Origin of the sequence: Bosea sp. 124 (assembly GCF_003046175.1) — a bacterium.
Lineage (GTDB): Bacteria > Pseudomonadota > Alphaproteobacteria > Rhizobiales > Beijerinckiaceae > Allobosea.
In genome coordinates, this window is record NZ_PZZM01000001.1 from 3,193,745 (window position 1) to 3,247,752 (window position 54,008).

Here is a 54,008-nt window from a genome sequence, read left to right on the forward strand (position 1 = left end):
TGCCATCTCTCCCCACAAATTTCAGGAACTTGACGTCAACCTGGATCTGGTGGCCCGGGACCTTCTGTTCGTAGCGTTTCGTGTGGATATTGCGGACCCGTGTGCCGCCAGGTGAGCGGCTCACGCCGTGCCGCTTGAGAATACGATAGACGCCGGCATCCGAGATCGCGATGGCGTGGTAACGCGCCAGGTACCAGACGATCCGCATGGGTCCGAGATGATAGGTCTTCCGAAGATGGAGCACCTTCTCGACAATCTCGGGGGCCGTCCGGTTGGCCGGATTCTTCGGAACGGTTTTGCGGTTGTCAACGGCGGTCGGATTCCAGGCCATCGTGGCGGAGTAAAAGCAGGCCACTGGCGTTGGGGAGCGGCGGATATGGCGAGGGCCCCGATCGGGGCCCTCGCCATATCCGCTGTCGGGATTGATCAGGGGATGATCTCGCCGGTTTCTGGATCGGCGTTGTCTGGGGTGGCCTGGTTTTGCTCCGCCGCGGCGGTGGCGCGCCGGCGGCCAGCGGATTGCCTGAGGCGGTAGCTGTCGCCGTTCATGGCCAGGATGCTGACGTGGTGGGTGAGCCGGTCAAGCAGCGCGCCAGTCAGCCGCTCCGATCCCAGGACCGAGGTCCAGTCCTCGAAGGGCAGGTTCGAGGTGACGATGGTCGAGCCGCGCTCGTAGCGCTGCGAGAAGACCTCGAACAGGAGCTCGGCGCCGGTCGGTGACAGCGGCACATAACCAAGCTCGTCGACGATCAGCAGCTTGACCGCCTGCAACTCGCGCTGGAGCCGGAGCAGGCGCTTCTCGTCGCGGGCCTCGAGGAGCTGATTTACCAGGGAAGCCGCCGTCGCGAAGGCGACAGAGAAGCCCTTCTGGCAAGCGGCCAGCCCGAGCGCGAGAGCGACATGGGTCTTGCCCGTGCCGCTGTTGCCGAGCGCGATGATGTTCTCCCGGCGCAGGATGTAGCCGCAGCGCGCCAGCTCCAGCACGAGCATCTTGTTGAGGCTCGGGATCGCGGTGAAGTCGAAGGTGTCGAAGCTCTTCACCGCCGGGAAGCGCGCCGCCCGGATCCGCCGCTCGACCATGCGCCGTTCCCGGTCGATCAGTTCGAGTTCGACCAGCCGCAGCAGATAGCGGGGATGATCGACGCCGTCCCGGGCGCATTCCCGCGCCACCTTGTCGTATTCGCGCAGCACGGTCGGCAGCTTCAGATGCTTGAGGTGGTGCGCCAGCAGGATCTGCGGCGTTCCCGCGGTGGTCCCCGCCGGCATCGACTCCTTCGCCGCGCCCGTCATGCTGCCGCTCCTGGCAGGAGCACGGCATAATCGGCGGCCGAGGTCGTCTTCACCGACGTCTTCGGCAAGTGCGGATAGGCCGCCAGGTCGAGGCGGGCCGGGCGCCGTTCCAGACGCGCCAGCGCGATCAGCTTCACCGCGTCGAAGCCGATCGCACCGAGCCGGATTGCCTCGCCGACGGCCAAGCTCACGACCTCGCGCGGAAGGGCTTCCATCAGCCGCAGCACCTGGATGAACTCGCGCTTGCCGCGATTGCCCATTCGCGCCTCCAGCAGATGGCGAAGGTGCTGGAAGGTCTCGGGCAGGTCCCAGCCCTGCAACGCCGCCGCCTGGTCGAGCGCGTTCGGCTTGACCTCGATCAGCGCCAGATAGTGCAGCGGATCGGCGACGAACACGCCGGTCCCGTAGCTGCGCGGATGCCGGGCGATCTCCTCGCCCCTGCACAGGACCACGACCTCCTCGACGAAGCCCTTCACCATCACGTCCTGGAAGCCATAGGCCGTCGGCACCGAGTAGTCGTTGGAGCGATAACGGACCAGCGCCGTCGATGAGACCCGCCCGCCACGCTTCTCGCACGGCTCCAGCGGCACCGCCGGCAAGGGGCGCAGGGCCTCACAATCGGCAGCGAGACGGTCGCCGATCATCTGCGCGTGACGACCGGCGCGCTCGTCCTGCCGCCGGCGGCAACGCTCGGCCAACATCGCGTTCAGCTCGGCCAAGCTCGCCGCCACCGGGATCGGCGTCATGAAGTTCGAGCGGGCATACTTCACCAGCCCCTCGACCTTGCCCTTGTCGTTGCCCTTGCCCGGGCGGCCGAACCGATCCCGGAACAGATAGTGGCTTACCAGCTCGGTGAACGCCCGTGTCCGCTCGCGCCGGCCATCGCCGCAGATCTTCGCCACCGCGATGCGCGTGTTGTCATAGAGCACCGACAGCGGGACGCCGCCAAAGAAGCCGAAGGCCGAGACGTGCCCGTCCAGGAACGCCTCCGTCGTCTCGCGCGGATAGGCCTTCACGAAGCAGGCGTCCGACTGCGGCAGGTCCAGGCAGAAGAAGTGAATCTTCTGCCGCACCCCGCCGATCACCGCGATCGCCTCGCCGAAGTCCACCTGAGCGTGACCAGGCGGATGCGCCAGCGGCACGAAGGTCTCCCGGCCCCGCGCCCGGCAGAGCCGCACATGGTCCTTCACCACCGTGTAGCCGCCGGCAAAGCCGTGCTCGTCACGAAGGCGCTCGAAGATCCGCTTCGCCGTATGACGCTGCTTCACCGGTGACGTCCGATCCGCCTCCAGGATCGCATCGATCACCGGCAGAAGCGGACCCAGCTTCGGCTTCTCGACCGGCTTCGTGCGCGTGTAGCCCGGCGGCAGCGAGAACCGGCACATCTTCGCAACCGTCTCGCGGCTCAGCCCGAACACGCGAGCCGCTTCCCGCCGGCTCTTCTCCTGGTTGAAAACGAAATCGCGAACCGCCGCGTAAATCTCCACAGCGAACATCCCCGCCAACCCCGAAAGGGGTCAGCCTATCCAATGGCCGACTTTTACGCCGCCCGCGCCGGCACAAACGCAGGCGCTCCACTGGATGGTTTTCTCACCGCCGTGCACATGCGGTTGACGAGGCCTGCTTCGCCGTCCCGCTGATAGGCCGCCTTCCAGCGGTAGAAGCTGGTGCGCCCGACGCCGAAATATCGGCAGGCCTTGCCAACGTCACCGATCTGCTCAGCGTGCCTGAGAACACGCAGCTTGTGCTGCACCTCGCGCCTGAACCTGCTCATCGAGATACCCCTTTCCGCCCCTCAGGGCATGCAAAAAGGATGTCTCGCGAGTCCGTACATTCCTACAGTCGAGAGTTCGGCGTTGGAGGCAGGTAAAATTGCGGATGGAGTGTGTTCAACTACTTCTACGGACGCTGCCGTCCAACTCGGTCGCGTCGGCAACGGTGTTCGAGACGGTTCCATACTTTCGGACATTGGTATGAAGCAGCGCCAGGCGCTGGTCAGTTTCGTCGGTATCGACGATGAGTTCATAGCGGACCGATACGATTTTTGGCGGAGAGTCCTGGCGGACCGCATGGAGCCGCACCTCGATTCCGCGAAGGTTGAAATGGAGCATCGGGGTTACGCGTTCGATACCCTTGATCATACAAGCTGCTATCGCCGCGAGGAAAAGCTCGGCGGGATTGAACGCGTCACGTCTCCCGGCGGTATCTGTGTCGAGAAAAATCTCTGCGTCCTTTGTTCTGGCTAGACTCCCTGGGCGTCAATCCGGTGGGCGGTGACGCTGTATTCCATTACAGGAGCCTCTCGATTTCTTGCGGCGTCAGAACCTTGCCCGAGGACACGAGCCTCTCGTCAATCACGAGCCCGGGCGTGGACATCACGCCATAACCGGCGATCTGTGCAAAATCCGTCACCTTGACGATCTCAGCTTCTTTTCCTGCTGCCTTGGCCGCGGCCATGGCATTCTCGCTCAACGCGACACATTTCTTGCAGCCGGAGCCTAGTATCTTAATGATCATCGTCTTTGTCTCCCTTTCAAAGGAACAGATAGGTGATGCTGGTGAAGAGGTATCCGATAATCAGGATGCCTGCTGTGACGATCCCCAGAAACAGGATCAGAAGCGGCATCTTGATCACGCGTTTGAGCATGATGATCGAAGGCAGCGAAAGCGCTGTAACAGCCATCATGAAGGCCAAAACCGTTCCCAGCCCGACACCCTTACCGACCAAGGCCTCGGCAATGGGCAACGTTCCAAAAATGTCGGCGTACATGGGGATGCCCACGACGGTCGCTACCAGAACGGACCACCACTTGTCCTGCCCCAGAAGGGCGGTGATCGTAGCCTCGGGAATCCAGTTATGGATCAACGCGCCAACGCCCACCCCGAAAAGGATATAAGGCCAAACACGATGGATGATCTCCGTCACCTGATCCCAAGCGTAGCGGAACCGTTCCGCCCGCGACATGGTTGCTTCGCCGTCTTTGACCGGCACGGTGTACACAAAGCTCTCCACCTGATTTTCCATTCTGACCTTGCCGATGAGGGTGCCTCCTGCCACCGCGAGCACCAGCCCAACGCCGATATAGGTCAGGGCGATCGGCCAACTGAAAATTGAGGCGATGAGGATCATCGAGGCCAGATCGACCAGGGGCGACGAGATCAGGAATGAGAACGTCACTCCGAGCGGCAGCCCAGCCGCCGTGAAACCTATAAAGAGCGGAATGGACGAACACGAACAGAACGGCGTGATCGTTCCCAGAAGCGCTCCAATGACGTTTGCACCGATGCCGGAATATCCGCCAAGGATGCGGCGCGTTCGCTCCGGCGGGAAGTAGCTCTGCACCCAGGAGATCGCGAAGATTAGCACCGACAGCAGGATGAATATCTTGATGACGTCGTAGATGAAGAAATGAAGGCTGGCGCCGACGGGTGTGGCGACGTCGAGTCCTGTGGCTGCCAGAAGGTACGCCACCAAGTCCGACAGCCATTCCATTCGCAACAATTGGTCATTCAGCCAGCCAAAGAATCCGCTCATACGGCATTTTCCTAATTTTAAGCCGCGAAAACGAAATTCTGGGCGCCCACCCTCGGGCAGGGGTGAAGCCGTGTACAGTATAGGCCGCTGCCCACCTCAGAAGCGAGGGTGATAAAGCTGGTGCTGCACTGCGTAGCTCAAGGGGGCATCTCGCTAGAAAACGCGAGCTAATACCAACGGCCACTGGATCTGACACACGGGGTCTCTTCGGCGGCTCGTTTCGCTGATTCCATGGGGGCGAGGAGGATTCGCGCCATGGCTGCTGCGGTGAAGCTTCGAACGGATTATTCGGCCTTCGATTTGCGCCGGCTTGCCCCCGCGTCGCGGCACGCCAAGCAAAGCCGCCGGCTTCTATCGCTGGCGACGGTTCTCGACGGCATGGATCGGGAGCAGCCGCGCGGATCCGCGGCATGGATCGCCAGACGCTGCGCGACTGGGTTCATCGGTTCAACGAAGCTGGCCCCGACGGGCTGAAGGACATCCGCTCGAAGGGGTAGGAGATAATAGCCGAGGCCAAGATCGACCTCGCCATTCAGCACCGCCCCGGCGATCAGGTCGACGCGCATGCTGCAGAGCGTGATCTGAACGCCCGGGCGCTCCTCGGCGACCCTCAAGCCGCAACTCTCACCTGCATCGGCCTCGCTGACCTCCGATCGACCGTCTTGAAGCCTGCCACGATCTGGTTCAGCCGGTCGATCTGCTCGGACAAGGACATCGCCGACGCGGCGCTCTCCTCCGACAGGGCCGCGTTCTGCTGGGTCATCTCGTCCATCTGCGCCACGACCTGCGCCATGGCGTCGATGCCGTTCGACTGCTCGCCGGTGGCGGCGGCGATCTGCGTGATCTGCCCCGAGAGATCGTTCGCCGACGCGACGATGTTGCTCAGGACCTCGCCGGTGGAGCGCACCAGCGCCACCCCTTGCGAGACCTCCGCGCCCGAGCTGGCGATCAGCAGCTTGATGTCGCGCGCCGCCTCGCCCGAGCGCTGCGCCAGCGTGCGGACCTCCGAGGCCACGACGGCGAAGCCCTTGCCGGCATCGCCGGCCCGCGCCGCCTCGACGGCCGCGTTCAGCGCCAGCAGATTGGTCTGAAAGGCAATGCCGTCGATGACCGTGGTGATCTCGGCGATCTTGCCACTCGACTGCTCGATGCGCGCCATGGCGTCGACCGCATCGGCGACGGTCGCGCCGCCTTGGCCGGCGATGGACGTCGTCTGCTGCGCTAACGCTACGCTGCGACGCGAGGCCGTCGCGCTGTGCTTGACCGACGCCGCAAGCTGCTCCGTCGTCGCGGCCGTCTCCTCCAGCGAGGCGGCCTGCTGTTCGGTGCGCTGCGACAGGTCGTTGGCGCCAGTGGTGATCTCGCGCGCCGACAGGCCAATCTGGGCCGCGGTCGCCTGAATCGTGGCGACGGTCGCGCCCAGCTTGTAAACGGTGCCGTTGATCGCGCGCCGCAGCTCGCCCAACCGGCCTTCATAAGCCGTCTCGATCTCATGCGTGAGATCGCCCTCGGCCACCGCGTCCAGCACCGTCGCAAATTCGCCCGTCGCCCGGTCGACCACCTGGTTGATCAGGTTCACGCTCTCGACGAGCGTCTGTAGATCGGGCCCGACCGTGCCGGCCGCGACGCGGCCGCTGAAATCACCTCTCGCGGCGCGCTCGACGACGGCGCCGACCTGGGCGACGACCTGGACCATCGCCTCCGCCCGCGCGCTGCGTTCGGCCGCGGTCAGCCTTTCGTCGGCCTCCAGGGCGCGAACGCGATCGGCGTTCTCCCTGAACACGCCGATCGCCACCGCCATCGCCCCGATCTCGTCCTTCCGGCCCTGATGCGGCACGGCGACATCGAGACGGCCCGCGGTCAGGGCTTTCATCACGCCGGTCAGCTGCTCGATTGAGCGGACGCTGCGGAGGGAGATCAGCGCCACCAGCGGCACCAGAATCAGCAGCAGCAGCAGCGCCTTGCCGGCGAGACTGAGCTCGAAGGCGACCAGGGCCGCAAATCTTGGCCCGCGATCGGACAAGGTCACGACGGTGAGGGCGGCGGCGCCTTCGATGGGAAGCGACAGGCCCGACACCTCGAATGCGCGCCCGCTCAGGTTCACCGTGGCGGTGGCGTCCGCCGCCAGGGCCCCGTCGGGGATGGCTAAGGATGTCAGGTCGGGCAGCGTCGCGGCATTGACCTTGCCCTTGTAGATCAGCACTGCCTCGGCACCGGTCAACCGCTTGATCTCGGCCGCCGTATCGGCGCGGAAGCGCGAACCGAGTTTCAGCGTGCCGATGCGCTGCCCGCCGAGATTGATCGGCTGGACCGATTCGGTCGCCACTTCCCCCGACGAGGGCGAGACCGAAAGGCCGCTGGCCGGCTGCCCTCCGATCGCTCGACGGACCAACGGCTCCTTGCTCTTGTCGTCGCCGGCGCTGTTGGGGTTGTGACCCCGCATGATGACGACGCCCTTCGCATCGGTCACTTCAAGCGTGCCAATGACAGGGTCGAGTTGCTTGATCTGGGCGAAGAGCCGCACGAAGGTCTCGCGCAACCTGGCCTTGTCGGCGCTCTGCACGGCCGACACGACCTCGGGGTGCGTCGCGTAGATCGAAGCGTAGGTATCGACCCGGTGGCCGATCTTGGCCAGCACGTCCTGAGCGCGACCGCGCGTCGCCAGAGCGTCCTTCGACATGTCGAGATCGGCATCGGCCCTGAGCGCGAAATGCGACAGCACCAGGAGCACGGCGCAGCAAGCCACGCACAACGCCACGACCAGGCCCGCCGCCTTGGCGCCCAACGACTGAAGTCTCGGCATTTTTTTCTCCCTAGATCGTAGCGCGATCAATTACGATAAGAGGGTTAAAAATGCTTACGCAGCGTGATGATATGCTCGTTTTCTAGGCACGCGCGGGGCGCGCATGGGCGGCTTTTGCGCGGGTACGGGCACACCTTTTTAGTGGCGGCTATCCAAGGCATTTTGGCCATCGCTGACGACCACATTCACGCGCCCAAGCGTTTAGCGCGGGCCGCTACCCGGATGTCGTTGATGCGACACGGCCGGAACCCTGCCGTGACGCGTACGGGCAATTGAGGGTCGAGCACATCATCGTCTGCGGCCACTTCGGCTGCGGCGGCGTCCAGCGAGCGCTGGTGACGGAACGCGGTGCGATGCTGGACCACTGGCTCCAGCCGATCTCGATCCTGCACCGCAAGCACCGCGAGACGTTCGCTCGCAGGCCGGACGAGGCATGCCGTCTTGATCGGATGTGCAAGATCAACGTCGAGATGCAGGTCCGCCGGGTCGCACAGACACCGATCGTCGAGAATGCATGGGCGCGCGGCCAGGAGCTGAACCTCCATGGCTGGTTCTATGCGATCGAGGAGGCCTGCTGCGCGACCTCGGCCCGCATTTGTCGTCGATCGAGCAACGCGACGCGCTGCCCTCGATCGACAATCGCGTCCTTCATCCCGTCGAGGCCGTGAGCGCGCTGAGGCCCCAGGCTCTGGACGGCTTCGCAAACCTCGCCGAGGTCGAGCACTCGCATTCGCCCTGCTGCAGGGCGACCGGTCTCCACCCTCCCGGTCATGGCTGAACCCGAGACAAGAGCACCCCCGATGTCGGACATCATCACCATCACGGCCCAAATCTATACCGACAGCGATGCAGCGGACCGCGCCTTCCGCGACGTCGCGATGACCTTGATCGAGTGGGGCTTCAGGCTTGCCGGGTTGGTCGAGCACAACACGGTCCGGCCGGGACGGTCGCGCTGCGACACGGTCCTCGAGGAACTCGCGAGCGGCGAGCTGATCGGTATTTCACAAGATCGCGGTCGGCTGGCGCGCGGCTGTGCTCTGGACGTCGGTCAACTGCAGGGCGCGATGCAGATCGTGCGCGCGGCGCTCGACACGGGCCGGACCTCGTCATTCTGAACAAGTTTGGCAAGACCGAAGTGGAGGGCGCGGGCTTCCGCCCCTGATCGCCGAAGCAATGGAGGCCGGCATGCCGCTGCTGATCGCCGTACCCTGGCGCAACGTCGAGAACTGGCGCCTCTTCGCCGGCGCAATGGCGCGAGAGGTCGACCCTGATCAACTGACCGCCGATGGACCCAGCTTGTATGACGCCCTCGGCTTCGGACTCGGCTCGGACGAGGCGCGGGAGCCTGCGATCCAGCCGCTTCTGGCGATCTCGACGCGTCACTGACAATCGAAACCAAAGTGCAGCTGTCCGACCGGTCATTGACGCTGCGCAATGCAGGTGAGGCCGCGGTGATGAAAGCTGGCAAGACTAGAGCTTGCGGATCGTCGCGCCCTTCCAAGATCGGATCTGTCCATGTCCAAGCGCATCGCGCTGTCGGCCGTTCTGATCCTCGTCGCGATGGCGGTGGCCGGCATCGTCTATGTCCGCAAGCTGAGCCCCGTCACCGTCGACATCGCTCGGGTCGAGCGTGATGTCGAAATCCGGGTCTTCGGGCTGGGCAGCGTCGAGGCGCAGGTTCTGTCCCGGATCGGCTTCCAGGTCGCGGGCAGGATCGTGCAGCTTGCCGCCGACCAGGGCGAGATCGTCCCGGCGGGCACCGTGCTGGCCACCCTTGAGGACAGTTCGCAGCGCGCCCGTGTCGCCAAGGCTGAGGTGGCGAAGCTGCAGGCGCAGGCGGCTCTCGCCAAGGCGCAGGCGCTGTTGCAGCGGTCGGAGGCGAACCTCCAGCAGCGGGTGCTGGTGAACCAGCGTCGCCAGTCGCTCGTCGATCGCGGTAGCGTCTCGCGCGAGCAGGCCGACGAAGCCCAGACCAACGCGACGCTCGCGCAGGCCGATCTCGCCGTCGCCAAGGCAGAGGTCCGGGTGGCCGAGGCGGCCCGTGACGACGTCGCCGCGGCGCTGACGATCGAACAGGTTCTGCTCGACCAGCACCGTCTGGTGGCGCCTTATCGCGCACGCATCCTCTCGCGCCTGAAGGAGGCCGGCGCCATTGCGGGCGTAGGCGAAGTCATCTTCACGATCATCGAACCGAACTCGGTCTGGGTGCGTGCCTTCATCGACGAGGCCATGTCCGGCGGTCTCGCAGTCGGGCAGAAGGCGCTGGTCCGGCTGCGCTCGGAGATGAACACCGTCGTCGAGGCGCAGATCGTCCGGATCGATCAGGAGAACGACCGGGTCACCGAGGAGCGCAGGGTCTATGTGCGCTGCGTGACCTGTGAGCCGGAGCGTCAGAGCCGCTATCTCGGCGAGCAGGCCGAGATCGAGATCATCAAGCGGATCGTCCCGGAGGGCCTGTTCGTGCCGCTGCGTGCGGTGAGCGGCTTCGATGGTCGTGCGGGCACGATCTGGACGCTCGAGGACGGCAAGCTCAACCGGCGTCTCGTTTCGCTCGGAGATCGGCTGCTCGACGGCCGCGCGCTGATCGTCGAGGGCCTGCCCGCCGATGCGCGCGCGGTAGTCTCTGTGCCGACGGACGGCTTGACCGTCGGGCGCAGGGCGGTGGCCTCCGAGAGCCCCCGATGAACCTCGCCTGGCGCGATGTCCAACACGGGCTCGGACGGTTCATCCTGACCTGCGTCGGCCTCAGCCTGCTGCTGGGCGTCGTCATGGGGATGGTCGGGATCTATCGCGGGCTCGTCGCCGAGGCGCTCGGCCTGGCCCGCAGCGCCGGGGCCGATGCCTGGGTGGTCGAAGCGGGGAAGAGAGGGCCCTTCGCCGAGAGCTCGCGCCTGCCGCGGGACACGCGCGACGCCGTCGCCGTCCATGCCGGCGTGGCGGCTGCTGGCGCGGTCGTCTACCAGACCGTCGAAATCCCCTATCGCGGCACGAACCTGCGCGTCTTCATCGTCGGAGCCCAAATTGGGCGGCCCGGCAGCGAGGTAGCGATCGATGAAGGCCGTGCCATCCTGAGGTCGCGTTCGGAAGTGGTGGCCGATCGCAAGGCGGGGCTGGCGCTCGGCGAACGCATCCGCATCGGGCGCGACGATTTCACCGTCGTCGGCCTGACCGCGAACGCCACCAGCTCGGGAGGAGATCCCGTCCTGATGATGACATTGCGCGACGCCCAGATCGTCCAGTGGCTATTCGATCCATCGGCGGTCAGGCGGGAGACGGCCCGTGACGCGCCGGCCGGTGGTTCGAGCGACCTGGTCAGCGCCATCATCGTGCGCATGCGGCCCAACGCCTTGCCCGAGGGCGTCATCGGTTCGATCGCGCGCTGGAAGCATCTTACGGCCATGACGGCCGCCCAGCAGGAGGAGATCCTGACGCGCTCGGTGATCGAGCGCGCACGGCGGCAGCTAGGCCTGTTCGCGGTGATCCTACTGGTCGTCTCGACGGTGGTGATCGGGCTAATCGTCTACACGATGACCATGGACAAGAAGAAGGCGATCGCGACGCTCAAGCTCATCGGCGCGCCCGACCGCGTCATCGTCGCGCTGATCCTCCAGCAGGCGCTGGCGATGGGCCTGATGGGCTTTGCGATCGGCGCGGCCTTGATCCGCCTGGCCAAGGACTATTTCCCGCGGCGCGTGGTGCTGGAGACCTCCGACACGGCGATCCTGCTCGGCATCATTATCATAGTCTGCCTGGTCGCCAGCATCTTCGGGGTGCGCTCGGCGCTGAAGATCGATCCTGCCTCGGCGCTCGGAGGTTGACATGATGCCTGCATCCAGACCCGTCGTCGCGCCGAGACCGGTCGTTGAAATCGCCCGCCTGTCGAAGACCTTCGGCTCCGGCGCGACGAAGGTACCCGCTCTGATCGACATCGAGCTGACAATCGGGACCGGAGAGGTCGTCGGCCTGATCGGCCCCTCCGGTTCGGGCAAAAGCACGCTGCTCAACTGCATCGGCTGCATCACGGAGCCCGTTTCCGGCTCAATCCGTCTCGATGGCCGCGCCATCTTCGATGGCAAATGGCTGATCGGCGATCTCAGGCGGATGAGGCTCGAGACGATCGGGTTCATCTTCCAGTTCCACAACCTGCTGCCGTTCCTCTCGGCCTGGGAGAACGTGGCGATCGTCCGCACCCTGATTGGCGAAAGCACCGATCGGGCCAAGGCGCGCGCTATGGAATTGCTCGGCTATCTGCAGGTCGACCACCGTGCCGACGCGCTTCCCTCCAAGCTGTCGGGCGGCGAAGCCCAGCGCGTGGCCATCGCACGCGCGCTCGCGAACGAGCCCCGGATCATCCTCGCAGACGAGCCGACCGCAGCGCTCGACTCAGAGCGAGCCGCCATCGTCATCGATCTGATGAAGCAGGTCGCGATCGAGCGAGACGCTGCGGTCATCGTCGTGACCCATGACGAGAAAATCTTCTCGCGCCTCGACCGCATGGTCCATCTACGCGATGGGCGGATCGTCGAGGTTGTGGCGCAAACGGCGTCATGACCGGAGCGTGCTTGAGCCGCCAAAGCCCACCCGCTGCGGCCGACGTCCGGCTTGGAGGCTGTTGCAGCACTGACAGGTCTATTTCCGCCCCCTGACATGGTACCTTCACCGGCCGCATCTCATTCGAATGCCCTAAGCGCGCAGTCGCGGCCCCATGAACACTTGCCAATAGGCTGCAGCAAATAGTCCGAAGGCTCCCGTCCAGGCCAGCCAGGCCAAGAGAACCAGGACGCCGCCAGTTGCGAGGGCGATGGCGGCAAAGATGTGCAGGATCGCAGCGCCGCTCGTTCTGCTGGCCTGGGTCGTGGTGGCGGCTTGCGAAGCGGACGACATCGTGCTGTGGGAGACCGGACGCTGGCACTACTGGCGCGCCTCGTCGTGATGCCCCTCGCGCTCTTCCTCATCGTCGCGGGACTGGTTCAGGGCAAGATCGTCGTCGGCAGGTTCTTGAAGATCACATAGGCCGCAACCGACAGGATGAGCGTGGCGAAGATGCGGTGCAGCGTGTCCTTGCCGGCGGAGAGACGCGTCGCCAGCAGCATGCCGAGAACACCGCCCAGGACGCCGCCCGAGAGGAACTGCGCTGCGACGACCCAGTCGACCTGGCCGCTTCGGGCGTAGTTCAGGGCCGTCGCCAACCCGAAGGTGCCGACCGCGAGCAGCGAGGAGCCGATGGCGTTGATCAGCCCTCACGGGACCACACAGGGAACCAATGGCATTCTGCCCCGCCTGTTTCACCATGATCTCTTGGAAGTCGATTTGGAGCGGCGCGAAGGACAGGCCTGCCTGTTCGACCGCCGGGGCGAATTTTTGGCTGGTTACGAGCCTGACATCGTGCCCAGCCCGCCTGAGCCTTTTGCCAAGAGCCAAAAACGGCTGCACATCGCCGCGCGACCCCAACGCGTGAATCACCACCCGCATCGTACTCAACCCATGCCGTTGATCTGTGCCGGGATGCTCACGGCCATCGAAGGCGACCCGACAGCCAACGCTACGAGAGCGCGTCGGGGCAACGGTGTCCATGCGCTCTCGGTCCAAGATCTGCCGGTGAGGATAGAAAGCCGGTCGCTCAACCAAGCAACCGCGACAGAAGGATCGCAACGCCGAAGGCGATCAGGGCCAGCACCAACGTTGGGTACAAGGCCGAGATCGTGGGGCCCGTTACGACCGGGTGTGACGTCCCCTCCGCATTGGGGCGAAAGGTGGCGAGCAATGCCAAGGCCGCTAGCAGCATGCCGATTCCAAGATAGACCATGATCACCTCCGGGATGGGGCGGGGTTACGTTGCGGGGAATTGTCGAACCGGCGTTGCAGGCGCAGCACCGCATAGCCGGTCAGCCCGGCGAGAAGTGAGCCGGCCAGAATCCCGTATTTCACACGGGCCTGCATCGCCGGATCCTCGAAGGCGAGCAGGCCTATGAAGAGGCTCATCGTGAAGCCTATGCCGCAGAGAAGCGCGACGCCGAGCATCTGGGTCCACGTCGCGTTTGCCGGCAGGTCGGCCCATCCGGCGCGAACCATCAACGCGACGGCGCCGAAGACACCGATCAGCTTGCCGAACAGCAGGCCTGCCGCGACTCCGACTGCGATCGTGTCGGTCAGAACCGCTGGGGTGATGCTGATGAATGAGACGCCGGCATTGGCGAACCCGAAGATCGGGACGATCAGAAAGGCGACCGGCTTATGCAAGGCGTGCTCGAGCCGATGCAGCGGGGAGGTGTCGTGTGATGCTTCCGGCTTGCCGGGCGTGAGCCTGATCGGGATCGTCAACGCGAGCAGGACACCCGCGGTCGTCGCATGTACCCCTGACTTCAGGACCAGCAACCACAAGGCTGCGCCCAGAACGAGATAGAGAGGCAGCCTGTCATAGCCTCGCTTGTTCATCGCACAGAGGACCGCCAGAACGGCAGCGGCGCCGGCCAGGGCATAGACGTTCAGTTGAGCGGTGTAGAAGATCGCGATGATGATGACGGCGCCGAGATCGTCGATGATCGCGAGAACTGCGAGGAAGATCTTCAGCGAGGCCGGAACACGCGACCTCAGCAGGGACAGCACGCCGAGGGCAAGGGCGATATCGGTCGCGGCCGGGATCGCCCAGCCACGCAGGGAAGATGGATCATGGTAATTGAACGCGACGTAGATCAGCCCGGGAACGACCATGCCACCCAACGCGCCCGCGCCGGGAAGCACCCTGCGGCTCCATGTCGATAGTTGCCCGTCGAGGACCTCGCGCTTGATCTCTAGCCCGACGAGAAGGAAGAACACCGCCATCAGGGCGTCGTTGATTCAATGCAGGACGCTTAGCGGCCCGATGTAGACCTCTAGAGTCGAGAATAGGCGGCCGCCAGCGGCGAATTGGCAATGACGATGGCGAGCAGCGCGGCCGCCATGAGTACCAGGCCGCCGGCAGCTTCGTTGTCGAGGAATTCTCGGAGCGTCGAGGCAGGCCGACGCATGCGCGACAGCCCGCTCATCGGCAGGCCTCGCGTGATCCGGATTGGTCGAACGGACGAAATGGCGCGCAGGGTTGCGCGAACTCGGGCAGAGGCATGGGCAATAGTCCTCAGCGCTGGCGGCCCGACCAACGCTGATACCTGCCCGCCAATCTCCAAGGCGGAACACCCGCAACCTCTCTTTCATCCTTTGGAGCCGTTCACAAGCTCCAGGTTGGCATCTTGGCGGCACCATCCCCCCAGGACGCTTGTTGCACAGCAACACCGCGCCGGTATAAGGCATTTGCATAAGCTCGGACCCGGTGAAACTCCGGGTGGCTCTTCCGGCCGCCAATCCGCCGGACAACGCAATGACGGACTGTCTCGAGTCTCGGCCAAAGCCGGACCATCCGATCTTGCGCGCCCCGCCTACCGGTGTCCGCCGGCGGGGCCTTGAAGGCCTTATCCTCCAACATGGCAATCTCTCATCTTCGCAACGAGTGGGCTCCCAACGTCACGCGGGAACTCCTCGCCGGCACGGTCGTCGCGCTCGCCCTCATCCCCGAAGCGATCGCATTCTCGATCATCGCCGGCGTCGACCCCAAGGTCGGCCTCTATGCGTCCTTCTGCATCGCGGTCGTCTCCGCATTTGCTGGCGGGCGTCCCGCGATGATCTCGGCCGCGACCGGCGCCATGGCGCTGGTCATGGTCACCCTGGTGAAGCAGCATGGTGTCCAGTACCTCTTCGCCGCCACGATCCTCACCGGTATTTTCCAGATCGTCGCCAGCCTCCTGAAGCTCGGAAACCTGATGCGTTTCGTCTCGCGCTCGGTCGTCACGGGCTTCGTCAATGCGCTCGCGATTCTGATCTTTCTCGCGCAGATGCCTGAACTAATAGGCCGTGGGCCGACCGTCTACGTCATGACGGCCGTCGGCCTCGCACTCATCTACCTGTTGCCGCTCGTCACCAAGGCCGTGCCGTCGCCACTCGTGACCATCATCCTGCTCACGGGCGTGGCGATGTATTTCGGCTTCGATATCCGTACCGTCGGCGATATGGGCGCTCTGCCCAACGAACTGCCCTTCTTCGCGATCCCGCAGGTGCCGCTCACCTTCGAGACGTTACAGATCATCGCACCATACGCATTGACCCTCGCCATGGTCGGCTTGCTCGAAAGCCTGATGACAGCAGCCATCATCGACGAGATGACGGACACGACCTCCGACAAGAACCGGGAGTGCGCCGGTCAGGGCACCGCGAACGTCGTCGCTGGCCTGTTCGGCGGCATGGCGGGTTGCGCCATGATCGGCCAGTCGGTCATCAATGTCTCGTCTGGCGGGCGCGGTCGACTTTCCACCCTGTGGGCCGGCGCCTTCCTGCTCTTCCTCATCGTCGTTCTTGGGCCCTACGTCTCGCAAATCCCGATGGCGGCATTGGTAGCAGTGATGATCATGGTCTCGATCAACACCTTCCAGTGGCGCTCGCTGCGGTCTCTCCTGATCCATCCGAAGAGCTCGAGCTTCGTCATGCTCGGGACGGTCGCCGTCGTCGTCTGGACGCACGATCTCGCCAAGGGCGTCCTGTTCGGGGTGATCCTCAGCGGGTTGTTCTTCGCCCACAAGGTGACACGCTTCTTTGCCGTCGAGTCCGACCGAGACGGAGAAACCCGGATCTATCGTGTGACGGGGCAGATCTTCTTCGCGACAGCCGAGGCATTCCACTCGGCCTTCGATTTCCGGGAGGAAGACGTTCAGCGCGTCGTCATTGATCTCAGTGCCGCTCAATTCTGGGACATCACCGCGATCAATGCGCTCGATCGCGTCGTGCTCAAGTTCCGCCATCACGATATTGCGGTCGAGACGGTCGGGATGAACAAGGCGACGGCCACGATGGTCGAGCGCCTGGCTGTCCACGATAAGGACGGATCCAAGCTAGCTTCGGGCCATTGAGCGGTACTTCAACCATCGACCAATCCTGGTCGTCGGGCGTAGTACCCGGCGACCGAGAGACTGACTCTTCGATTCGATGAGCCGGCCGTTGGCGATGAGAAGCTCCCATCGTATGGGAGACCATGAGCCAGAAACCATCTCCCCGGCTGCAACTGCGCATCTTCCTGGGAAGCTCGGTTGCTATCGGGCCGGGCAAGGCTGAACTGCTGGCAGCGGTAGCAGAAACGGGCTCGATCTCGGCCGCGGGCCGCTCCATGGGGATGAGCTACAAGAAGGCCTGGTACCTGCTCGATACGATGAACCGCTGCTTCCAGACACCGCTCGTCGAGGCCTCCCGGGGCGGCAAGGGTTTCGGCGGCGCCCGCGTCACGCCGATGGGCGCGGAGGTTCTCGCGCGATACCGCTCGATCCAGACCCGCGCAGCCATCGCCTTTGCCGACGATCTTGAGGCGTTGAACGCTCTCGTGGCGGACGAACCTCCCGAAGCCGATTGACCCCCATTCCACTGCTGCCCGTTTTGCATTGCATGATGTTCGCCCAACGATATAGTCAAATCGCTATATCGATCTGGAGGTACGACGATGAACCTGGGACGACGCCTCTTCGCTATTGCGCTTGCGGTGTTCGCGACGCCTGTGCTCGCTCAGGCGCCGTCGGCCTCTGTCCCCAACGTCGCGGCAGCGGCCGACCTGAAGTTCGCTCTCGACGAAATTGGGAAGGCCTACGAAGGCGAGACGGGACGCAAGGTCCAGTTGACCTACGGCTCGTCGGGCAACTTCTTCCATCAGCTCCAGCAGGGCGCACCGTTTCAGATGTTCATGTCGGCGGACGAAGGCTTCGTCCGCCAGTTGAACGAGGCGGGACGGACGGTTGACCAGGGGGCCCTTTACGCGATCGGACGGATTGTGCTGTTCGCGCCGAAGGGCTCGGCTCTCAAGCCCGACGCGGGGATGACCGATCTCCGTGCTGCCATCGCCGACGGCAGGATCACGCGCTTTGCCATCGCCAATCCCGAACATGCGCCCTACGGCCGCGCCGCTGAAGAGGCGTTGCGCTCCCAGGGCCTTTGGGACGGCCTGAAGTCCAAACTGGTGCTCGGCGAGAATGTCTCGCAGGCTGCCCAGTTCGCGACGTCCGGCTCCTCCCAGGGCGGCATCTTCGCTTATTCGCTCGCGCTCGCGCCGGCGGTTTCCAGTCTCGGCACCTATGCGCTGATCCCGGCCGACTGGCATGCCCCGCTGCGTCAGCGCATGGCACTGATGAAGGGCGCGGGGCCGGAGGCTGCCGCATTCTACGCCTACGTTCAGCAACCGGCGGCCCGCGCCATCTTACGCCGCTACGGGTTCCTGCTGCCGGGCGAAAGTTCCTGAACCCAGATGGACTGGACCGCCTTCGGGCTTTCTTTCCGGCTCGGCTTCTACACGATCCTGATCCTGCTCCCGGTGGGCATTCTTCTGGGACGGCTCCTCGCCTTCAGCCGCTTTCGCGGCAAGGGATTCGCGGAGGCCTCGCTGGCGCTCCCGCTCGTGCTGCCACCGACCGTGATCGGCTATTACATACTGGTTGGCCTGGGCGGCGCGTCTCCGATCGGCCAGGCGCTCCAATCGGCATTCGGGCGCGGCCTCGTCTTCACGTTCGAGGGCTTGCTGGTCGCTTCTGTGATCATCAACCTGCCCTTTGCGGTGCAGCCGATGCAGCGCGCCTTCGAAGCTATCGCGCCCGATGTGCGTGAAGCTGCGAGTGTGTCGGGCCTTTCGCCATTGGCAGTGCTGACGCGCATCGACCTGCCGCTCGCCTGGCCAGATATCGTCACCGGGCTGGTGCTCGCCTTCGCCCATACGCTTGGCGAGTTCGGCGTAGTGCTGATGGTCGGCGGGTCGATTCCCGGCGAAACCAAAACGGTGGCGATCTCGATCTACGATCGTGTGCAGGCTTTCGACCATGCATCGGCCGGCATGATGTCGCTGACCCTGCTGGCGCTGTCGATGGCTGCCCTCGGCCTGACCTACGCCCTTTCCGCCAGGGTCGGTCGCCACCATGCATGACACGGTCGCGAGCGGCATGGGTTTGCGGATCGCCTTGCATCAAACGGGCCCTATACCGCTCGATGCCGAGATCGCGTGCCGACCCGGCGAACTGTTGGCGCTTGTCGGTCCATCCGGCGCCGGGAAGTCGACAATCCTGCGCGCGATAGCCGGTCTATACCGACCCGCACATGGGTTGATCACTTGCGGCGGCGAAACGTGGGTGGATACGCAAGCGGGCGTGTTCGTGCCGCCGCATCGCCGGGCTATCGGCATGGTGTTTCAGTCCTACGCGCTCTTCCCGCACATGACCGCAAGCGCCAATATCATGGCCGCTATGGGACATCTGCCTCGCGTCGAGCGCCCGGCACGGGCCCGCGAGCTCTTGTCCCTTGTCAATTTGTCTGGGCTGGAAGGGCGCCGTCCGGCCGAACTCTCCGGCGGGCAGCAACAGCGTGTCGCCGTGGCCCGCGCGCTCGCGCGGGAACCGAAAGTCTTGTTGCTCGACGAGCCCTTTTCCGCTGTCGACAAGGTCACACGAGGCAAGCTCTATCGCGAACTGGCGGAACTGTGGCGTTCGCTGGCGATTCCGATCGTGCTCGTGACACACGACTTCGACGAGGCTGCACGTCTGGCTGACCGGATGTGTCTCCTGCATCACGGCCGCGTCGTTCAGGCGGGGACGCCGCAGGACGTGCTCGCGCGGCCCGCGACCGTCGAGGCGGCCAGGCTGGTCGATCTCAAGAACCTCTTCGAGGCGACCATACGCAGTCATGACGGCGAGGAGACGATTCTCGACTGGTGTGGCGACCGGATCGTCGTCAGGCCCTCCCGAACCGATCTGCCGATCGGATCCCGGGTGGCTTGGGCCGTTCCGTCGACGCAGGTGATCCTCGATCGCGCGGACGGACGTGACCATGAAGGCGTCAATCGCCTTTCGGCCACCGTCGTCGAGGTGGCGGCCCTTTCGGAAGCTACCAGTATTCTCGTGGAGGTCGCGGGAGCTGCAGGTCGCGTTCTGTCGATGACGGTTCCCGCCCAGTTCGTTCGCAGAACGCGAATGGTGGCCGGGGCGCCCGTGGAGGTGTCGATCAGGCCCGATGGCATCCACCTCATGGCGTCCGGCGCGTCTGCGTGAACCCGTCTGAAGCCCTGCCGAGTTCATGAGAACCCTGCGCGACCGAATTGCCGCCTTTGGCGGTGGCGCCCTCATCGGCACCTTGGGGGGCCTGCTCGGGTTGGGAGGAGCCGAGTTCCGGCTTCCCCTGCTGATCGGGGCTTTTGGATTCGGGGCGCTCGATGCCATCATTCTGAACAAGGCGATGAGCCTGGTCGTGGTAGCCACCGCGCTGCCGTTCCGGGCGGCAATCGTTCCGTTCACTGACGTCGTCAGCCACTGGCCGGTGATCGTCAATCTGCTCGCCGGGAGTCTGCTCGGTGCATGGTTGGGAGCTGGATGGGCCACCCGCCTGAAATCGCAGACCCTCTACAGGGTCATCGCCACCCTTCTTGTATTGATCGCGGCCATTCTCGTTTTCGGCCATGACGCCCGCTCATCCAGCGCATTGCTTGCCGGACCCGCGCAACTTATGGCCGGTGTCGTCGCGGGGTTCGCGATCGGTGTGGCCGCATCGCTGATGGGCGTCGCGGGAGGCGAATTGCTGATCCCGACGCTGGTTCTGCTCTACGGCGCGGACATGAAGCTCGCGGGAAGCCTTTCACTTGCAGTCAGCTTGCCGACGATGATCGTCGGCTTCGCGCGCTACAGTCAGGATCGGGCTTTTTTGGTGCTTTGGCGAAATCGGCTCTTTGTAGTCACGATGGCCATCGGCTCCATTGTAGGCACATTCATCGGCGGGCTTCTGCTGGGCTACGTCTCTTCGGCCATCCTGCTTCCCGCCCTCGCTCTGATCCTGGCCATCTCAGCAGTGAAGGTCTGGCGACATGCGCGGCACTGAGATTGAACGAGGCCAGCTTATGTCTTCGCGGCATCCGGGGGCTTGTTCTCCTCCTGCGCCGCGAAGACGTTGTGGGCGTAGGCGTCGAGGACAGCCTCCGATCGAGCCAAGTGCTCGGCCGCCTCTTCTGCGCGCGGAGCCTTGTAGAAATCGAGCTTGCGGATCTTCTCGATCCAGTTCTTGAACTTCATCAACTCCTGCTCATTCTCCTCCAGTTCGGCGAAGGTGAAGTGCTGGACCCGCGTCTCTTCGGCGATCTCCGCCTCGAAGGCGATGCATTTCTCGATGAACTCCTTGTACTCGTCATCTCGGTCGCCATTGAAGCGAGCGATGATCTTCTCCTGCTGCTTCTGATCAAGTCCGACGGTTGCGAGCAATAGTGCCTCGCCGTCGGCCTCGGCGATCTCGTTCTCCAGCACCTTCAGGCGCCGCAGGTGATCGTCCGTCTTCGGGAGCAGGCAAACACCGCCCTGGAGATAGACGGCACCCAAACCCTTGAGCTTGCGCCAGATCGAGACGCGCTTGCGGGCCGGTTCGGCCGGTACCTTGTAGGTGAGCAATAGCCATTCGAGCGAAGCCATCGAACCTCTTGAATGTTACGACCGTTACATTTATAACGTCACGCATAGCATAACTGTCATTGATCCAATGTGACACTGTGCAGTTGATCTGACCAGAGCTCGAGGCTTGGCGAAAGCCGCCATCAAACTTGCGCGAGGAACACGGCCATGACGACATGGGCCACCGCCGCTCCAGCAATATCCGCCGCCTTCCTGGGCTCATTGGTCGAGGTTGTCGAAGCCTTCACCATCGTGCTTGCCGTCGCAACCGTCCGCGGCTGGCGACCCGCCCTGACAGGGACCGCTGCAGGCTTCGGCCTGCTTGCCGTCCTAGTTTTGGTCCTCGGTCCAGTGCTCGACCGGGTGCCTTTGCAGGCACTCCAACTGGTCATCGGCGTGCTCCTGCTTCTGTTCGGCCTGCGCTGGCTGCGCAAGGCGATCCTGCGATCTGCCGGGGTGATCGCGTTGCATGATGAGACCCTGGCCTTCGCCAAGGAGACCGCCGAACTGAGCGAATCTGCGCGCCACGGAGATCGACATCTCGATTGGATCGCGGGCCTCGCCGCCTTCAAAGCCGTTGTCCTGGAGGGCGTCGAGGTCGTGTTCATCGTGATCGCCGTCGGCGCGGGGCGCGGATTGCTATGGCCAGCAAGCCTGGGTGCGCTCGCAGCCTGTCTGCTCGTCCTGGCCATCGGCGTCATCGTCCACAGGCCGCTCGCCCGGGTGCCCGAGAATACCCTGAAATTCGGGGTTGGCGTCATGCTCTCAGCCTTCGGTATTTACTGGACTGGCGAGGGCCTCGGCGTCGAGTGGCTAGGACACGACGCGGCTATCCTGGTCCTCGCACTAGGCTTCCTCGCGGTCGGCCTCGGCCTCGCTTCCCTCGTTCGCCGCCCCCGGCAGGAGTTGGCCTGATGCATGTCCTTCGTCTGATCGTGAACGAACTCTTCGGCATGTTCGTCGATGACGAGTTCCTGGCCCTATCGGTCATCGGCGTCGTCATAGCCGCTGCGATCGTCGCGACCGTATTCCACGCCTCGTCGGTCGGGACGGGGCTGGTCCTCGTGGTGGGTTGCATTGGTGTGTTGATGTCGAGCGTAGTCCAAGGCGCGGGAAGGTGATGAGGTTGATGACAGCCGGCACCAGCCCGGCGCTCAAGCTGCTACTCAAACAGCCGCGCCTTGAAATCCTGCGTGCAGACTCGTCGGCCTGGCTAAGTTGAGTGGTGCCACTCCCGACCCCTCCGATCAGGAAGAGGCCTCCTTGCAAATGCACGCAGGCTCGAGAAGGAAGCTATCCCGCATCCCGCGAGGCGTCTGGGCACTCGGCTTCGTGAGCATGTTCATGGACATCTCTTCCGAGATGATCCACGCGCTCCTGCCGGTTTATCTGGTGACAGTACTCGGCGCTTCAACTCTGACGGTCGGACTTATCGAGGGCATTGCCGAGGCGACCGCCAACATCACGAAGATATTTTCGGGAGTCCTTTCGGACTGGCTCGGAAGGCGCAAGCTCCTGGCGGCGATCGGTTATGGCTTGGCGGCCTTTACCAAGCCGGTGTTTCCGTTGGCGAGCTCGGTCGGCTGGCTAATCACTGCCCGCTTTGTCGACCGGATCGGCAAAGGTATCAGGGGCGCGCCTCGCGATGCACTCGTCGCCGATCTGGCTCCACCGGACCTCCGGGGAGCTAGCATCGGCTTGCGCCAGTCGCTGGACACGACCGGGGCGTTCGTCGGCCCGCTACTGGCCATAGCCCTGATGGCGCTCACCTCGGACAACTTTCGGTTTGTATTCTGGATCGCGGTGATCCCCGCCTTCATCGCCCTTGCGCTGATTATCTTCGGCGTCGAGGAGCCGAGCAGTCATTCAGGATTGGAGAAGCCACCTCTCGGATTCAGTGACGCCAAGCGGCTGAGCGGCACGTTCTGGGCCGCGGTCGCTGTTGCGACGGCTATGAAGCTCGCACGATTTTCCGAGGCCTTTCTGGTACTTCGCGCCCAGAATGTCGGCCTGCCGATTGCATTGGTTCCGGCCGCTCTGGTGGTGATGAACGTGGTCTACGCACTTGCCGCCTATCCTGCTGGTGCACTGTCCGACAGAGTCGGACGTAGCGGCGTCCTGCTGGCTGGGGTAGCGCTTCTCATTGTCGCCGACCTTGTTCTTGCACTGGGCACCGGGGTCCCGATGATGCTCTTGGGGGTCGTGTTCTGGGGCTTGCACATGGGATTCACGCAGGGCCTGCTCGCCGCGCTTGTCGCTGACACCGCTCCAGCCGATCTCCGGGGTACGGCTTACGGCGTGTTCAATCTGGCAGGCGGTGTGTCGATGCTCATGGCCAGTGTCGTCGCCGGCGGACTCTGGGATAGCTATGGCCCCGCCGCGACGTTCCTTGCCGGTGCGGGCTTCAGCACCATCGCGCTCGTTGGGATGTTCCGCATGCGTTACCGCCTGAACGAGACGGTCTGAGGTTTTTCTACGCCACCGTTTTGCAGCGGCGGCACCCGCCAAGACAACCATCCGCTGGCCTGCTGCCGGTTTCGTGGACACCAGGATGGGGTGTTTGGATTGCGCCCGGTCCGTTAGACAAAGCCGACCTATCCTTGGCTCTGCGCTGGTCAACTTGAACTTTTGGCCGCGCAACGGGTTAGCTGTTTTGCCCACTGATTCCGTTGACTGGCCCGGTCCCCCTTCGGCGAGGCTGGCCTCTTTCGGCCAGCGTTTAGAGATTCGCCCATGGACACAATTGCAATCCACCGGCTCGTGTATGTGTCGAAATTCAATTTGGGGCGTGTTGATAGCGCGCCAGCGGCCCTCCGCGACATCCTTTCAGCCTCCCGGCGGAACAATGCCAAAGATGGCGTCACGGGCTATCTAATCTTTGACGGCGAGTTCCTTCAGATCCTGGAGGGAGCTGAAGCGACTGTCTCTGGCACCTTTGCAAGAATCGAGGGTGATAGCAGGCATCGGCAGACGAGTGTGCTGGAGTGGAAGCCATCCTCCACACGGCTGTTCCCCACTTGGTCAATGGCTGCCTATCTGCGCTCTCCCGCGCATGAGGCTGTGTTTGCGCGTCATGGACTCGGAGGGAAGATTGATCGCGGCACCCTTTCGGCGGATCGAGTGGTAAGTCTCGCCATGGAGCTATCGCTGTTGGGCGCATAATTCACCGATCCGGCTATGGAGCGTCGGGTCGTTCAGGGAGAATCCACGCGTGCCCATAGCTTCATCTAGAGCATTGCCTTCACACGGGAGTAGTCACAGGTTCGATCCCTGTGTCCTACGAGGAATGGCAGGCGCGGCTCGGCGCCGACATCATGCCTGTGACCGACGAGCCGGACGGCGCCCCCGTTTTGACGGAAGCGGAATGGAAGGCCGCCCATGTGGTCCTCGCAGAGATCCATCATTAGCGCGGGATGCGCCGGGCTGCCGGCTTCCTCCGAGAGCAGGCTGCGCCGGCAGCCAGCCGTGCCGCTTCGTCGACGGCCTTAGCTCAAATTTCCCCATGCCGTAGCGACATCGTTGAAACTTGTTGTAGCTTTCCGTTCAACAGCCAAAAGGCGGAAGGCTGGGTGGGAGGACATCCAATGCTCAAGCACATGACCATAATCATAGCCATCTCAGTTGCGGGGGCTCTAGCCGGCTGCGCGACCGGGCCGACGGTGACCAGCGAAACCGTGATTGTAGCGGGTGTCGGTCCCGTCACGGTCGAGCAAATGAACGTTGAGATTGTGGACGTCGATCCGGACTCTCGCATTGTTCGCGTGCGTCAAGGCCGCAACACATGGCCGGTCGACGTGCCTGAGGTCTTTGGCGACCTGATGAATATCAACGCTGGTGATCGGGTCCAAATCCGGCGCGTTGAAGGCGCGGTAGTCGGTGTCAGGCCCGCCCGCAGGGGTGCTCAGGCCGGCATCGTCTATTCCGAGACTACGACCGGCCCATCATTCCAGAACCTGCCCGAAAAGTTCGTGGTGCGCACACTCACGCTGACGGCCAAATTCGAGAATTTCGACCCGGCAACCCGGATTGTGAACTACGAAGGCCCACTCGGCCCGCGCACTCACACTGTCGTTGATCCCGCGATACAGACCGCGCTTAAGCGGATGAAGCGCGGCGACATGGTGCAGTTGACGTTCGCCGAAGGCTTCCATTTCCAGAAGTACTAGGGCCAAGGGGTGGGGCTCAGTTTGCGCCCCACCGTTCGCCTCTGCGCCGTAAGCGCCACGCCGGTCCCCTCGTGTGGGGCGGGAGGTGAATGTGCCAAGAGTCCTCTGATCGCGAGAGACGGAGGGCTTGGGTGGGAGCGGACGGCAAAATGGACGTCCATTTGGACGTCTCGACACCTGGCTACGTAGGCCGACTTGAGGTTGTTGAGGGTCCGACGGGTCGGCGGGTTCGCTCGGCGTCGGAGAAGGCGCGGATCGCGGCGGAGAGCCTGATGCCGGGGTCGCAGGTGACGGCGGTTGCCCGCAAGCATGGCGCGACGCGCTGGCAGGTTTATGATTGGCGGCGTCGCCTTCGTCAGGGACAGTTGGCCCTTCCGGAGAGCCGGGAGCCGCTGTTCGCGCCGCTGCTGGTGGAAGAAGCGCCGTCGCCCCGACCGCCGACGAAGCCGCCGAAATCGACGCTGGCGAAGGTTGAGATCGTGATCGACGGCATGGTGATCCGCACGACGGTCGAGGTCGAGCGGTTGGCGCAGGTGATCCGTGCGGTGCGGGCCTCGCGATGATTGCGCCGGGCGCCGATCTGAAGATCTACATGGCGACGCGACCTGTCGACTTCCGGCGCGGCCTCGACGGGCTGGCCGCGGCGGCGCAGGAGGTCCTCGGCCTTGATCCCTATAGTGGCGCGGCCTTCGTCTTCCGCGCCAAAAGGGCCGACCGGATCAAGATTTTAGTCTGGGATCGCACCGGGCTGGTGCTGGTGCACAAGCGCCTGGAGGGCTCGAAGTTCGTGTGGCCGCAGGTTCGCGACGGCGTGATGAGACTGTCACCGGCGATGTTTGCGGCGTTGTTCGAGGGGCTGGATTGGCGCTTGGTTCGGCCTGAGAGAGTTCGGCGTCCGCAGCTCGCCGGGTGAGTGCGGCAGACTGACTCAGGTCCGTGCCAGGCATGGCGCAGACGGCGGATCCGTGCTCGAAATAGTGGATGAACGTCGCAGTTCTCCATGGTGAGGTCGAGCGTCTGAAGGCCGAGCTGGCGCAGACGCAAGAGGCCCTGGCTCAGTCCGAGGAAGCGCGGCGGCGGCTGGAGAGCATCGTCAGCGACCTCCAGCGCGAGAAGTTCGGCTCCCGATCCGAGAAGCTCTCCGGCGAGCAATACCATCTACCGCTGGAGGACGTCGAAATCGCCCAGGGCGTGCTCGATGCCGCCCATGAGAAGGCGCAGCGGATCATCGAGGGCCGCCCGGACGGCGCCTGTGCTTCTCACCGGCGCAACCGCGGTCACCTGCCGGCCCATCTGCCGCGGGTGGAGCGGATCATCGAGCCGCAGAGCAGGCTGTGTCCGTGCGGCTGCGGCGAGATGTCCAGGATCGGCGAGGACGTCAGCGAGCGGCTGGACGTGGTGCCGGCGCAGTTGCGCGTGCTGGTCACCCGCCGCCCGAAATATGCTTGCCGCCGCTGCTCGGGCGCGGTCGTGCAGGCCCATGCTCCCGAGCATGTGGTGCCGGGCGGCCTGCCGACCGAGGCGCTGATCGCCCAGGTCATCGTCGCCAAGTTCGGCGATCACCTGCCGTTCTATCGGCAGGCCGAGATCTATGCGCGCCAGGGCATCCGGCTCGATCGCGCGACACTGGGCAACTGGGCCGGCCGGGCCTGCTTCCATCTCAAGCCCATCGCCGAGCGCATGCGCTGGCATCTGGCCGCGGCGGGTCGTCTGTTCATGGACGAGACCACCGCACCGGTGCTCGATCCCGGACGCGGCAAGGTCAGGAAGGGCTTCTTCTGGGCGATCGCTTCCGATGACCGCGGCCATGGCGGCCAGGGCCCGCCCATCGTGCTGTTCCACTATGCGCCGGGACGCAGTGGCGAGCATGCCGAACGCTTCCTTCAGGGCTTCCGCGGGCAGTTCCTGCAGGTCGACGCCTATGAGGGCTACGATCGGCTGACGCGCCTGGAGAGGCCGCAGGGGCCATGGAGGCTCGTCCATTGCTGGGCTCATCTGCGCCGACGCTTCGTCAAGCTGGCGCGCAACACCAAATCGCCGATCGCCGAGGCGGCGATACGCCAGATCGCGGCGCTCTATGCCATCGAGGCAACGGTTCGCGGTGTCTCGCCGCAACTGCGGCTTGCCGCCCGGCGGGAGCATTCCACGCCGATCATCACCGCCCTGAAACCGTGGTTCGAGAAGCAACTGTCGCTGATCTCCTCCGGCTCCAGGCTGGCCGAAGACATCCGCTACGGGCTCGCCCACTGGGAGGGGCTCACCCGCTTCCTTGACGATGGCCGCCTCGAGCTCGACACCAACCCGGTTGAAAACGCGATCAGGCCCGTCTGCCTGACCCGAAAAAATGCTCTGTTCGCCGGCCACGAGGTCGGCGCCGAAAACTGGGCACTGCTCTCGTCCCTCGTCGCCACATGCAAGCTCAACGACGTCAATCCCGTCGCCTATCTCGCTGAAACCCTCGACGCCGTCATCAACGGCCACCCACAAAGCGCCGTCGAAGATCTCATGCCATGGCGCTTCCGGAAAACCTCAACCCCAAATCCGTAGGGCCCCGGCAGGGCGCTTACTCTGCGCCAGCGTTCGTGCTCGATAAAGGTGCCGGCCTGCCTGCCGGCATCTGCCGCAAGCGCTTCGTCGTAAGCCTTCGCGTATCGGGCGGCGTCATACCAGCAGTAAGGGATGGCCTGGCCCTGGCGGATCAGCTCGCGCCCGATATCGGCTACCGCCCAAGGCCTATGATGTACCAGACCTCGTGTATGCGTGGGATAGGGTCGGTTTCGGCGCCACCGACGAGCCGATCATCGAGATGCCGCAACCGTCGTAAGTCCTGACGACCAGATCGACGCGCCCTGTCTACAGGTACTGAAATATCGTTCCCGGCCCGATCTGGTGGAGATCGATCTCTGTATCGCTAAGCCGCCGTTGGAGCTTGAACACTGGCCCCGGTGACAGGCCCAAATGCCCCCTCAAAGCCGCAACGGCCGCGTCGCCCGTTTCGGCCGCGATGAAAAATATCTGATGGGAATCGTCCGTCTCGGACGTCACTTCCACTTGAAAGGCCTTCAGGTCGGTCATCGCAAAGCTCGTATCTCAATTGCGGCAGATCATCATCGCTACCGGGGTCCATTGAATTGAGGTAGCTGGGGCTTGCTGCCAAAAATCAAGCTTTGGGGGTCTCGTTCGACACCCCGCACAGTGCGACCGAAGCCCGTGAGCAATCGCCGCCCGTCGCTTGTGAACGTTTCGACGCCGCGCAGACCGGCGCTCGTGAAGCGTATGATTTCAGCGGTTATCTCTGCCGTGCGTTTATCAAGATTGTTGGCGAGCATGCGGAGGGACTTGGCAACCTCGCGAACATCGTCGAACGCGCTTCGACCATCCTGCCCAGAAGCGCTGTTCAGGAAAGACTGTGCTCCGATGAGCACTCCCTCCACCTGATCGGCAGCCCTGCTGAGCTTCTCGGCCGTCGAGGCAACATCCTTCACCGCCTTTCCGACTTCGCCACTGCCAAGCGCCACGGTGAACCTCTCGACGTCGTCGATAACCAAAGCGATGTTTTTTTGATCGATCGCGCGGATAGTTTCGGTCAATTCCTGGCTGAAGGAGCCAAGCTTTTCCGAAGCCGGCGCGATGAAGTCGGCTACGGCACCGATGTTTTTCATGAAGCTCGCGACAGAATCAGAATTGCCGCTGAGCAAAGCCGAAAACTCTTCCGTATTTCTGATTGCATCGCCGATTGATCCCGCATTTGCCTTGACCGCGGCTTCAATGCCGTCGAGTGCCTCGTCGGCGCGTTTGGCAACGCTACGCACGGTTTCAAAGATGCTTTCAGACGGCTCGGCAATAATGGTCGGAAGGGGTTGCCCTCCAGCTTGGTCAAGACCGGAGAATTCGGATCGCCACCGAGCAGTTGGACGGCGGCGACGCCCGCGAGTCCCTGCGCCTCAACTCGCGCACGGGTATCGACACGCAAGGGCGCTGACCGATCAACCCTGATGACAGCATAGATCTGGCGCGGGTCGTCGGGCTGCAGGCCAATATGCGTCACCTCACCAACCTGCAGTCCGTTGAACAGCACGCTCGTACCGCGCGCCAGGCCCGACACCTTATCGTTAAAGATGAGGCGGACGTCAGTCATCTTGTCGGCGCTGCCGGTGTTGAACCAGTAAACGAACCCGAACAACCCAGCCACAACCGCAAGCGCGAACAGCCCCACCAGCGCATGACTCGCTTGCGATTTCATACCGATACAGCTTCCTTCAACTCGATCGGCAGGCGGGATGGTCAGCCGCCGCCTGAACAGGCCATCGCTCGATAATGGCTGGTCGCCATGCCTATTAAGGCATACGCCGGTCTAGCAGGAAGCCTTCAGAAATACTGCGAGAAGTAGGCGGGCAGGAAATATCCGGCGCCTGCGAATGCGGCCAGCAGGGCAAGCAGGGTCGCGCCTGCGCGAACCCGGCTGAGAAGCGAGCTTGATGAGTCCGCCGCCACGATCAGCTTCAAAAAGCCGCCAAAAGGCCGAAAGCGTCCGGGAGACGGCTTCGTATCGAAACCCTCCTGATCCAGGGCCTCATCGCTGGCAACAGTTTGCGGCATGACGTCACCTCCTCGGCAGAGCCTCAACATCGTCCGGGTCGAACAGTTCCGAACCCTCGGGTTGATCCGGCTTGGTGCCGCTCGGCCAGCCAGCGACACGAATGCGCGGAACATCTCGCCGAGCTCTGAGGTTGAGCCGGCATCTGCGCATTGGCGCGCCTGCAAATGGGGGCTGTCATGGACAGTATCATCTATCTCGTCGGTCTCGTGGTGGTCGTCCTGGCCATCCTGTCTTTCCTCGGTCTGCGCTGAAGGTATCGCCATGTCACTTGGTTCAACCGACGTTGTTGTCGTCACCCCTCCCGGCCCCGAAGCGCCGTCTGGATCGTATCTCGAATCGAGCCCTATCCTCGGGGGAGCGGTTCTTTCGGCCGCTATATCGACCCTGATGGCGGCCTTCGGCTCTGCCATTGGCTTGTCGCTGGTGTCCGCTGACGCCGCGCGATCCACGAGCGTCGTAGCCCTCGCCATCGCGGGTGCGTTGTGGGCGCTCTGGATAACCGTCTCGGCCTGCGGCGCGGGCGGCTATCTCGCCGGCAGGATGCGCAAGCCACTGGCAGATTCCAGCTCACATGAGCGCGGCGTCCGGGACGGCGCCCACGGGCTGGTGGTCTGGGCGGTCGGTGCGCTGCTTGTTGCTTTCCTGACTTCATCGTCGCTTGTGGGCGCGGCAAAGACAGCGGCGACTGGTGCTGCCGCAGCGGCTGGCGGAGCTGGCGCTCTTATCAGCCAGCAGGCTGATCCGCTCGCGTCAGCCGTCGATAGCATTATGCGTGCGAATGGCACTGAGCCTGTGACACAGGGCGAGCGTGATGAAGCTTCCCGTATTCTTGTCCGCAGCCTGGCGAGTGGCAGTCTCGATGGGGCGGATCGCGGATACATCGCATCACGCATGGCGGTGCGTATGAACATCCCGCAGGCCGAAGCAGAGAAGCGGATCGACGATGCCTATGCTCGGCTGAATCAGGCGAAGGAGACAGCCAAGCAGGCGGCCGAGAAAGCACGGAAGACGGGCGTCATCGTTGCATTCATGACGGCGGCCGTACTGCTTGTCGGCGCGGCCGCGGCCTATCTCGCGGCCATCTTGGGCGGCCGTCATCGCGACGAAGAGATCGACGTGTTTGCGCGTTGAGCGACCGAGCTAAACACGCCAACACCTCGTTCTCACGGCGGCGCCCAAATTCCTCCCAAGGCCGGGCGCCTGCCTGCTCTCCATTGGATCGCGTCGCCACGGATGTACTGCCGCAGCCAATCGGAGGGCTAGTGAAGTCGCGGTAGCTATTTGAAGTGCTGGCCAAGGTGTTAGAGGCATGTCGCCACATCGGCGTGGACGTCACGGGGATCGACTCGGCTGACGAAACAGGGCTACCGTGCAGGCATTAGGCGGTCCAAACTGCGACAAGTGATTTTAGAACCCCAGCACATGCAATCGATGCAGCCCCGGTCGAGGGTGCTCATCGTCGAAGACGAGCCGATCATCGCATTGGACTTCGAAGGCATCCTGACCGTTGATGGCGTACTTCCACTGTTCCGACGGGATGCTGACTTCCCGGCCGGCGAGGTTAGAATAGGCTACGGTCTGGCTGGCGCTATGGGCGGGCGCGGTCGAATCTCCGGATGGACAGGAGATCTGATTAGCTCAGTTGCCGATCGGCGGGATCGCCTTGGGCATCGCGTGGTCCATTTCCCATTTTCCACAGCGGCGATCAGTCCCTGCCGTTTATCGCCCGTAGTCTCGAGGCGTTTGCGGGCGTCTTCCCATTCCTCGATCGTTTCGATAGGTTTGATGGTATCGAGCATGGCATGACCCTCCTAGCCGAACAATCCGTAGCCGGTGGCACAGTTCCTTCGTCTGCACACTGCCGCCTGATCCATGCCGCATACAGCGCGCGGACCCTCTGACAGCAGGCTCCTAAGCAGGTCAGTGCTTGGCGGCGTCGAAGGTTGTGTCCCGCGAGCGACTGGCTACTTCGAGGGAATGCAGCACATCTTGCTCGAGGTCGAATACAAGATCCCGGTATTCCGCCGTGCAAGCGGACGCGACGCTCGCGGTCGATCTGCTCCAGAACGCAGCCGCCTCGAATGCGAGTTCATAGGCCTCGCCCAATTCCTTTAACTGCGGGTGGTCGGCGTGTTGTCGAAGTTCAGTCCGATACTCCGGCAAGCGCAGCATCAGCCGGGCGAATCCACGCTTCGAGGTGATGTCCATGTCCACGATCTCAAGCGCATCCCCGATGCGTAAATGCTCGTCGAGCGTGGGCGGATGTCAAGCGACGCGACGTGGCCGCTAGCGCTCGCTGGAAAAGGTTTACAGTAAGCCGATCCATCCGATTTTGTGCGATGCGTAACACCCGGTCCGCGGCGGCGTTCCATCTTATACCGACCATATGCCCCGATGCGGCGTGGGATAGTCAGCGGGCCCGGTTCGCTTCGGCGTGGCCGGGCCTTACCATTGCAATCAGGGAGAGCCAACCAATGTCTGACGCGATCGACAACCTGGAAGACCGGATCGCGATAGCCCGTCGCAATATCGAGGATCTGACGGTTCAGGCCACCGCGGTTTCGGGTGCTAGCGCAGAGGAATGCATCTCGGCGCGACTTGCAGAGCAGCAGGAGCGTTTGACCGACTTGCTCCGGCAGCAACAGGGCCTCGAGCGCAGACGCCAAGCCTAAGTTGTGGAGGGGCAGGTTCGAGCATGGATATCATCGTTACGCCAACCGCTCTGGGCGCTTGGAATTTGGTCGACTTGCTGGGCCGGCATGTCGCAGTCGTCGAGCAGGTCGAGCCCGGCCAATATCGCATTTTCCCGGGCGAGCGCGTTGCCGCCTCGATGCGGGCGATGAAGCATGGGCCATTTAAGACACTGGACGCCGCACTCGAGCACATCGAAACGTTCACGCGATCAACGTGCAGGCTCGCGCCCACTGATTGACGAATGGGCGATGAACCCGCGATCGGGAAACCAGCGGAGGCGGGGACGCCGGTCCGTACAGCTGGGGGGCAACGGAGCGGTCCGGCGTCCTGCGCCGCGGTAACAAGCGCAGTTCAGGTTAGCCCCGGTTGGTTAAACGAGTGCTAAGGCTGGCTGCTGATTGTCCGGCGGCGTCGGCCCCGCCGGCTCGGCCAGATCCGGGCGCACTCGGCGCGCCGCCCAAGCCAAGGCTGGGATTGATTGATGGCCGGGTCTCTGGGTATTTAGGGGCTATTCTGCTAGGCTGGCGTGCAGTCTCAAGGATTTCCGCTAGCTCTCAAGCAAGTTCCAGCCTCGTTCCCCAAAGCTTCGCCGCCTGTTGCAACTGGAACAGTTCCTCCTCGCCGGCGGCGTCCAGAAGCGACGCGGCCAGCACCGCGATACGCGCCTTCGCCGCTAGGTTGCCACGCGATTCTTGCTCTGGTGCGTCAAGTATATAATCGCCAAAGATAAGGGCGGGGATCATGTCAGCGAAGCCAGCTGAGATGGATGATGATCACGACGCGATCGATTGGGAACTGATTGATCTGGTCGAGGAACACCGCAGCGAGCGGCAGGCGCTGCGGGACACGAAGGCCCGCCGATCTGCACCGGCTGGCCTCTTGTCGTTATCACACTGGGCTTAGGCGGTCGCTAAGCTTCGATCGTGATGCGCGGCTTGGACCAAACATTTGATCCGCGTCGTTCGATAAAGTCCGCGAGATGCATGGTCCGCGCTCGGAGGAAACGTTGAGTCCCCGGATCCCGCGCAGTATAGCCGATCGGGACGGCGGCAGGGTGAAGCGGGGGTGGGCTGGTGCTGCGATAGAGGATTGAACTGGCTTACGGTGCAATAAAAACAATGGGTTAAGTCGTTATTGTAACACTGTGACGAGCCAGAAAATGTTACGCTCTGGATTACCGGGGGCTGTGGAAAAGGCAGCCTCTGGGGAAGCGGGAGTAGGAACGGCTGAGTCGGCGGATCCCCGTAGCGCCAGGCTCCTGGCTCGAGGCGTCTTGCTGGGCGATCGGGTCTCGAATCATACGTGAGCCGTCGGACGACCCGCGTCGCGTGCTCGTTTGTAGCGGATCTCATCGATCGGCAGAGCAGACTGAGAGCAGTCAATAGGTCGCCCGGCCGCCTGAAAGGTCGAAAATCCCGCCAGTCGAGAACGAGCACTCGTCCGAGGAGAGCCAGAGCACCATTCGCGCCACCTCCTCGACCTCGACAAATCGCCCCATCGGGATGCGTCCGAGGATATCGGCGCGGCGTTCCGCCGAGATCTCCCGCGCCATCGCCGTCTCGGCGGCTGCCGGGGTGACCGCAGTGACGATGATGCCGTCCTGCGCCGTCTCCTTGGCGACGCTCTTGGTCAGCGCCATCAGCCCGGCCTTCGAGGCGCTGTAGGCCGCGGCGCTGGCCATGCCCTCCTTGCCCTGGATCGAGGCGATGCTGACGACATGGCCGCGCAGCGGATGCGGCGTCACCCGCGAGGGGCGCGGCGCCTGCTGCCGCATGCGCCCGACGATGGCGCGCGTCACCAGATAGGCGCCGAAGAGGTTGATCTGCAGGACGCGCTGGAAATTCTCCGGCGAGGTCTCCCAGACCGGCTTCACCTCGCCGAGAACGCCGGCATTGTTGACGAGGATATCGACGCCGCCGCCAGCGGAGAAAGCCGCATCCGCGGCGCGGTCGACCGCCGCCGCATCGGTCACGTCGACGGTGCGGATGCCGACGCCTTCTCCCAGTTCGGCCGCGGCTTCGGCGAGAGCCGCAGCACTGACGTCCCAGAGCTCCACCCGCGCCCCGGCATCGAGAAGTGCCCGGGCAATGCCGCGCCCCAGCCCGCCGGCGCCGCCGGTGACGATCGCGAAGCGGCCGGACAGGTCATAGGTCGCGCCCATCAGCCGGCACTCCAGGCCGTCTTGGTGCGGGTGACCTGGTGGCGGTAGAGCCCGAGCGAATACGGACCCCGGCCGCCGATCGCATCGAGCTGTCCGCCGGCGAGTTCGGCTTTCGACGTTGCGACGAAAGCGGCTTCGTCGCCCCACCCCTCGACCAGCAGGATCCAGCGCGGCACAGCGTTGGCGACGCCACGCGCCGTCTGCTCCGCGGTCGCGACGCCGCTCGCCTCCGCATCGGCCGTCATCAGATGCACGGCCGCGATCCCGGGGCGTTCCAGCAGCTCGGGAATCATCCGGCGCTGCAGGCTGGCCTTGTGGGCTGTCGCATCGGCCTCGGCCACATCGTAGCGCAGGGTCGCGATCAGGCCGCCCTGGGCCGGGCCTGCGCTATGCGCGACGCGGCAGATCGAGCGCGCCACCGAGCGGAAATGCTTCACCGTGGCGAGGGTCCAGGGCGTAGGTGCATTGACCCGTGCCGTATAGTCCTGGCCCTTCAACACCTCGACGCTGAGGGCCTCGTAGAGGTTGAAGAATTCGAGATCGGCCTCGATCGCGACATAGCGCCGGCCGCGCTGGAAGCCCGGTATGCCGAGCCGCTCCGGCATGTGCTCCTGGCCATGCCAGGCATAGAACGCGTCGCGCCCCTCGGGCGCGATGTCGTGCCAGATCGCGACGGCGCCCTCTCCACACAAGCTCACGGCAGCCCTCCCAGCATCGTCGCCTCCCGGCTCTGCGGCGAGGCGCGTTTGACTCCGCCGCTGAAGCTTCCTATACGGAAATCAATTCTGAATTGGAAATCATTTCCAAAAATAAAACCACGGGGTGGAAGCAGGGGATGGCTGGGTGACGATCGCAGCGGTGGAGCGGGCGCTGAAGGTGCTGGAGGCGCTGTCGGGCGAGCCCGGCGGGGTCGACCTCAGCCTGCTCTCGGCGCGCCTCGACCTGCCTTTCAGCGCGACCCATCGCCTGCTCGCGACCTTGGTCGAGCGCGGCTTCGTCAGCCAGGATGCCGCGACCGGCGCCTACGGGCTGACCTTGAAGCTGGCCCAGATCGCCTTCCGCGATCTCGACCTGCGCGGCTTGCCCGATGCCGGCCAGATCGTGCTTGACGCGCTCGCCCGGAAGACCCGCGAATATTGCCGGCTCGCGGTGGTCGAGGATGAGAACCTCGTTTGGATCGCCCGAGCCCAGGGCGCGACCGCGGGGCTGCGCTACGATCCGCCGATGGGCGCCGAGATCGTCCTGCATGCGACCGCGACCGGGAAGGCCTGGCTCGCCTCCCTGCCCGAAGCGGATGCCTTGCGCATCGTCTGCGCCCGCGGCTTCCGGGCCGGCGGCCCCAACGCCCTCTCGGATGTCGATGCTTTGCGCAGCCATTTGGCCGAGACCCGCCAGCGCGGGGTCGCGCTGGCCGTCGAGGAGGGCGAGATCGGCACCGTCGCCATGGCCGTCGTCTTCCGCGCAGGCCCGGCCCCCGACGCGGCCATCGCCGGCACGCTTAGTGTCGCTGGCCCGATGCCGCGCATGAGCGAGGAACGGCGCGGCCCGATCGCTCAGGCCTTGCGGGAGGCGGCGCAGGAGATGGCCGCGATCTGGCCGCTTCGCCGGCGACAGATGCAATCGCCCGTGCGACCCGCCCCCAGGAGCCAACCGCAGCCCGAATTCCAGGCGGGAACCAGCGCATGACCGACGACGCAGCCCCCGCCCCGACAATGCGGCCCGCCGCCCCGCGCGAGACGGGCTCTGGCAGAGCGGCCGCGTGGACTTCGGCCATCGCCTGGCCACTGGCCAGTTTCGCCGTGCTGCTGCTCGCTTGGGAGTGGCTCGTGCCGCTGGCCGGCGTGCCGGAATACATCCTGCCCGTGCCAAGTGCCTTCTTCGAGCGGCTCTGGACCGACCGCGCTCTCATTTTCCAGCATACGCTGGTCACCGCCAACGAGATCGTGCTCGGCTTCCTGATGGCGGCGGTGATTTCGATCCCGCTCGGCTACATCATCGTCTCTGTCAGGCTGCTGGAAAAAGCGGTCTATCCGGTGATCGTCTTCTTCCAGCTCGTGCCCAAGATTGCGATCGCACCGCTCTTCGTCGTCTGGTTTGGCTTCGGCCTGTTTCCGAAAGTGCTGCTGACCTTCCTGCTCTGCTTCTTCCCGACACTCGTCGCCAGCATGACCGGTTTCCGCGCGCTCGACGAGCGTGTGCTCTATCTGACCCGCTCAATGGGCGCGACGCCCTGGCAGACCTTCCGCAAGGTGCGGGTGCCGGCTGCGCTCAACTACATCTTCTCCGGCCTCAAGGTCTCGGCCGTCTTCGCTGCCACGGGTGCGATCGTCGGCGAGTTCGTCGGCGCCAATTCGGGTCTGGGCTACCTGCTGCTGCGCGGCACGAGTTTCCTCGACATGCCGCTGATCTTCGCCTGCCTCGTCGCGCTCAGCCTTGTCGGCATCCTGTTCAGCTACCTCGTCGACGGGCTCGAGGTGCTGCTGATGCCCTGGCAGCGCAAGACCTGAGAACCACCCCACAAATCATCAATCCGGGATCAACCGGGACATCTGGGAGGATGGAACCATGAACAGACGCACCCTGATTACCACTGTCGCCGTGCTGGCGCTGAGCGCGACCACCGCCTTCGCGCAAGGCGCTGGCAAGCCGATGAAGATCACGCTGAACTTCCTCGCTGCCGCGCCGAATGCCGGCTTCATGATGGCCAAGCAGATGGGCCTCTACGAGAAGGCCGGCATCAACCTGACGATCGAGGAAGGCAAGGGCTCCGGCACCACGGCGCAGATGGTCGCCACCGGCCAGGCCGATGTCGGCTTCGCCGACGCGCCCGCGGCCATGCAGCTTCGCAGCAAGGGGGCTCCGGTGAAGATCATCGCTCCCGTTTTGCAGACCAACGGCTTCGCCATCATCTCGCTGAGTGAGAGCGGCATCGCCTCGCCGAAGGACCTCGTCGGCAAGAAGATCGCCGTGCAGCCCGGCACGGCCCAGACGATTCTGTTGGAAGCCATCCTGGCGAGCAACCAGATCGACAAGTCGAAGGTCGACGTGATCGCCATCGACCCGGCTGCCTTCGTCGGCGCGCTTCTGGAAAAGAAGGTCGATGCGATCCTGGGCGGCGCCGACTTCCACTCGATCCAGATCCGCGAGCGTGGCTTCAAGGTGACCGACATCTTCTACCGCGACGTCGGCGTGCCGACGGTCGGCCTCTCGATCATCGCCCGCGACGACCGGATCAAGGCCGAGGCGGACCTGTTCAAGAAGTTCGTCGAGGCGAGCCTGCAGGGCTGGGACGCGGCGCGGAAGAACCCCGATGCCGCAGCCGACGCCGTCGTGGCGCAGTTTCCGGCGGTGAAGAAGGCACAGGTGCTCGCCCAGTTCGATGTCGTCAACAAGCTGCTGCGCTCCGGGAGCGACGACGCTCGGCAAGGTGCCGGAGAAGAACTGGGCGGTCAGCTATGACCTCCTGACCCAGTATCTCGGGCTGCCCAAGGACAAGCCGATCACCGATTACTACAGCACAGAACTGCTGCCGGCCTCGGCCCCAGCCTGTTCGTGAGGACGGCATGACTGTGACTGCCAGCACGGGCACGGCCGCGTCCATTACGGGGCGGGGCATCGTCAAGACCTTCGGCGGTTTTACCGCCGTCGACGGTCTGGACCTCGACATCAGGAGCGGTGAGTTCGTCAGCCTGATCGGCCCGTCCGGCTGCGGCAAGAGCACCTTCATGCTGATGGCGGCGGGGCTGATCCCGGTGAGCGGCGGCGAACTGCTCGTCGATGGCAAGGCTTTGACCGCGCCGCTGACCGATATCGGCATCGTCTTCCAGGACCATCTCCTCCTCGATTTCCGGACGGCGTTGGATAATGTGATGTTGCAGGCCGAGTTTCGAGGCCTGCCGCTCGGCCCGGCAAAGGCACGCGCGCTCGAGCTCTTCGCCAAACTTGGCATCAGTCACGCGGCGGACCGTTACCCCAAGCAGCTTTCAGGCGGAATGCGCCAGCGCGTCTCGATTGCGCGTGCCCTGATCCACGACCCGTCCGTCCTCATGATGGACGAACCGTTTGGAGCCCTCGACGCGATCACGCGCACGCAGATCCGGCACGACCTTGAGATGCTTTGGCTGGAGACCGGCAAGACCGTCGTGTTCATCACCCATTCGATCGAGGAGGCGATCGGACTGTCAGACCGTGTGCTGGTCATGTCCCCCACGCCCGGGCGCGTGGTCGACGAGATCGCCATCGAGCTGCCACGGCCCCGGCCGGCCCATCTCGGCGATTATCCCAGCTTCAATACCTATTCTGACCGCATTCACGACGCTTTCCGGCGCTTCGGCGTGATCAAATACTGAAGCTGTCGCTTGCCCGTGGCGAGCCGCCCCCCTTCAGGACATGCCGTCCGTGCCGGCTCCGCACACCAGGGCGCAGACCCGAGCCCTTGGCTCTATGTTCAACCGTCCCGAATTCAGGGCTGCGAGGGAAGCCGCCCCCGAAAGGTCGGCACCGATGCCGAACTCGAACCAGAGCAAGCGGGCCGCGCTTTCCATCTCCTCGTCGCGGACCAGAATGATCTCATCGACCTTGTCGCGCACGACCTCGAAGATCGCCTGGTCCGTCTGCCGGCACGACATCGTCGCGACGCGCGTCTCCAGCCGGTCCAGCGCCACCAGACTGCCGGCCTGGAGGCAGGCATGCAGCGTCGGCGATCCCACCGGCTCGATGCCGATGATGCGCGCGGCGGGCCGTCTTGCCTTCACCGCGGTCGAGAGACCGCTGATAAGTCCGCCGCCGCCGATGGCGACGAGAATGACGTCCACATCCGGCATGTCGTCGAGAACGTCGAGGCCGAGCGTGCCTTGTCCAGCCACCACGACGGGGTCGCTGAAGGGATGCGCATAGGTCGCGCCGGTCCGTTCCGCATAAGCGAGCGCGGCCGCATTGGCGTCGTCCCAGACATCGCCGACGATCTCGACCGAAGCGCCCCACTGCTTCAACTTGGCCACCTTGTCGGGAACGACGTTCGACGGCAGGAAGATTTGTGCCTGAGCGCCAAGAACATGCGCCGAGCGGGCGATGGCGAGCCCGTGATTGCCGCCCGAGGCGGTGACGATGCCGCGGCGGCGCTGGCTTTCGCTCAGGGTCAGCAGGCGGTTCATCGCTCCGCGCGCCTTGAACGACCCGGCCGCCTGCAGCAGCTCGAGCTTCAGGGTCACCGAGACGTCGCCCGCGCCACCGTCCTTGAGCTGCGTGTAAGCCAGCGTCGGCGTCTTGCGGATATAGGGCGCGATCCGCCGGCGTGCGGCTTCGATGTCGGCCAGGTCGATCATGACAGGGCTCCGCGATAGGGGGCTGCCACGATCAGGCAGCAGTTGCCCGGCCTGACCCGGCCGGGTTGCCGACGGCCGTAGAGGATGCCGTCGGCGGCGTAGTGCAGCAGATCGGGCGGGCGCGTCGGATCCCAGGTGCAGTGGATGCGGCCAGCCGGCTGGCCGGCGCTGACCGTTTCGCCATTGGTATGGAAGGGCTCGAAGATGCCGTCGGCAGAGGCATAGACATAGGCCGCTGTGCCGGGCAGTTCGAGGACGCCGCCGTCACCGCGCCGCGGCTCCGGCGCGTCGCGCGAGACGATCCCGAGATGATCGAGAACATTGGCGACCCCGCGCCGGCAAACCCTCAAGGCTTCGAGCGAAACCGTGCCGCCGCCAGCCATCTCGGTGCCGACCGTGACGAGCCCCGCACGGCAAGCGGCGGCCGTCGCGGTTCGGGGTTCGCCGAGATTGCTGATCACCACGGTCATGGGCGCGTCGAACGCCTGCACCGCCGCAACATTGCGCTTGTGCAGCGCCGGGTCATCGGTCGGCTCGACGATCGCGCTCGGGATGATGTCGAGCGAGGAGCCACCGGAATGCAGATCGAGGAAGGCGTCGCCGAGCGGCAGGATGTGGTCGTTGATGAAGGCCGAGATCTGCTGCGTGATGGTGCCGCGCGGATCGCCCGGGAAGGTGCGGTTGAAATTCAGCCCATCGACCGGCGAGGTGCGCTTGCCGGCGATCACGGCATGGACATTGTTGGCCGGCATCAGGATCAGCCGGCCCTGGACGCGGCCTGGATCGAGATCACGGATCATGTCGCAGATCGTGATCGGCCCCTCATACTCGTCGCCATGATTGCCGCCTTCGAGGATGGCGGTCGGACCCGAGCCGTTCTTGATGATCGCGATCGGGACACGCGTCGCGCCCCAGGCATCGTCGTCGGGCGAATGCGGGATCATCAGGAAGCCGGTCTGCTTGCCCTCGCGCTCAGGGTCCACCGTCAGGAAGGCGCTGGAGGCGCGGGGAGTAGGCTTCTGGCGTGTGCTGCTCATGGCTGGCTCGCGGACATGACGAAGGCTTCGGAGCGAAGGCTCCGGCAGCCTGGGCTGAGAGGGAAGGGCCGGGCGCGAAAGCGCCCGGCTAGCTATGGGTCAGCTCAGAGCGTCGGTAGCGGGTCCATCGGCATGTCGAGATACGTCCGATGAAGCCGGTCGAGTTCGCCGTTCATCGTGTTGAAGAAGATGAAACCGTCGAGCCAGCGCACGAGGTTATGCTGGTCCATCTGCACGCCCATATGGGCCGGGCTGCGCCGAATGGTGAATTTGCGCTCGAACTCCTTGCCCGGGTTCTGTTTGGCAAGCGCCTGCGCGACGATGCTGTTGGTGGCGAGAAGATCGGCCTGGCCGGTGATGTAGGCGGCTGCGGCGGTCGCGTCGTCCTCGGTGCGCATCAGGCTCGCCTTCGGCGCGGAAGCGCTGATCGCGAGCTCCTGGGTCGTGCCTTTGGCGGCAGCGACCCGGGCCGAACCGATGGTCTCCGGGCTGCTCACGGTCGAGGATTTCGCCCCATAGACGGCGAGGAAGGTGTTGGCATAGGGCGCGGTGAACTGGATCTGCTTGGCCCGTTCCGGCGTCAGGCCCATCACCGAGATTACGATATCGACCTTGTCGGTGAGCAGGAACGGGATGCGGTTGGCGCCGGTGATCTGCTGCATCTCGAGCTTCACGCCGAGGCCCTTGGCGACCATCTCGGCCATCTCGATGTCGAAGCCGACCGCCTTGCGGTTCGCGTCCTGCGAGCCGAAGGGCGGCGCGTCGAGCGGCACGCCGATGCGGACGACACCCTTGGACAGGATGTCCTGGAGCTTGTCGGCTCTGGCTTCCGCAGAGCCGACGACGGCAATGGCCAGCGCGGCCAGGCCCGTGAAGAATGAACGCATGTTTGTCTCCCCTCGTTGAGCAACAGATCTGTGGCTTCCTCAGTGCAGGACCGCGCTGAGGAAGGTCTGCAGTTCGGGCGTCTTGGGCTCGGCGAGCACCGCCGCGGCCTGTCCTTCTTCGTGAATTCGGCCTTCGTGCATGAAGACGACGCGCGAGCCGAAACGACGCGCGAAGCCCATCTCGTGGGTCACGAGGATCATGGTCATGCCCTCCTGCGCCACGGATTCGAGCACTTTCAGAACCTCCCCGGTCAGCTCGGGGTCGAGCGCGGAGGTGACCTCGTCGAACAGCATGAGCTTGGGCCGCATCGCCAGCGATCGTGCGATCGCGACGCGCTGCTGCTGGCCACCCGAAAGCTGCGAGGGGAAGGCATCGAGCTTGTCCTCGAGGCCGACGCGTCGCAAAACTTCGCGCGCCAGTTCACGGGCTTCCTCGGGCGGCTGCTTCTTCACGACGCGCGGCGCCAGCGTGATGTTTTCGCTGACGGAAAGATGCGGGAACAGGTTGAAGCTCTGGAAGACGATGCCGACCTCCTGGCGGAGCTTGCGCAGATTGGTCCCCGGATCGTTGACCCGCACCCCGTCGACGCTGATGGTCCCGGCCTGGATCGGTTCCAGTCCGTTGATGCAGCGCAGAAGCGTGCTCTTGCCCGAGCCCGAGCGGCCGATCACCGCCACGACCTCGCCCTTGGCGATGTCGAGCGAGACATCCTTCAGCACGGGCACCGTGCCGTAGCTCTTGCTGATCCCCTGGATTTCAACGAGCGACATCGAGCTTCCGCTCGAGTGAGCGGCTCCATTGGGTCAGAGGGAAGCAGAGGGCGAAATAGATGGAGGCGACCGTGATGAAGACCGCGAAGGGCTTGTAGGTGCCGGCCGCGGTGAGCTGTCCCTCACGCGTGAGCTCCACCAGCCCGATCGTCGCGGCCAGCGAGGTGTTCTTGATGAGCTGGACCAAAAAGCCGACCGTCGGCGGGATGGCGATCCGGATCGATTGCGGCACGATCACGTAGCGAAGCTGCTGGGCCATCGACAGGCCGAGCGACGCGCCGGCCTCCCATTGCGTCTTGGCGATCGAGACCAGCGCGCCGCGCCAGATCTCGCCCAGGAAGGCGCTGCCATAGATCGAGAAGGCGACGGCCGCGGCGAGCCAGGGGTTCACCGAGATGCCGATCAGGGGCAGGCCGAAGAAGATCAGGAAGAGCCAGACCAGCAGCGGCGTGCCCTGCACGATCAGAATATAGGTCGCGACCAGCCAGCGTAGCGGTGCGATCGGCGAAATCCGGGCGATGGCGAGGATGAGGCCGAGCAGGGCCGAGCCGGCGAAGGCCGTGGCGGTCAGGGCCAGCGTCCAGCGTGCCGCGGCGACCAGATACATCACGTCAATGTAGGAGAAGGTCCGGATCATCGCCTGACGAACGTCCAGTAATAGATGCCGGCAAACAGGCCGCGGAAGGCGAAGGCGAGGCCGAGATAGAGCACGCCGATCACGGTGTAGACCTCGAAATCGCGGAACGTGCGCGACTGCACGATCGAGGCAGCGTGGAACAGGTCCTCCACCGAAATCTGCGAGACGACACTCGTCGCCAGCATCAGCAGGACGAACTGGCTGGCGAGCGCCGGGAACATCGCCTTGAGCGCCGGGAACACCACGATATAGCGAAAGACCTGCAACCCCGAGAGACCGAGCGAATGGCCGGCCTCGACCTGCGCCTTGGGCACGGCCTCGAAGCCGGCGCGGACGATCTCGGTCGTGTAAGCGCCGAGGTTGATCACCAGCGCGATGATCGCCGCTGTCAGGCCGTCGAGCCGGATGCCGAAGCTCGGCAGGCCGAAGAAGATCAGGAAGAGCTGGACCAGCAGCGGCGTGTTGCGGATGACTTCGACATAGGCGGCGACGATGCGCTTCAGCCAACCCGGCCCGTAGACCCGCGCCGCCGCACAGGAGACGCCGATGACCAAGCCGCCAAGCATGGCGCAGGCCGAGAGCAGCAGCGTGATCCAGACGCCGTCGAGAATGGACTCCCAGGCCGCAAAGACGTCGCGAAACTGGAGCCCATATTTCATCGCGCTCAGTCCCGCCTGGTCCGCGGATGCGCGGCGGGCTGCCTGAGATGGCTGGACTGAATGGGCGGAAGCAGTGCCATTAACCCCTCTTTACGGTGAGGCTAAGTTGGCTTCTTATTTGATGTCAAGCTTCACATATAAAACAGGGCGACATGGCCGAGTTCTCTGAACATGCTGGCGACGACAAAACCTCCTACGCCGCGCCGGCGCTGGAGAAGGGACTCGATATCCTCGAGTTGTTAGCGGAGGTCGGCGAACCTCTCTCGACCCGTGCGATCGCCGAGCGACTCGCGCGTTCGAAGGGCGAAATCTTCCGCATGGTCTTCGTGCTGCAGCAGCGCGGCTATTTGGTGCGCGAAGCGGGCACGGACCGTCTGGCGCTATCGCGCCGCCTCTTTGATCTCGGCATCAGGACGCCGGGCGGGCGGCAACTGACCTCGATCGTGCTGCCTCTGATGGAACGCTTCAGTGAGGAAAGCGGCCAGGCGGCGCATCTGGTCGTGCTGAGCCGGGGGCAGACCGTCGTCATCGCCACGACTTCGGGCCATCTCGATGCGACGGTGACCGTCCGACCGGGCTATGGCCGCCCTGCCCTGGAAGCCAATTCCGGCCTGCTCATTCTCGCCTTTCAATCCCAAACGCGCCGACGGGCGCTGATGCGTGACGCGAGCCCTGCCGACCAGGAGCGGCTCGACGATCCCGCGCTGGCGCAAGTCCTGGGCGAGATCAGATCACTCGGCCACCGCATCGCCCCGAGCCGTGACATCATGGCGGTCACCGATATCACCTGCCCGGTCATCGGGCCGGCCGGGCATGCCGAAGCGGCGATCCTTGTGCCCTCGCTGCAGCGGCACGGCTGGGTCACGGACGAAACGGCGATCCTCGAAACGCTGAAGGCGGTTTGCAGGGAGGCGGGCGCGCAACTTGCCTTCTGAGGCGAGGGGGGATGAGCTCACGCTCGGCAGCAGCGTGCTATATTGGCGTTGTAATGGCCTCAGCGCAGAAAAACGGACAGTTCTTCTTGGTGGATCCGGGCATTTCTAAAATCTGAGAGCGCCATCACTCAAACCTCTCCAAGAATGGCTTCGAGTTAGATCTTTGCTGCCGGGGCCGCTGACGCGCCGGGGGCTGATCAAAGCGCGCGGATCTGCTCCTCGAATCTTCCGGGATCATACCGTGCCGCGCCAACACGGCGAGCGCGCTGACTTCACCTCTCTCGTCATCTGCTGTGACATGGATGACAGCTACTCCCTCTGCCGTTCGACCGAGCCGCTCGCCGTCGTTCAATGCATGATGCTTCGTCCTCGCCGGCACGCGCTGGCCCGCGACCGGCGCTTGCGATGCGTCTTGAACGGCTGGAGGAAGAAGGTCTCGACGCTCGCCATAGCTTGGCTCTCAAATGCATTTGTTCATATTTTGTTCTCATATCCGAGGACGCAGAGCATTTCACCCGAGCAGCGCATAAAAGACACCGATCCGGCCACCGAATTCGAGTGCGAGATCGACGACCTGATTGCTGAACATGGCAGCGAGAGGGATGTGATCCGGGCTCTGATGCACGACTTGACGGTCCTGATGATCGATGCCGACCGCTCGGTCTCGCGTGGGTATCTGCGCGGCCTGTTCTCGCTGTCCGCCGTCAGCGCCCTTGAGACAGTTTAGGGGTTTTCGGGAAGGGAGGATTTCTGGATCATCGCAGCCATTCAGGAGCGCAGATGAGACAGAAATCGGGGCCGGAGAAAGCACCGGCAGAGCAGGTCGTGATGGACATTCGCCGAGCGACGCGTCGGCAGTTCACGGCCGAAGAGAAGATCCGCATCGTGCTGGAAGGGGTGCGCGGCGAAGAGAGTATCGCCGAACTGTGCCGGCGCGAGGGGATCGCCTCATCGATGTATTACGGCTGGTCGAAGGAGTTCCTCGACGCTGGCAAGCGCCGTCTCGCCGGCGACACGGCGCGTGCGGCGACCTCCGACGAGGTGACTGCGTCGGGTGGCGCAGGCGCTGAAGGAGGCCGTGGCCGACCTGACCCTGGAAAACCGCCTGCTTAAAAAAAGCATGCTCGCGGATGGGGAAGACGACACATGAGATACCCCGCATCCGAGAAGGCCGAGATCATCCGCCTGGTCGAAGCCTCGCATCTGCCGGCGCGACGCACGGAGAACAAGCTCGGCATTCCCCGCGCCACGTTCTATCGCTGATACGATCGCTATCGCACCGGCGAGATCGAGGCACGCGCCGATCATCGCTCGCGGCCCGACCGTGTTTGGAACCGGATCCCTGAGCCGGTTCGGGACGAGATCGCTGAACTGGCGCTGCGCGAAACAGATCTCAGCCCGCGAGAGCTGGCAGTGCGCTTCACCGACGAGAAGAGTTACTTCGTCTCGGAAGCATCGGTGTATCGGCTGCTGAAGGCGCATGATCTGATCACCAGCCCGGCCCACATCGTCCTCAAGGCGGCGTCCGAGTTCAAGGACAAGACGACGGGCTCGACCAGATCACGGTCGCTCATCCACCCAGGCTGTTGAGCGACAACGGCAGTTCCTACATCTCTGCCGACCTCGCCACCTGGCTCGACGGCAAGGGCATGAAACACGTTCGTGGCGCGCCTTATCATCCCCAGACGCAAGGCAAGATTGAGCGCTGGCACCAGACCCTGAAGAACCGCATCCTGCTCGAGAATTACTATCTGCCGGACGATTTTGAACGGCAGGTCGCCGGCTTCGTCGAGCACTACAACCATGCCCGCTACCACGAGAGCCTCGGCAACCTCACGCCCGCCGATGTCTACTTCGGCCGCGGGCAGGCCATCCTCACCGAACGCGAAAGGATCAAACGCCAGACCATCCACCAAAGACGCTTGCAGCATCAGCTGCAGGCCCCATAGCCTTAAACCCAGATGAGCCAAAGCCTCCCTTCCTGAGACACGAGACAGTCTCAAATCATCTGACGACGGACAGGCATGGGTCGATTTCGCCACCGAGCCCTGCACGTCGAAATGGAACACCGATTTCGCGCTGCCTGCGCATTCTTCTGTCAGCCGCCGCCAGCGGGCATTGCCCATGCGCGCCTCGCCATTGCCGGCGATGCCGTCGCGCACAAACTCGACATAGACCTGATCCTCGTCAGTCGGCCAGTGGCGCTGGAAATCGTCGAGGAAGCGAGGCCAGTCGAGCAAAAGCCCATGCGTATCGAAATAGCGCAGCGGGAAGGAAAAACCGTGGTCGATGCCGACCAGTATGGGCGTATCCTCGGCCATCTGCTCCACCAGCCATTCGGCGATGCCCTTGCGGGTCCAGTATTTGCGCGTGCTTGGCGGCGGCGGCACCTACCGGATGCCCGTCGCCCTCGGCAAGATAGACACGCAGGCCCTTGAGGCTGGCGGTCGGCGTTTCCGCGCCGGAATAATCGATGCCTATGAAGCGCGAGAACGCGGACAAAACTTTATTTCCCATTACAGGACAAACATGCCCAGCGCCGCCGCCGCCATCACCGCCGTGGCCAGCCAGCCCATGAACTTGAGGCCGCGCGACGCGACGAAGCGGCCGAGATATGTGCGGCTCGACACGACGATCATGGTCGCCACCATCAGCGGTAAGGCGATAACCCCGTTGAGCACGGCACTCCAGAACAGCGCTTTGATCGGGTCGATTGGCAGGAACAGCATGAGCAGGCCGAGCGCCATCGCAAGCGCGATGACGCCGTAAAAGGCTTTGGCGTTCTCCGGTTTTTCTTCGAGCCCGATGCGCCAACCGCGCAATTCGCCGATCGCATAGGCGGCGGAGCCCGCCAGCACCGACAAGGCAAGCAGCCCGGTGCCGATGATGCCGAGGCTGAACAGCAGAAAGGCGAACTCGCCGGCGATCGGCCGCAGCGCTTCGGCCGCCTGCGCGGATGTCGCGATGTCGGTGATCCCCGCCTTGTGCAGCGTCATGGCCGTGGTGAGGATGATGAAGAAGGCGATCAGGTTCGAGAACGCCATGCCGACATAGGTGTCGATACCGATGCGGCGCAATTCACCGGGCGCCTCGTCGGGATGATCGAGCAGCGAACCGGCGCCCGCCAATCTCTCGTCCTCGACCTCCTCGGCGGCTTGCCAAAAGAAAAGATAGGGACTGATGGTCGTGCCGAAGACCGCGACCACGATCGTGAATGCCTCCTGCGTCCAGGCGATCTGCGGCCAGACCGTGCCGAGCGCCACCGCGCGCCAGTCGATCTGCACGGCGAACAGCACGCCGACATAGGCGAACAGCGCCAGCGTCAGCCATTTCAGCACATGCACATAACGGTGATAGGGCACGAAGACCTGCAATAGCAGAGAGCCGGCCGCGAATAGGATGGCGAACAGGGTTTCGCCCCAGCCGAGCACCAGGCGCGCCGCCGCGCCCATGGCGACGATGTCGGCGCCGATGTTCACGACGTTGGCGATGAACAGCAGGAAGACGATGATATGGACGAGCGAGCGCGGCATGGCGCGCGCCATGTTGGCGGCGAGGCCCTCGCCGGTGACGCGCCCGATCCGCGCGCAGATGCCCTGGATCGACACCATCAGCGGGTAGGTGAGCGCCACCGTCCACAGCATGTTGACGCCGAACTGCGCGCCCGCCTGCGAATAGGTGGCGATGCCGCTCGGATCGTCGTCCGCCGCGCCGGTGATGAGGCCGGGGCCAAGCCGCCGAAACCAGGAGAGGCGCGGCTTCAGGTCGCTCATTTCGCGGCGCCGATCTTCTCACGCATCAGTTCAGCTTCCAGATCGAGCCGTTGAGCAGCGAGGCGAAGGCCACCCAGGCGGCATACGGCACGAACAGCCACGCCGCCATGGGTCCCGCCGCCACGCGGTGGCGATGAAGGCGAGAATGGCGGCGAGCATCAGCAGGATGACGACGAATGCAAGTCCGGTCTGGCGAGCGGCGAAGAACACTGGAGTCCACAGGAAGTTCAGGGCGAGTTGCGCCCACCACAGCCTCATCGGCCAGACGGAGCGGTCGCGCTGCCAGACACGCCAGCCGGCGACGGCCGGCGCTAGCGCCTCGGCGAGCAGCATCCCAGCCGGCACGCCTGACCGCCGGTAGAATGAACTTCGTGCAGATATCCCGTTCGGTCAGGCTGCGCTTATCCATCGTGGCGGGCCAATCCTTCAGTCAAGATGCCAATTTGAAGGATTGGCATGGAACGAAGCGATTTGCATCACGGCGGACGATTTCAGTCAGGTTGAGTGGCCCAATGATCTGACCGCGAGTTGCTCGAAAATTAGCATCGCGGTAGCGCGACGATGGCACTTGTTCTCCCCCGTTTCGATGAGGGGATATCGTAAACCGCTTCCAGAGACATCTCGACGCCGATGGAGGGTTCGATCTGCTGGTGCTTGGACCCAAGGCTACCGGCACAGGGCTGACACTACAGGATTGGCAAATTCGTTTGGGTCGTGGGGTTTGAGCCCGGTGCCTCGATCGCGGTTTGAGCGCTGATCGGTCAACGTCCGCACGGTTGCTGCGCCGCCAGCTGCTGGAACGTGTGGCCATAGCCGGGCGTTCTCCTGGGGAACGCCGTCGCAGAGGCCGGGGGTCACGAGCAACAGGATGATGATCATTTGGATTATGAAGAGCTGGGCCGCACGCACGGCGAGAAATACGCGGATCGCGCGTTGGCCATCTGCAATCTCGATGCTGCAAAGCGACTGAAATGGGAAGAAAGTTACCGGCTCGACGTTCTCGCCCAGAAGACCAACTTGGTAGATGAGGGTGCTTCCGCAGTGGATGCCCTGCTCTTCATCGCGGCAAGTATGACGAGATTCGTAGAACTGACTGAGGCATCTCGCTGGCCCGGCACCGCCCCTATCGACGACGCAATCAACCCGCAGGCGCCCCCAATTTCATCTCGATGACAGTGAAATGGTGGCGAGAGCCGGTCGTGACCATGGATTAGATGGAGGAGGGAGTGCGCGGAAAATGGAAAATTTTCGAGCTTCCTTCCACGCCTCGCTCATTGGAGGCAGTGGCTAAGGCATTTGCCTGGGATTTGCTACCCCCATTTTGCACTGTAGCGATCTCGCTCGCCAGCAACTCGGTGCTGCTTTCAGTGCGCTTCTGAGCAAGCCTTTCAGTGCGCTTCTGAGCAAGCCGCCGCTTCAATTGATTTCGCCGCACAGTGAGGGCAAAATTCTTCAGCTTTCTGACCATAAGACTACGCTACGGTATTGCGATCTTGAACGAATTGATCTGTCTCAATTCGGAATGTGCTCACCGCATTTTGCACTGCTGTCCAACGCTCCGCTGTCCCGTATGCCACCGTCACGACGACGACGAGCCTCATGCTCAGCGACGATGAGGTCGAGGTTGCTTCCCGCCCCCCCAATGACATGCTGATAAGCGTTGCCCTCGAGCAGGCAGGTCAAGGAGCGTCGATCGAGGAGGCTGCCAAGTTCTTGGCGGCGGCGAACCGGCTGTTTTTCGAGGTCATGGAGGAAATCGTGGTCGGGCTGCGCGAGGCGGCTGCCCAGCCGGCGCCGCTTCCGCCTGCTGCGCCACTCCGGTCAACCGTCGCGCTAGCCGGACTGCCAAGGCCAGGAGGCTGCATTAGTCGCGCGCAATTTGAGCGAGTTTCTTTGCCGTTCCGTTCGGACGATGTGCCAGCGTTTCCCGCGGACCGGAGGGGGTAGGCTTGGCTCTGACCAGCGCAAAGATCTGGCGACCGAAATGGTATCGCCGCACCGGGTGGCACCTCATTGCCTGCGGGCTTGCCGGCGTCGCGCTGGGGACCGCGGCAACCATGCCGGACTGGACGAACCGTCTCGGTATCGCGGATTCGATAAAGACCGCGCCCGTGACCGTCGTCAGGCCGAACGGGATTGCGCCGGCTGCGGTCTCTCGTCCGACGCCGTGGTTTGGCAGATGCGGCTCCGCCGCCGCATCCGACTGTGTGGTCGACGGCGACACCTTTCGCTATCGGGGAGACAGGATCCGCATCGCCGATATCGACGCGCCGGAGACAAGGGACGCCAAGTGCGAAAGCGAGGCTCAGCTTGGGGGACGCGCTACGGTCAGGCTCGCTCATCTCTTGAGCCAAGGCGATTTCGACCTTGTCCGATATGAAAGCCGGGATCGTGATCAGTACGGCCGGCTTCTGCGGGTGGTGACGCGAAATGGTGCGTCGATCGGCCAGATTCTTGTTTCAGAAGGCTTGGCGCGGCGCTGGGAAGGCCGAAGGCGACCATGGTGCTGAGACCGATCCCGTGTCGTGTGCTCCGCCACCTCCGGTGAACCGTCGCTCTCGCAGGGCGGCCAAGGCCGGCCGACGCAGCACTAGCTCGGCGGACGCGTCCGGGCACTTCGCCCGCTGACATGTCTGATACGGGTCGAGGCTGTGTGAAAACCGTGCTGGTTCGGGTAGACTCCTGACGTTGCAGTCGGGAGGTCGGATTTGAGCCGCTTCGTTGAGGGTTGCGACCGCCGGCAGCCGACGCTGCTTCCCGATTGCCTGGACGACTATGTGGCGGATGAGAACCCGGTGCGGGTGGTCGACGTGTTCGTCGATGACCTGGATCTGGAGGTCCTGGGTTTTGAGGGCGTGACGCCGGCAGCGACAGGACGCCCGGCCTACCACCCGGCCACGCTGCTCAAGCTCTACATCTACGGCTACCTGAACAAGGTGCAGTCCAGCCGCCGGCTGGAACGCGAGGCGGGGCGCAATGTCGAGTTGATGTGGCTGACGGGGAGGCTTGCGCCCGACCACAAGACCATCGCCGACTTCCGGAAGGAGAATGGGCCCGCGATCCAGGGCGCCTGCGCTCAGTTCGTGGTGCTGTGCCGTCAGATCGGCCTGTTCGGGAGCACCCTGGTCGCCATCGACGGCAGCAAGTTCAAAGCAGTGAACAGCCGCGACAAGAACTTCACGGCCCACAAGCTCACGAGGCGCCTGCAGCAGGTGGCTGAACACATCGCGGGCTATCTGCGTGACCTCGACACGGCCGATCGTCAGGAAGACGAGGCCGCCGAGGCGCGCTCGGGACGGCTGCAGGAGAAGGTCGAGCGGCTGCGCGAGCAGATGAAGATGCTCAAGGCCATGGAGGCGCAAGTCGCTGCCTCACCTGAAGGCCAGATCTCGCTGACCGATCCGGACGCTCGCTCGATGGCCACCAGCGGACGCGGCAGTGGGATTGTCGGCTACAACGTCCAGTCCGCTGTCGAGGCCAAGCATCACCTGATCGTCGCCCACGACGTGGTCATGACCGGCAGCGACCGCGAGCAGCTCGCAGCCATGGCCGCCAAGGCAAAGAACGCCATGGGCGCGGAAAAGCTCGATGCGCTGGCCGACCGCGGCTACTTCTCCGGCGAGGAGATCCGCTCCTGCGAGGCCCTGGGCGTGACGCCCTATCTGCCCAAGCCGCTGACCTCGGGCGCCAAGGCCGAGGGCCGGTTCGGCAAGCAGGACTTCGTCTACCTGCCCGAGCAGGATGTCTATCGCTGCCCATCCGGCGCGCTGCTGCCGCGCCATATGACCACGGTCGAGCGGGGAATGACGCTCCACCGCTACTGGGATCGCGCTAGTTGCCAGGCCTGCGCCCTCAAGGCTCAGTGCACGCCCAGCGTCGAACGGCGGGTCACCCGCTGGGAACACGAGGCGATCATCGACGCCCTTCAACGGCGGATGGATCTGACGCCTGGCGCCATGCGCCAACGAAGGCGGCTCGTCGAACACCCCTTCGGCACGATCAAGGCCTGGATGGGGGCGACGCACTTCCTGACGAGGCGCCTGCCCAACGTGAAGACCGAAATCGGCCTCCACATCCTCGCCTATAACCTCAAGCGCGTCATCGCCATCATCGGCGCCAAGCCGCTGATGGAAGCGATCCGGGCCTGACACTGCCCCTCATCGCGGGCTCGCCGCCCCAGTTGATCAAAGGCAGGCAGCGCGTTTTTACACAGCCTCGGCCTTATGCTTCCGCTCTGGCAGCGGTTTCGTCCCTGGCCCTGATACTCGCAGCCGGGCCCGCCTTGGCAGATGGTGGTGCGGGCGGAACGCCGGTGGTAGGAACGCCTGGCGTGTCTCTGGCACCCTGAACTTCTATTCAGGCTCGACCTATGCCGTCGAGGTCTCCCCAACCAACTCTGATAGGGTGGAGGTCACCGGCACCGCCCTGATCAACAACGAGGCCAGGGTCGCCACGAGCTTCGCAGCGGGCACCTATGTCGCGCGGCAATACACCATCCTCAATGCGACCGGCGGCATCGGCGGCAGATTCGGCAGCAAGGTCGACAGCAACCTGCCGTCCGGCTTCAAGTCGGCCCTGAGCTATGACGCCAACAATGCCTTTCTCGACCTGACGCTGGACTATACGCCTCCGACACCCGGGGGCTCCGACTCGCCCGCGGTCCCGCCCGCCGCCTCGCCCATTCCCAACAGCGGCCTGAACCCGAACCAGAGCGGCGTCGCCAATGCGCTGACGAACTTGTTCAACAGCAATGGCGGCATCCCGATGGCCTTCGGCGCGCTGACGCCGGCCGGGCTCTCGCAGGCTTCGGGCGAGCCCGCGACCGGCGCCCAGACCGCCAGCAACGACGCCATGACCCAGTTCATGGGCACGCTGGCCGATCCCTCGCCCGAGGGCCGCGGCATCTCGCTCGGCGCCGCACCGACCGGCTTCGCCTCCTATTCCTCCGCTTCCGGCAAAGACGCCGACCTGCCGACGCGCAAGGTCGCGCTGACCGCCGATCCGGACCTCTGGCGCTGGAGCGTCTGGGGCAGCGGCTTCGGCGGCGCGCAGTTCACCGGCGCCGATGCAAGCGCCGGTACCGCCGCCAACACCAACCGCGTCTATGGCGCCGCCGTCGGGGCCGACTACAGGCTGACGCCCTCGACCATCGCCGGCTTCGCCTTCGGGCCATCGCTTCGCGCTCGGCCCGGCAGCGCTGACGCCCTACGCCGCCGCGCAGTTCACTGCGATCGCGCTGCCGAACTATGCCAAGACGGCGC

Annotated in this window: 59 protein-coding genes, 9 pseudogenes and 1 other annotated feature (2 of these 69 running past the window's edge); of the genes and pseudogenes, 37 read left to right on the plus strand and 31 right to left on the minus strand. The window is 64.1% G+C overall.

The genetic code is table 11. The features are described from left to right. The 7 genes and pseudogenes from C8D03_RS15050 to C8D03_RS15080 all read right to left on the minus strand — a co-directional run. Positions 1–289: pseudogene (locus tag C8D03_RS15050) on the minus strand (integrase core domain-containing protein); its annotated part reaches 428 nt to the left of the window's first position; the annotation flags it as partial. 137 nt (positions 290–426) lie between these two features. Continuing rightward, positions 427–1,290: an IS21-like element helper ATPase IstB gene (gene istB, locus C8D03_RS15055; RefSeq protein ID WP_108047321.1), complete on the minus strand. Its 864-nt coding sequence runs from the start codon at positions 1,288–1,290 to the stop codon at positions 427–429. Further along, on the minus strand, positions 1,287–2,786 hold the full coding sequence (istA, locus tag C8D03_RS15060; RefSeq protein WP_108047323.1) for an IS21 family transposase: 1,500 nt from the start codon (positions 2,784–2,786) through the stop codon (positions 1,287–1,289). Before istA ends, istB begins: the two co-directional genes overlap by 4 nt. A gap of 113 nt (positions 2,787–2,899) precedes the next feature. After that, a pseudogene (locus C8D03_RS15065) lies at positions 2,900–3,064 on the minus strand (helix-turn-helix domain-containing protein); the annotation flags it as partial. Between the two features lie 115 nt (positions 3,065–3,179). Next, on the minus strand, positions 3,180–3,431 hold the full coding sequence (locus C8D03_RS27055; RefSeq protein ID WP_348981703.1) for a hypothetical protein: 252 nt from the start codon (positions 3,429–3,431) through the stop codon (positions 3,180–3,182). A 148-nt stretch (positions 3,432–3,579) separates the two neighbouring features. Further along, complete coding sequence (locus C8D03_RS15075) at positions 3,580–3,807, minus strand: thioredoxin family protein (protein WP_108047325.1); 228 nt, start codon at positions 3,805–3,807, stop codon at positions 3,580–3,582. A gap of 16 nt (positions 3,808–3,823) precedes the next feature. Then, the gene (locus C8D03_RS15080; RefSeq protein ID WP_108047327.1) at positions 3,824–4,825 is read right to left on the minus strand and encodes a permease; all 1,002 of its coding nucleotides are present in this window, start codon (positions 4,823–4,825) and stop codon (positions 3,824–3,826) included. Between the two features lie 255 nt (positions 4,826–5,080). On the opposite strand from C8D03_RS15080, the pseudogene C8D03_RS26810 reads away from it, so the two are divergent. Beyond that, a pseudogene (locus C8D03_RS26810) lies at positions 5,081–5,304 on the plus strand (helix-turn-helix domain-containing protein); the annotation flags it as partial. Positions 5,305–5,435: 131 nt separating this feature from the next. On the opposite strand, the gene C8D03_RS15090 reads toward C8D03_RS26810, so the two are convergent. Continuing rightward, positions 5,436–7,628 (minus strand): methyl-accepting chemotaxis protein, encoded by a 2,193-nt coding sequence (locus tag C8D03_RS15090; RefSeq protein ID WP_108047331.1) that lies wholly within the window; start codon positions 7,626–7,628, stop codon positions 5,436–5,438. Positions 7,629–7,900: 272 nt separating this feature from the next. Between C8D03_RS15090 and C8D03_RS27150 the strand changes: the two are divergent. Next, positions 7,901–8,137, plus strand: a pseudogene (locus tag C8D03_RS27150) (carbonic anhydrase); the annotation flags it as partial. A 44-nt stretch (positions 8,138–8,181) separates the two neighbouring features. Here C8D03_RS27150 and C8D03_RS26820 read toward each other — a convergent pair. Beyond that, a complete protein-coding gene (locus C8D03_RS26820) occupies positions 8,182–8,358 on the minus strand; it encodes a hypothetical protein (protein ID WP_248308484.1) in 177 nt (58 codons plus the stop codon). A 148-nt stretch (positions 8,359–8,506) separates the two neighbouring features. On the opposite strand from C8D03_RS26820, the pseudogene C8D03_RS26825 reads away from it, so the two are divergent. The 4 genes and pseudogenes from C8D03_RS26825 to C8D03_RS15125 all read left to right on the plus strand — a co-directional run bounded on the left by C8D03_RS26825 (position 8,507) and on the right by C8D03_RS15125 (position 12,179). Further along, positions 8,507–9,014: pseudogene (locus tag C8D03_RS26825) on the plus strand (DUF2478 domain-containing protein). 129 nt (positions 9,015–9,143) lie between these two features. Further along, the gene (locus C8D03_RS15115; RefSeq protein ID WP_108047339.1) at positions 9,144–10,313 is read left to right on the plus strand and encodes an efflux RND transporter periplasmic adaptor subunit; all 1,170 of its coding nucleotides are present in this window, start codon (positions 9,144–9,146) and stop codon (positions 10,311–10,313) included. Next, positions 10,310–11,446 (plus strand): ABC transporter permease, encoded by a 1,137-nt coding sequence (locus C8D03_RS15120; protein WP_108047341.1) that lies wholly within the window; start codon positions 10,310–10,312, stop codon positions 11,444–11,446. Before C8D03_RS15115 ends, C8D03_RS15120 begins: the two co-directional genes overlap by 4 nt. Before the next feature lies 1 nt (position 11,447). Further along, positions 11,448–12,179 (plus strand): ABC transporter ATP-binding protein, encoded by a 732-nt coding sequence (locus C8D03_RS15125; RefSeq protein ID WP_248308485.1) that lies wholly within the window; start codon positions 11,448–11,450, stop codon positions 12,177–12,179. Between the two features lie 419 nt (positions 12,180–12,598). Here the strand turns inward: C8D03_RS15125 and C8D03_RS15130 are convergent. The 4 genes and pseudogenes from C8D03_RS15130 to nhaA all read right to left on the minus strand — a co-directional run. Next, positions 12,599–12,865 (minus strand): annotated as a pseudogene (locus tag C8D03_RS15130) (TSUP family transporter); the annotation flags it as partial. Between the two features lie 70 nt (positions 12,866–12,935). Next, positions 12,936–13,202 (minus strand): annotated as a pseudogene (locus tag C8D03_RS27155) (glycosyltransferase); the annotation flags it as partial. Between the two features lie 46 nt (positions 13,203–13,248). Then, the gene (locus tag C8D03_RS15140) at positions 13,249–13,434 is read right to left on the minus strand and encodes a hypothetical protein (RefSeq protein ID WP_108047343.1); all 186 of its coding nucleotides are present in this window, start codon (positions 13,432–13,434) and stop codon (positions 13,249–13,251) included. Between the two features lie 2 nt (positions 13,435–13,436). Further along, positions 13,437–14,653: pseudogene (nhaA, locus tag C8D03_RS15145) on the minus strand (Na+/H+ antiporter NhaA). Positions 14,654–14,924: 271 nt separating this feature from the next. Next, positions 14,925–14,980 (plus strand) — a sequence feature (sul1 is cis-regulatory element that is thought to sense ions involved in sulfur or methionine metabolism; They are found in Alphaproteobacteria). Positions 14,981–15,085: 105 nt separating this feature from the next. On the opposite strand from nhaA, the gene C8D03_RS15150 reads away from it, so the two are divergent. From C8D03_RS15150 to C8D03_RS15175, 6 genes are all read left to right on the plus strand, one after another. Further along, entirely contained in the window at positions 15,086–16,561 is a 1,476-nt protein-coding gene (locus tag C8D03_RS15150) for a SulP family inorganic anion transporter (RefSeq protein ID WP_108047345.1), read from the plus strand. Positions 16,562–16,683: 122 nt separating this feature from the next. Then, positions 16,684–17,055 carry a winged helix-turn-helix domain-containing protein gene (locus C8D03_RS15155; protein WP_108047347.1) on the plus strand — a complete coding sequence of 124 codons (372 nt, stop codon included), beginning with the start codon at positions 16,684–16,686 and terminating at the stop codon, positions 17,053–17,055. Between the two features lie 87 nt (positions 17,056–17,142). Then, on the plus strand, positions 17,143–17,931 hold the full coding sequence (gene modA, locus C8D03_RS15160) for a molybdate ABC transporter substrate-binding protein (RefSeq protein ID WP_108047349.1): 789 nt from the start codon (positions 17,143–17,145) through the stop codon (positions 17,929–17,931). A gap of 6 nt (positions 17,932–17,937) precedes the next feature. Then, the gene (modB, locus tag C8D03_RS15165) at positions 17,938–18,606 is read left to right on the plus strand and encodes a molybdate ABC transporter permease subunit (protein WP_108047351.1); all 669 of its coding nucleotides are present in this window, start codon (positions 17,938–17,940) and stop codon (positions 18,604–18,606) included. Further along, positions 18,599–19,723: an ABC transporter ATP-binding protein gene (locus C8D03_RS15170; RefSeq protein ID WP_108047353.1), complete on the plus strand. Its 1,125-nt coding sequence runs from the start codon at positions 18,599–18,601 to the stop codon at positions 19,721–19,723. The genes modB and C8D03_RS15170 overlap by 8 nt, the downstream gene beginning before the upstream one ends. 25 nt (positions 19,724–19,748) lie before the next feature. After that, a complete protein-coding gene (locus C8D03_RS15175) occupies positions 19,749–20,543 on the plus strand; it encodes a sulfite exporter TauE/SafE family protein (protein WP_108047355.1) in 795 nt (264 codons plus the stop codon). A gap of 17 nt (positions 20,544–20,560) precedes the next feature. On the opposite strand, the gene C8D03_RS15180 is transcribed toward C8D03_RS15175, so the two are convergent. Beyond that, entirely contained in the window at positions 20,561–21,124 is a 564-nt protein-coding gene (locus C8D03_RS15180; protein WP_108047357.1) for a Chromate resistance protein ChrB, read from the minus strand. Between the two features lie 147 nt (positions 21,125–21,271). Here C8D03_RS15180 and C8D03_RS15185 point away from each other — a divergent pair, with 147 nt between their 5' ends. The 9 genes from C8D03_RS15185 (at position 21,272) to tnpC (ending at position 27,816) form a co-directional block, all read left to right on the plus strand. Then, complete coding sequence (locus C8D03_RS15185; protein ID WP_108047359.1) at positions 21,272–22,018, plus strand: COG4280 domain-containing protein; 747 nt, start codon at positions 21,272–21,274, stop codon at positions 22,016–22,018. Further along, positions 22,018–22,224, plus strand: coding sequence for a hypothetical protein (locus C8D03_RS15190; protein WP_108047361.1), 207 nt, complete (start codon positions 22,018–22,020; stop codon positions 22,222–22,224). The genes C8D03_RS15185 and C8D03_RS15190 overlap by 1 nt, the downstream gene beginning before the upstream one ends. A gap of 148 nt (positions 22,225–22,372) precedes the next feature. Continuing rightward, positions 22,373–23,569 carry an MFS transporter gene (locus C8D03_RS15195; protein ID WP_108047363.1) on the plus strand — a complete coding sequence of 399 codons (1,197 nt, stop codon included), beginning with the start codon at positions 22,373–22,375 and terminating at the stop codon, positions 23,567–23,569. A 267-nt stretch (positions 23,570–23,836) separates the two neighbouring features. After that, positions 23,837–24,265 (plus strand): BLUF domain-containing protein, encoded by a 429-nt coding sequence (locus C8D03_RS15200; protein ID WP_108047365.1) that lies wholly within the window; start codon positions 23,837–23,839, stop codon positions 24,263–24,265. A gap of 110 nt (positions 24,266–24,375) precedes the next feature. After that, positions 24,376–24,510: a hypothetical protein gene (locus C8D03_RS26970; RefSeq protein WP_282568596.1), complete on the plus strand. Its 135-nt coding sequence runs from the start codon at positions 24,376–24,378 to the stop codon at positions 24,508–24,510. A 177-nt stretch (positions 24,511–24,687) separates the two neighbouring features. Continuing rightward, on the plus strand, positions 24,688–25,269 hold the full coding sequence (locus tag C8D03_RS15205; protein ID WP_108047367.1) for a hypothetical protein: 582 nt from the start codon (positions 24,688–24,690) through the stop codon (positions 25,267–25,269). Positions 25,270–25,418: 149 nt separating this feature from the next. Continuing rightward, positions 25,419–25,832 carry a transposase gene (locus tag C8D03_RS15210; RefSeq protein WP_282568616.1) on the plus strand — a complete coding sequence of 138 codons (414 nt, stop codon included), beginning with the start codon at positions 25,419–25,421 and terminating at the stop codon, positions 25,830–25,832. Beyond that, positions 25,829–26,182 (plus strand): IS66 family insertion sequence element accessory protein TnpB, encoded by a 354-nt coding sequence (gene tnpB, locus C8D03_RS15215; protein WP_108046502.1) that lies wholly within the window; start codon positions 25,829–25,831, stop codon positions 26,180–26,182. Before C8D03_RS15210 ends, tnpB begins: the two co-directional genes overlap by 4 nt. Positions 26,183–26,250: 68 nt before the next feature. Continuing rightward, the gene (gene tnpC / locus C8D03_RS15220) at positions 26,251–27,816 is read left to right on the plus strand and encodes an IS66 family transposase (RefSeq protein WP_108046501.1); all 1,566 of its coding nucleotides are present in this window, start codon (positions 26,251–26,253) and stop codon (positions 27,814–27,816) included. A gap of 306 nt (positions 27,817–28,122) precedes the next feature. Here tnpC and C8D03_RS15225 read toward each other — a convergent pair whose 3' ends face one another. From C8D03_RS15225 to C8D03_RS26640, 4 genes are all read right to left on the minus strand, one after another. Further along, a complete protein-coding gene (locus tag C8D03_RS15225) occupies positions 28,123–28,344 on the minus strand; it encodes a hypothetical protein (protein ID WP_108047369.1) in 222 nt (73 codons plus the stop codon). A gap of 38 nt (positions 28,345–28,382) precedes the next feature. Beyond that, complete coding sequence (locus C8D03_RS15230) at positions 28,383–28,931, minus strand: MlaD family protein (RefSeq protein WP_108047371.1); 549 nt, start codon at positions 28,929–28,931, stop codon at positions 28,383–28,385. Continuing rightward, a complete protein-coding gene (locus C8D03_RS15235) occupies positions 28,928–29,512 on the minus strand; it encodes an MlaD family protein (protein WP_108047373.1) in 585 nt (194 codons plus the stop codon). Before C8D03_RS15235 ends, C8D03_RS15230 begins: the two co-directional genes overlap by 4 nt. Positions 29,513–29,637: 125 nt before the next feature. Beyond that, the gene (locus C8D03_RS26640; RefSeq protein WP_108047375.1) at positions 29,638–29,868 is read right to left on the minus strand and encodes a hypothetical protein; all 231 of its coding nucleotides are present in this window, start codon (positions 29,866–29,868) and stop codon (positions 29,638–29,640) included. A 262-nt stretch (positions 29,869–30,130) separates the two neighbouring features. On the opposite strand from C8D03_RS26640, the gene C8D03_RS26195 reads away from it, so the two are divergent. After that, positions 30,131–31,000, plus strand: coding sequence for a hypothetical protein (locus tag C8D03_RS26195; protein WP_146170184.1), 870 nt, complete (start codon positions 30,131–30,133; stop codon positions 30,998–31,000). A 789-nt stretch (positions 31,001–31,789) separates the two neighbouring features. On the opposite strand, the gene C8D03_RS15250 is transcribed toward C8D03_RS26195, so the two are convergent. After that, complete coding sequence (locus C8D03_RS15250) at positions 31,790–32,077, minus strand: hypothetical protein (RefSeq protein WP_108047377.1); 288 nt, start codon at positions 32,075–32,077, stop codon at positions 31,790–31,792. Positions 32,078–32,343: 266 nt separating this feature from the next. Here C8D03_RS15250 and C8D03_RS15255 point away from each other — a divergent pair, with 266 nt between their 5' ends. Beyond that, the gene (locus C8D03_RS15255) at positions 32,344–32,541 is read left to right on the plus strand and encodes a hypothetical protein (RefSeq protein WP_108047379.1); all 198 of its coding nucleotides are present in this window, start codon (positions 32,344–32,346) and stop codon (positions 32,539–32,541) included. A 23-nt stretch (positions 32,542–32,564) separates the two neighbouring features. Next, positions 32,565–32,801, plus strand: coding sequence for a hypothetical protein (locus C8D03_RS15260; RefSeq protein ID WP_108047381.1), 237 nt, complete (start codon positions 32,565–32,567; stop codon positions 32,799–32,801). A 316-nt stretch (positions 32,802–33,117) separates the two neighbouring features. Here C8D03_RS15260 and C8D03_RS15265 read toward each other — a convergent pair whose 3' ends face one another. The 3 genes from C8D03_RS15265 to C8D03_RS15275 all read right to left on the minus strand — a co-directional run bounded on the left by C8D03_RS15265 (position 33,118) and on the right by C8D03_RS15275 (position 35,422). Then, positions 33,118–33,306, minus strand: coding sequence for a hypothetical protein (locus tag C8D03_RS15265; RefSeq protein ID WP_108047383.1), 189 nt, complete (start codon positions 33,304–33,306; stop codon positions 33,118–33,120). Positions 33,307–33,941: 635 nt separating this feature from the next. Continuing rightward, entirely contained in the window at positions 33,942–34,724 is a 783-nt protein-coding gene (locus tag C8D03_RS15270) for an SDR family NAD(P)-dependent oxidoreductase (RefSeq protein ID WP_108047385.1), read from the minus strand. After that, a complete protein-coding gene (locus C8D03_RS15275; protein WP_108047387.1) occupies positions 34,724–35,422 on the minus strand; it encodes a hypothetical protein in 699 nt (232 codons plus the stop codon). The genes C8D03_RS15270 and C8D03_RS15275 overlap by 1 nt, the downstream gene beginning before the upstream one ends. Positions 35,423–35,567: 145 nt before the next feature. On the opposite strand from C8D03_RS15275, the gene C8D03_RS15280 reads away from it, so the two are divergent. From C8D03_RS15280 to C8D03_RS15295, 5 genes are read left to right on the plus strand one after another with little or no spacing between them, the layout of a single operon-like run. Then, a complete protein-coding gene (locus C8D03_RS15280; protein WP_108051682.1) occupies positions 35,568–36,410 on the plus strand; it encodes an IclR family transcriptional regulator in 843 nt (280 codons plus the stop codon). Beyond that, positions 36,407–37,231, plus strand: a complete 825-nt coding sequence (locus C8D03_RS15285; protein WP_248308486.1) for an ABC transporter permease — start codon at positions 36,407–36,409, stop codon at positions 37,229–37,231. Before C8D03_RS15280 ends, C8D03_RS15285 begins: the two co-directional genes overlap by 4 nt. A gap of 58 nt (positions 37,232–37,289) precedes the next feature. Beyond that, positions 37,290–38,183 carry an ABC transporter substrate-binding protein gene (locus C8D03_RS15290; RefSeq protein ID WP_108047391.1) on the plus strand — a complete coding sequence of 298 codons (894 nt, stop codon included), beginning with the start codon at positions 37,290–37,292 and terminating at the stop codon, positions 38,181–38,183. Next, positions 38,152–38,280 (plus strand): hypothetical protein, encoded by a 129-nt coding sequence (locus tag C8D03_RS26975; protein WP_282568597.1) that lies wholly within the window; start codon positions 38,152–38,154, stop codon positions 38,278–38,280. The genes C8D03_RS15290 and C8D03_RS26975 overlap by 32 nt, the downstream gene beginning before the upstream one ends. 7 nt (positions 38,281–38,287) lie before the next feature. Continuing rightward, positions 38,288–39,073 (plus strand): ABC transporter ATP-binding protein, encoded by a 786-nt coding sequence (locus C8D03_RS15295; RefSeq protein WP_108047393.1) that lies wholly within the window; start codon positions 38,288–38,290, stop codon positions 39,071–39,073. Between the two features lie 33 nt (positions 39,074–39,106). On the opposite strand, the gene C8D03_RS15300 is transcribed toward C8D03_RS15295, so the two are convergent. The 6 genes from C8D03_RS15300 to C8D03_RS15325 form a co-directional block, all read right to left on the minus strand. Next, positions 39,107–40,048, minus strand: a complete 942-nt coding sequence (locus tag C8D03_RS15300; protein ID WP_108047395.1) for a threonine ammonia-lyase — start codon at positions 40,046–40,048, stop codon at positions 39,107–39,109. Continuing rightward, positions 40,045–41,085: a succinylglutamate desuccinylase/aspartoacylase family protein gene (locus C8D03_RS15305; RefSeq protein ID WP_108047397.1), complete on the minus strand. Its 1,041-nt coding sequence runs from the start codon at positions 41,083–41,085 to the stop codon at positions 40,045–40,047. Before C8D03_RS15305 ends, C8D03_RS15300 begins: the two co-directional genes overlap by 4 nt. Positions 41,086–41,189: 104 nt before the next feature. Beyond that, complete coding sequence (locus C8D03_RS15310; protein ID WP_108047399.1) at positions 41,190–41,972, minus strand: transporter substrate-binding domain-containing protein; 783 nt, start codon at positions 41,970–41,972, stop codon at positions 41,190–41,192. A 39-nt stretch (positions 41,973–42,011) separates the two neighbouring features. Then, complete coding sequence (locus C8D03_RS15315) at positions 42,012–42,743, minus strand: amino acid ABC transporter ATP-binding protein (protein ID WP_108047401.1); 732 nt, start codon at positions 42,741–42,743, stop codon at positions 42,012–42,014. After that, positions 42,730–43,380: an amino acid ABC transporter permease gene (locus C8D03_RS15320; RefSeq protein ID WP_108047403.1), complete on the minus strand. Its 651-nt coding sequence runs from the start codon at positions 43,378–43,380 to the stop codon at positions 42,730–42,732. Before C8D03_RS15320 ends, C8D03_RS15315 begins: the two co-directional genes overlap by 14 nt. Next, positions 43,377–44,039: an amino acid ABC transporter permease gene (locus tag C8D03_RS15325; protein ID WP_108047405.1), complete on the minus strand. Its 663-nt coding sequence runs from the start codon at positions 44,037–44,039 to the stop codon at positions 43,377–43,379. Before C8D03_RS15325 ends, C8D03_RS15320 begins: the two co-directional genes overlap by 4 nt. A 152-nt stretch (positions 44,040–44,191) precedes the next feature. On the opposite strand from C8D03_RS15325, the gene C8D03_RS15330 reads away from it, so the two are divergent. The 4 genes and pseudogenes from C8D03_RS15330 (at position 44,192) to C8D03_RS26830 (ending at position 47,412) form a co-directional block, all read left to right on the plus strand. After that, a complete protein-coding gene (locus tag C8D03_RS15330) occupies positions 44,192–44,974 on the plus strand; it encodes an IclR family transcriptional regulator (protein WP_108047407.1) in 783 nt (260 codons plus the stop codon). Positions 44,975–45,215: 241 nt separating this feature from the next. After that, positions 45,216–45,701, plus strand: a complete 486-nt coding sequence (locus C8D03_RS15335; RefSeq protein ID WP_108047409.1) for a hypothetical protein — start codon at positions 45,216–45,218, stop codon at positions 45,699–45,701. A gap of 53 nt (positions 45,702–45,754) precedes the next feature. Continuing rightward, a pseudogene (locus C8D03_RS15340) lies at positions 45,755–46,923 on the plus strand (integrase core domain-containing protein). Positions 46,924–46,998: 75 nt separating this feature from the next. Beyond that, positions 46,999–47,412 carry a hypothetical protein gene (locus C8D03_RS26830; RefSeq protein WP_248308487.1) on the plus strand — a complete coding sequence of 138 codons (414 nt, stop codon included), beginning with the start codon at positions 46,999–47,001 and terminating at the stop codon, positions 47,410–47,412. A 78-nt stretch (positions 47,413–47,490) separates the two neighbouring features. On the opposite strand, the gene C8D03_RS15350 is transcribed toward C8D03_RS26830, so the two are convergent. Both C8D03_RS15350 and C8D03_RS26835 read right to left on the minus strand, forming a co-directional pair. Continuing rightward, positions 47,491–48,747, minus strand: coding sequence for an NRAMP family divalent metal transporter (locus C8D03_RS15350; protein WP_108047411.1), 1,257 nt, complete (start codon positions 48,745–48,747; stop codon positions 47,491–47,493). Positions 48,748–48,772: 25 nt separating this feature from the next. Next, entirely contained in the window at positions 48,773–48,856 is an 84-nt protein-coding gene (locus C8D03_RS26835) for a tryptophan-rich sensory protein (RefSeq protein WP_248308695.1), read from the minus strand. A 770-nt stretch (positions 48,857–49,626) separates the two neighbouring features. Here C8D03_RS26835 and C8D03_RS15360 point away from each other — a divergent pair. From C8D03_RS15360 to C8D03_RS15375, 3 genes are all read left to right on the plus strand, one after another. Then, positions 49,627–49,920, plus strand: a complete 294-nt coding sequence (locus C8D03_RS15360; RefSeq protein WP_108047413.1) for a hypothetical protein — start codon at positions 49,627–49,629, stop codon at positions 49,918–49,920. A 776-nt stretch (positions 49,921–50,696) separates the two neighbouring features. Further along, complete coding sequence (locus tag C8D03_RS15370) at positions 50,697–51,257, plus strand: thermonuclease family protein (RefSeq protein WP_248308488.1); 561 nt, start codon at positions 50,697–50,699, stop codon at positions 51,255–51,257. Positions 51,258–51,455: 198 nt separating this feature from the next. Further along, complete coding sequence (locus tag C8D03_RS15375) at positions 51,456–52,895, plus strand: IS1182 family transposase (protein ID WP_108047418.1); 1,440 nt, start codon at positions 51,456–51,458, stop codon at positions 52,893–52,895. Positions 52,896–53,366: 471 nt separating this feature from the next. Here the strand turns inward: C8D03_RS15375 and C8D03_RS27160 are convergent, their stop codons facing one another. Next, a complete protein-coding gene (locus C8D03_RS27160; RefSeq protein ID WP_181300998.1) occupies positions 53,367–53,618 on the minus strand; it encodes a hypothetical protein in 252 nt (83 codons plus the stop codon). Between the two features lie 375 nt (positions 53,619–53,993). On the opposite strand from C8D03_RS27160, the gene C8D03_RS27165 reads away from it, so the two are divergent. Then, a protein-coding gene (locus tag C8D03_RS27165; RefSeq protein ID WP_108047422.1) for an autotransporter outer membrane beta-barrel domain-containing protein crosses the window boundary here: on the plus strand, positions 53,994–54,008 show its 5' portion. The gene runs 423 nt beyond the window's last position; the window shows 15 of its 438 coding nt (coding positions 1–15); the start codon lies at positions 53,994–53,996; its stop codon lies off the right edge, out of view.

Bases quoted from the DNA above. Each gene is read 5' to 3' on its own strand.
- istB (WP_108047321.1), bottom strand. From the start codon at position 1,290: ATGACGGGCGCGGCGAAGGAGTCGATGCCGGCGGGGACCACCGCGGGA.
- istA (WP_108047323.1), bottom strand. From the start codon at position 2,786: ATGTTCGCTGTGGAGATTTACGCGGCGGTTCGCGATTTCGTTTTCAAC.
- C8D03_RS27055 (WP_348981703.1), bottom strand. From the start codon at position 3,431: ATGATCAAGGGTATCGAACGCGTAACCCCGATGCTCCATTTCAACCTT.
- C8D03_RS15075 (WP_108047325.1), bottom strand. From the start codon at position 3,807: ATGATCATTAAGATACTAGGCTCCGGCTGCAAGAAATGTGTCGCGTTG.
- C8D03_RS15080 (WP_108047327.1), bottom strand. From the start codon at position 4,825: ATGAGCGGATTCTTTGGCTGGCTGAATGACCAATTGTTGCGAATGGAA.
- C8D03_RS15090 (WP_108047331.1), bottom strand. From the start codon at position 7,628: ATGCCGAGACTTCAGTCGTTGGGCGCCAAGGCGGCGGGCCTGGTCGTG.
- C8D03_RS26820 (WP_248308484.1), bottom strand. From the start codon at position 8,358: ATGCGAGTGCTCGACCTCGGCGAGGTTTGCGAAGCCGTCCAGAGCCTG.
- C8D03_RS15115 (WP_108047339.1), top strand. From the start codon at position 9,144: ATGTCCAAGCGCATCGCGCTGTCGGCCGTTCTGATCCTCGTCGCGATG.
- C8D03_RS15120 (WP_108047341.1), top strand. From the start codon at position 10,310: ATGAACCTCGCCTGGCGCGATGTCCAACACGGGCTCGGACGGTTCATC.
- C8D03_RS15125 (WP_248308485.1), top strand. From the start codon at position 11,448: ATGATGCCTGCATCCAGACCCGTCGTCGCGCCGAGACCGGTCGTTGAA.
- C8D03_RS15140 (WP_108047343.1), bottom strand. From the start codon at position 13,434: ATGGTCTATCTTGGAATCGGCATGCTGCTAGCGGCCTTGGCATTGCTC.
- C8D03_RS15150 (WP_108047345.1), top strand. From the start codon at position 15,086: ATGGCAATCTCTCATCTTCGCAACGAGTGGGCTCCCAACGTCACGCGG.
- C8D03_RS15155 (WP_108047347.1), top strand. From the start codon at position 16,684: ATGAGCCAGAAACCATCTCCCCGGCTGCAACTGCGCATCTTCCTGGGA.
- modA (WP_108047349.1), top strand. From the start codon at position 17,143: ATGAACCTGGGACGACGCCTCTTCGCTATTGCGCTTGCGGTGTTCGCG.
- modB (WP_108047351.1), top strand. From the start codon at position 17,938: ATGGACTGGACCGCCTTCGGGCTTTCTTTCCGGCTCGGCTTCTACACG.
- C8D03_RS15170 (WP_108047353.1), top strand. From the start codon at position 18,599: ATGCATGACACGGTCGCGAGCGGCATGGGTTTGCGGATCGCCTTGCAT.
- C8D03_RS15175 (WP_108047355.1), top strand. From the start codon at position 19,749: ATGAGAACCCTGCGCGACCGAATTGCCGCCTTTGGCGGTGGCGCCCTC.
- C8D03_RS15180 (WP_108047357.1), bottom strand. From the start codon at position 21,124: ATGGCTTCGCTCGAATGGCTATTGCTCACCTACAAGGTACCGGCCGAA.
- C8D03_RS15185 (WP_108047359.1), top strand. From the start codon at position 21,272: ATGACGACATGGGCCACCGCCGCTCCAGCAATATCCGCCGCCTTCCTG.
- C8D03_RS15190 (WP_108047361.1), top strand. From the start codon at position 22,018: ATGCATGTCCTTCGTCTGATCGTGAACGAACTCTTCGGCATGTTCGTC.
- C8D03_RS15195 (WP_108047363.1), top strand. From the start codon at position 22,373: ATGCACGCAGGCTCGAGAAGGAAGCTATCCCGCATCCCGCGAGGCGTC.
- C8D03_RS15200 (WP_108047365.1), top strand. From the start codon at position 23,837: ATGGACACAATTGCAATCCACCGGCTCGTGTATGTGTCGAAATTCAAT.
- C8D03_RS15205 (WP_108047367.1), top strand. From the start codon at position 24,688: ATGCTCAAGCACATGACCATAATCATAGCCATCTCAGTTGCGGGGGCT.
- C8D03_RS15210 (WP_282568616.1), top strand. From the start codon at position 25,419: ATGGACGTCCATTTGGACGTCTCGACACCTGGCTACGTAGGCCGACTT.
- tnpB (WP_108046502.1), top strand. From the start codon at position 25,829: ATGATTGCGCCGGGCGCCGATCTGAAGATCTACATGGCGACGCGACCT.
- tnpC (WP_108046501.1), top strand. From the start codon at position 26,251: ATGAACGTCGCAGTTCTCCATGGTGAGGTCGAGCGTCTGAAGGCCGAG.
- C8D03_RS15225 (WP_108047369.1), bottom strand. From the start codon at position 28,344: ATGACCGACCTGAAGGCCTTTCAAGTGGAAGTGACGTCCGAGACGGAC.
- C8D03_RS15230 (WP_108047371.1), bottom strand. From the start codon at position 28,931: ATGAAAAACATCGGTGCCGTAGCCGACTTCATCGCGCCGGCTTCGGAA.
- C8D03_RS15235 (WP_108047373.1), bottom strand. From the start codon at position 29,512: ATGAAATCGCAAGCGAGTCATGCGCTGGTGGGGCTGTTCGCGCTTGCG.
- C8D03_RS26640 (WP_108047375.1), bottom strand. From the start codon at position 29,868: ATGCCGCAAACTGTTGCCAGCGATGAGGCCCTGGATCAGGAGGGTTTC.
- C8D03_RS26195 (WP_146170184.1), top strand. From the start codon at position 30,131: ATGTCACTTGGTTCAACCGACGTTGTTGTCGTCACCCCTCCCGGCCCC.
- C8D03_RS15250 (WP_108047377.1), bottom strand. From the start codon at position 32,077: ATGGACATCACCTCGAAGCGTGGATTCGCCCGGCTGATGCTGCGCTTG.
- C8D03_RS15255 (WP_108047379.1), top strand. From the start codon at position 32,344: ATGTCTGACGCGATCGACAACCTGGAAGACCGGATCGCGATAGCCCGT.
- C8D03_RS15260 (WP_108047381.1), top strand. From the start codon at position 32,565: ATGGATATCATCGTTACGCCAACCGCTCTGGGCGCTTGGAATTTGGTC.
- C8D03_RS15265 (WP_108047383.1), bottom strand. From the start codon at position 33,306: ATGATCCCCGCCCTTATCTTTGGCGATTATATACTTGACGCACCAGAG.
- C8D03_RS15270 (WP_108047385.1), bottom strand. From the start codon at position 34,724: ATGGGCGCGACCTATGACCTGTCCGGCCGCTTCGCGATCGTCACCGGC.
- C8D03_RS15285 (WP_248308486.1), top strand. From the start codon at position 36,407: ATGACCGACGACGCAGCCCCCGCCCCGACAATGCGGCCCGCCGCCCCG.
- C8D03_RS15290 (WP_108047391.1), top strand. From the start codon at position 37,290: ATGAACAGACGCACCCTGATTACCACTGTCGCCGTGCTGGCGCTGAGC.
- C8D03_RS15295 (WP_108047393.1), top strand. From the start codon at position 38,288: ATGACTGTGACTGCCAGCACGGGCACGGCCGCGTCCATTACGGGGCGG.
- C8D03_RS15300 (WP_108047395.1), bottom strand. From the start codon at position 40,048: ATGATCGACCTGGCCGACATCGAAGCCGCACGCCGGCGGATCGCGCCC.
- C8D03_RS15305 (WP_108047397.1), bottom strand. From the start codon at position 41,085: ATGAGCAGCACACGCCAGAAGCCTACTCCCCGCGCCTCCAGCGCCTTC.
- C8D03_RS15310 (WP_108047399.1), bottom strand. From the start codon at position 41,972: ATGCGTTCATTCTTCACGGGCCTGGCCGCGCTGGCCATTGCCGTCGTC.
- C8D03_RS15315 (WP_108047401.1), bottom strand. From the start codon at position 42,743: ATGTCGCTCGTTGAAATCCAGGGGATCAGCAAGAGCTACGGCACGGTG.
- C8D03_RS15320 (WP_108047403.1), bottom strand. From the start codon at position 43,380: ATGATCCGGACCTTCTCCTACATTGACGTGATGTATCTGGTCGCCGCG.
- C8D03_RS15325 (WP_108047405.1), bottom strand. From the start codon at position 44,039: ATGAAATATGGGCTCCAGTTTCGCGACGTCTTTGCGGCCTGGGAGTCC.
- C8D03_RS15330 (WP_108047407.1), top strand. From the start codon at position 44,192: ATGGCCGAGTTCTCTGAACATGCTGGCGACGACAAAACCTCCTACGCC.
- C8D03_RS26830 (WP_248308487.1), top strand. From the start codon at position 46,999: ATGGGTCGATTTCGCCACCGAGCCCTGCACGTCGAAATGGAACACCGA.
- C8D03_RS15350 (WP_108047411.1), bottom strand. From the start codon at position 48,747: ATGAGCGACCTGAAGCCGCGCCTCTCCTGGTTTCGGCGGCTTGGCCCC.
- C8D03_RS26835 (WP_248308695.1), bottom strand. From the start codon at position 48,856: ATGGCGGCGTGGCTGTTCGTGCCGTATGCCGCCTGGGTGGCCTTCGCC.